Source organism: Streptomyces sp. NPDC058663, from assembly GCF_042716745.1.
GTDB lineage: Bacteria > Actinomycetota > Actinomycetes > Streptomycetales > Streptomycetaceae > Streptomyces.
The window spans coordinates 1-42652 of the sequence record NZ_JBHXRV010000067.1 but is presented as its reverse complement, the minus strand read 5'-3'; the positions used below and the strand labels follow the sequence as shown (position 1 = coordinate 42652).

At 71.4% G+C, this 42652-nt stretch carries 36 protein-coding genes, 1 rRNA gene and 2 pseudogenes; 24 read left to right on the top strand and 15 right to left on the bottom strand.

All coding sequences use genetic code 11. From position 1 onward, the window contains the following. The 9 genes from rrf to ACFWVV_RS34215 form a co-directional block, all read left to right on the top strand. Positions 1-93: ribosomal RNA gene (gene rrf / locus ACFWVV_RS34255) — 5S ribosomal RNA — on the top strand; the annotation flags it as partial. A gap of 77 nt (positions 94-170) precedes the next feature. Next, a complete protein-coding gene (locus ACFWVV_RS34250) occupies positions 171-815 on the top strand; it encodes an HAD family hydrolase (RefSeq protein WP_384359136.1) in 645 nt (214 codons plus the stop codon). Positions 816-882: 67 nt separating this feature from the next. Continuing rightward, positions 883-2094, top strand: coding sequence for an MFS transporter (locus ACFWVV_RS34245; RefSeq protein ID WP_384359138.1), 1212 nt, complete (start codon positions 883-885; stop codon positions 2092-2094). Further along, a complete protein-coding gene (locus ACFWVV_RS34240) occupies positions 2063-3244 on the top strand; it encodes an acetoin utilization protein AcuC (protein WP_384359140.1) in 1182 nt (393 codons plus the stop codon). Before ACFWVV_RS34245 ends, ACFWVV_RS34240 begins: the two co-directional genes overlap by 32 nt. A 259-nt stretch (positions 3245-3503) precedes the next feature. Next, complete coding sequence (locus ACFWVV_RS34235; RefSeq protein WP_384342208.1) at positions 3504-4319, top strand: phosphatase; 816 nt, start codon at positions 3504-3506, stop codon at positions 4317-4319. A 129-nt stretch (positions 4320-4448) separates the two neighbouring features. After that, complete coding sequence (locus ACFWVV_RS34230; protein WP_185027739.1) at positions 4449-4661, top strand: helix-turn-helix domain-containing protein; 213 nt, start codon at positions 4449-4451, stop codon at positions 4659-4661. 109 nt (positions 4662-4770) lie between these two features. After that, positions 4771-4869, top strand: coding sequence for a 30S ribosomal protein bS22 (locus tag ACFWVV_RS34225; RefSeq protein ID WP_003948845.1), 99 nt, complete (start codon positions 4771-4773; stop codon positions 4867-4869). A 239-nt stretch (positions 4870-5108) separates the two neighbouring features. After that, positions 5109-6329: an NAD-dependent epimerase/dehydratase family protein gene (locus ACFWVV_RS34220; protein ID WP_384342859.1), complete on the top strand. Its 1221-nt coding sequence runs from the start codon at positions 5109-5111 to the stop codon at positions 6327-6329. 1 nt (position 6330) lies between these two features. Beyond that, positions 6331-7374, top strand: a complete 1044-nt coding sequence (locus tag ACFWVV_RS34215) for a lysophospholipid acyltransferase family protein (RefSeq protein WP_384342210.1) — start codon at positions 6331-6333, stop codon at positions 7372-7374. Between the two features lie 157 nt (positions 7375-7531). Here the strand turns inward: ACFWVV_RS34215 and ACFWVV_RS34210 are convergent, their stop codons facing one another. The 3 genes from ACFWVV_RS34210 to ACFWVV_RS34200 form a co-directional block, all read right to left on the bottom strand. Further along, positions 7532-8755: a DUF5667 domain-containing protein gene (locus ACFWVV_RS34210; RefSeq protein ID WP_384342212.1), complete on the bottom strand. Its 1224-nt coding sequence runs from the start codon at positions 8753-8755 to the stop codon at positions 7532-7534. A gap of 252 nt (positions 8756-9007) precedes the next feature. Next, positions 9008-9796, bottom strand: a complete 789-nt coding sequence (locus tag ACFWVV_RS34205; RefSeq protein WP_384342214.1) for an ECF subfamily RNA polymerase sigma factor, BldN family — start codon at positions 9794-9796, stop codon at positions 9008-9010. Positions 9797-10315: 519 nt separating this feature from the next. After that, positions 10316-11263, bottom strand: coding sequence for an HAD family hydrolase (locus ACFWVV_RS34200; protein WP_384342216.1), 948 nt, complete (start codon positions 11261-11263; stop codon positions 10316-10318). A gap of 136 nt (positions 11264-11399) precedes the next feature. On the opposite strand from ACFWVV_RS34200, the gene ACFWVV_RS34195 reads away from it, so the two are divergent. The 5 genes and pseudogenes from ACFWVV_RS34195 (at position 11400) to ACFWVV_RS34175 (ending at position 16979) form a co-directional block, all read left to right on the top strand. Continuing rightward, entirely contained in the window at positions 11400-11681 is a 282-nt protein-coding gene (locus ACFWVV_RS34195) for a glutaredoxin family protein (protein ID WP_384342218.1), read from the top strand. 198 nt (positions 11682-11879) lie between these two features. Then, a complete protein-coding gene (locus tag ACFWVV_RS34190; RefSeq protein WP_384342219.1) occupies positions 11880-12659 on the top strand; it encodes a redox-sensing transcriptional repressor Rex in 780 nt (259 codons plus the stop codon). After that, positions 12656-14119: pseudogene (locus ACFWVV_RS34185) on the top strand (glutamyl-tRNA reductase); the annotation flags it as partial. The gene ACFWVV_RS34190 and the pseudogene ACFWVV_RS34185, both read left to right, overlap by 4 nt. 203 nt (positions 14120-14322) lie before the next feature. Then, complete coding sequence (gene hemC / locus ACFWVV_RS34180; RefSeq protein WP_384342221.1) at positions 14323-15297, top strand: hydroxymethylbilane synthase; 975 nt, start codon at positions 14323-14325, stop codon at positions 15295-15297. Next, a complete protein-coding gene (locus tag ACFWVV_RS34175; protein WP_384342223.1) occupies positions 15294-16979 on the top strand; it encodes a uroporphyrinogen-III synthase in 1686 nt (561 codons plus the stop codon). Before hemC ends, ACFWVV_RS34175 begins: the two co-directional genes overlap by 4 nt. Positions 16980-17158: 179 nt before the next feature. Here ACFWVV_RS34175 and ACFWVV_RS34170 read toward each other — a convergent pair whose 3' ends face one another. Next, the gene (locus ACFWVV_RS34170; RefSeq protein ID WP_384342225.1) at positions 17159-17980 is read right to left on the bottom strand and encodes an ANTAR domain-containing protein; all 822 of its coding nucleotides are present in this window, start codon (positions 17978-17980) and stop codon (positions 17159-17161) included. Positions 17981-18355: 375 nt separating this feature from the next. On the opposite strand from ACFWVV_RS34170, the gene hemB reads away from it, so the two are divergent. After that, positions 18356-19351 (top strand): porphobilinogen synthase, encoded by a 996-nt coding sequence (hemB, locus tag ACFWVV_RS34165; RefSeq protein ID WP_384342227.1) that lies wholly within the window; start codon positions 18356-18358, stop codon positions 19349-19351. 129 nt (positions 19352-19480) lie between these two features. Here the strand turns inward: hemB and ACFWVV_RS34160 are convergent, their stop codons facing one another. Continuing rightward, positions 19481-19774: a DUF397 domain-containing protein gene (locus tag ACFWVV_RS34160; RefSeq protein ID WP_384342229.1), complete on the bottom strand. Its 294-nt coding sequence runs from the start codon at positions 19772-19774 to the stop codon at positions 19481-19483. Then, positions 19771-20595 carry a Scr1 family TA system antitoxin-like transcriptional regulator gene (locus tag ACFWVV_RS34155; RefSeq protein WP_384342231.1) on the bottom strand — a complete coding sequence of 275 codons (825 nt, stop codon included), beginning with the start codon at positions 20593-20595 and terminating at the stop codon, positions 19771-19773. The genes ACFWVV_RS34160 and ACFWVV_RS34155 overlap by 4 nt, the downstream gene beginning before the upstream one ends. Positions 20596-20708: 113 nt before the next feature. Between ACFWVV_RS34155 and ACFWVV_RS34150 the strand changes: the two genes are divergently transcribed. After that, the gene (locus tag ACFWVV_RS34150) at positions 20709-21158 is read left to right on the top strand and encodes an ATP-binding protein (RefSeq protein ID WP_384342233.1); all 450 of its coding nucleotides are present in this window, start codon (positions 20709-20711) and stop codon (positions 21156-21158) included. Here ACFWVV_RS34150 and ACFWVV_RS34145 read toward each other — a convergent pair. Then, positions 21145-21909, bottom strand: coding sequence for a DUF4232 domain-containing protein (locus ACFWVV_RS34145; protein ID WP_384342234.1), 765 nt, complete (start codon positions 21907-21909; stop codon positions 21145-21147). The two genes, ACFWVV_RS34150 and ACFWVV_RS34145, sit on opposite strands and share 14 nt — an antisense overlap. A gap of 188 nt (positions 21910-22097) precedes the next feature. Here ACFWVV_RS34145 and ACFWVV_RS34140 point away from each other — a divergent pair, with 188 nt between their 5' ends. Beyond that, positions 22098-23579 (top strand): helix-turn-helix domain-containing protein, encoded by a 1482-nt coding sequence (locus tag ACFWVV_RS34140; protein ID WP_384422882.1) that lies wholly within the window; start codon positions 22098-22100, stop codon positions 23577-23579. A 124-nt stretch (positions 23580-23703) separates the two neighbouring features. Here ACFWVV_RS34140 and argS read toward each other — a convergent pair whose 3' ends face one another. Next, complete coding sequence (gene argS, locus ACFWVV_RS34135; protein ID WP_384342238.1) at positions 23704-25476, bottom strand: arginine--tRNA ligase; 1773 nt, start codon at positions 25474-25476, stop codon at positions 23704-23706. 141 nt (positions 25477-25617) lie between these two features. Here argS and lysS point away from each other — a divergent pair, with 141 nt between their 5' ends. Next, positions 25618-27372 (top strand): lysine--tRNA ligase, encoded by a 1755-nt coding sequence (gene lysS / locus ACFWVV_RS34130; RefSeq protein WP_384342240.1) that lies wholly within the window; start codon positions 25618-25620, stop codon positions 27370-27372. 256 nt (positions 27373-27628) lie between these two features. Here lysS and ACFWVV_RS34125 read toward each other — a convergent pair whose 3' ends face one another. The 3 genes from ACFWVV_RS34125 to ACFWVV_RS34115 form a co-directional block, all read right to left on the bottom strand. Further along, positions 27629-29155 carry a DUF2637 domain-containing protein gene (locus ACFWVV_RS34125; RefSeq protein WP_384342241.1) on the bottom strand — a complete coding sequence of 509 codons (1527 nt, stop codon included), beginning with the start codon at positions 29153-29155 and terminating at the stop codon, positions 27629-27631. A 243-nt stretch (positions 29156-29398) separates the two neighbouring features. Beyond that, positions 29399-30151, bottom strand: a complete 753-nt coding sequence (locus ACFWVV_RS34120; RefSeq protein WP_384342243.1) for a DUF3558 domain-containing protein — start codon at positions 30149-30151, stop codon at positions 29399-29401. A gap of 85 nt (positions 30152-30236) precedes the next feature. After that, positions 30237-31118, bottom strand: coding sequence for a DUF3558 domain-containing protein (locus ACFWVV_RS34115; RefSeq protein ID WP_384342245.1), 882 nt, complete (start codon positions 31116-31118; stop codon positions 30237-30239). 229 nt (positions 31119-31347) lie between these two features. Between ACFWVV_RS34115 and ACFWVV_RS34110 the strand changes: the two genes are divergently transcribed. Together ACFWVV_RS34110 and ACFWVV_RS34105 are read left to right on the top strand one after the other, a co-directional pair. After that, a complete protein-coding gene (locus tag ACFWVV_RS34110; protein ID WP_384342247.1) occupies positions 31348-32541 on the top strand; it encodes an RtcB family protein in 1194 nt (397 codons plus the stop codon). Positions 32542-32645: 104 nt separating this feature from the next. Further along, positions 32646-33494 carry a pentapeptide repeat-containing protein gene (locus tag ACFWVV_RS34105; protein ID WP_384342249.1) on the top strand — a complete coding sequence of 283 codons (849 nt, stop codon included), beginning with the start codon at positions 32646-32648 and terminating at the stop codon, positions 33492-33494. Positions 33495-33627: 133 nt separating this feature from the next. On the opposite strand, the gene ACFWVV_RS34100 is transcribed toward ACFWVV_RS34105, so the two are convergent. After that, positions 33628-35280 carry an amidohydrolase gene (locus ACFWVV_RS34100; protein WP_384342251.1) on the bottom strand — a complete coding sequence of 551 codons (1653 nt, stop codon included), beginning with the start codon at positions 35278-35280 and terminating at the stop codon, positions 33628-33630. A gap of 105 nt (positions 35281-35385) precedes the next feature. Beyond that, on the bottom strand, positions 35386-36834 hold the full coding sequence (locus ACFWVV_RS34095) for an APC family permease (protein ID WP_384342861.1): 1449 nt from the start codon (positions 36832-36834) through the stop codon (positions 35386-35388). A 247-nt stretch (positions 36835-37081) separates the two neighbouring features. Between ACFWVV_RS34095 and ACFWVV_RS34090 the strand changes: the two genes are divergently transcribed. Further along, positions 37082-37921 (top strand): TetR/AcrR family transcriptional regulator, encoded by an 840-nt coding sequence (locus tag ACFWVV_RS34090; protein ID WP_384342253.1) that lies wholly within the window; start codon positions 37082-37084, stop codon positions 37919-37921. An 80-nt stretch (positions 37922-38001) separates the two neighbouring features. Next, entirely contained in the window at positions 38002-38595 is a 594-nt protein-coding gene (gene thpR, locus ACFWVV_RS34085) for an RNA 2',3'-cyclic phosphodiesterase (RefSeq protein ID WP_384342255.1), read from the top strand. A 215-nt stretch (positions 38596-38810) separates the two neighbouring features. Here the strand turns inward: thpR and ACFWVV_RS34080 are convergent, their stop codons facing one another. After that, positions 38811-39809, bottom strand: coding sequence for an aldo/keto reductase (locus tag ACFWVV_RS34080; RefSeq protein WP_384342257.1), 999 nt, complete (start codon positions 39807-39809; stop codon positions 38811-38813). A 101-nt stretch (positions 39810-39910) separates the two neighbouring features. Next, positions 39911-40372, bottom strand: a pseudogene (locus ACFWVV_RS34075) (MarR family winged helix-turn-helix transcriptional regulator); the annotation flags it as partial. 277 nt (positions 40373-40649) lie between these two features. Here ACFWVV_RS34075 and ACFWVV_RS34070 point away from each other — a divergent pair. Together ACFWVV_RS34070 and ACFWVV_RS34065 are read left to right on the top strand one after the other, a co-directional pair. Next, positions 40650-41240, top strand: a complete 591-nt coding sequence (locus ACFWVV_RS34070; protein ID WP_384342259.1) for a carboxymuconolactone decarboxylase family protein — start codon at positions 40650-40652, stop codon at positions 41238-41240. 60 nt (positions 41241-41300) lie between these two features. After that, complete coding sequence (locus ACFWVV_RS34065; protein WP_384342261.1) at positions 41301-42509, top strand: alpha/beta hydrolase family protein; 1209 nt, start codon at positions 41301-41303, stop codon at positions 42507-42509. Positions 42510-42652 lie beyond the last annotated feature (143 nt).

The following is a 42652-nucleotide window of genomic DNA, read 5'->3' as shown; positions in this document are numbered from 1 at the left end:
ACGCCCGGTTACATTCCGAACCCGGAAGCTAAGCCTTTCCGCGCCGATGGTACTGCAGGGGGGACCCTGTGGGAGAGTAGGACGCCGCCGAACAAATTTTGATAAAAAGCCGTGGGCTCCGAGTCGTTTTGACTCGGGGTCCACGGCTTTTTTGCGTTTATGGTCGAACCATGCGCTACGACCTGGTGATCTTCGACAATGACGGCGTGCTCGTGGACAGCGAGCCCCTCTCCAACACCATCCTGTCCGCGTACCTGACGGAGCTCGGACACCCCACGACGTACGAAGACTCCCTGCGGGACTACATGGGGGCCGCGGTGCACCGCGTGCACGACCTCGTACGGGAGCGTACGGGGCGGGACCTGCCGGCCGAGTTCGAGGAGACGCTGCACGGGCGGATCTTCGCCGCGTTCGAGCGGGAACTCCAGCCCGTGCGCGGTGTCGAGGACGTGCTGGGGAAGTTCGTCGCCGACGGGGTTGTCTACTGTGTGGCGTCCTCGGGGACCCACGAGCGGATCGCGGTCGCGCACCGGAGGACCGGGCTCGACGAGTGGTTCGAGGACGAATGGATCTTCAGCTCGCAGGACGTGGGGAAGGGGAAGCCCGCACCGGACCTCTTCCTGCACGCCGCACAGAAGATGGGGGTGGCGCCCGAGCGGTGCGTCGTCATCGAGGACAGCCCCCTCGGGGTGCAGGCGGCGCACGCTGCCGGGATGGACGTCTACGGGTTCACCGCGATGACGGCCGCCGACCGGATGGAGGGGGCGACCGGCTACTTCTCCCAGATGGCGGAGCTTCCGGAACTGTTGAGCTGAGCCGCGGTCGTACTGAGTGTGTGATCTATCTACCCATGAGTAGTGGGGAGTCGTACGCTCTGCGCTCATGACAGACGCGCGCCTGCGGTACGGCAGGGCCTCACTGGCGTTGAGCTTCTTCGCGCAAGGGGTGGCCTTCGCCGTCCTGGTCACCCGTATACCGGCCCTCCAGAAGCAGTACGGGATATCCGATGCGCTGCTGCCGGCCTTTCTGGCGGCAGTGCCCATCCTCGCCGGTGTCGGCAGCGTGGTCGCCGAAGCGGTGGTGAAACGGGCCGGGGCGGCGGCCGTCCTGCGATGGTCCCAGCCCGTGGTCCTGCTCTCGCTGGTCGGCGTCGGACTCGGGCGGGACATCTGGCAGGTGGCCGTCGCGCTGGGGCTGTTCGGGCTGTCCGTCGGGCTGCTCGACGCGTCGATGAACATGCTGGGGGTCAGCCTCCAGCGGGCGTACGGGCGGAGCATCATGCTCGGCTTCCACGCGGCGTACAGCCTCGGCGGGATCGCCGGCGCCTCGCTCGCCTGGGTGGGCGCGCACGGGGAGCTCTCATTGCTGGCGACATATCTGCCCGCGGTGTGTGTACTGCTGCCGGCCGCCCTCGTCGGGAGCCGCTGGTACGTCGACGCCGAGCGCGGCGACCAGGGCCCGGTGGGAGGTGCCGGGAAGCAGGGCGCGGCGGCGGGGTTCTCCTTCAAGCTGCTGCTGCCGCTGTGCCTGGTGATGACCTTCGCGTACATCGGGGACTCGACGGTCTCCAACTGGAGCGCCAAGTACCTACAGGACGTGCTCGGTTCGAGCGAGGCGCTGGCCACCGTTCCGTACAACGTCTACATGGTGACCACGCTGATCGGGCGGGCCGTCGGGGACTTCGGGGTGCGGCGGTTCGGAGCGGTCGCGGTGGTGCGGGCCGGGGCCGTGGTCGCGGCCGCCGGGTTCGCGGTGGTGGCGGGCGCGCCGGGCGCGTGGGTCGGGATGCTCGGGTTCACGCTGCTCGGGTTCGGGCTGTGCGTGATCGTGCCGCAGACCTTCGCGGCGGCGGGGCGGATGTTCCCCGGCGCCAGCGATGTGGCGGTCGCGCGGCTCAACATCTTCAATTACGTCGGCTTCCTGGTCGGTTCGCCCCTCGTGGGGGCGCTCGGGGACGCCTGGAGCTACCGGGGCGCCATGCTGGTGCCGATGGCCATGGTGCTGGTGACGCTGGTGTACGCCCGTTCCTTCGCTCAGGAGGGCGACCGATACGGTGGCGGGCATGAGCGGCCGCGCACTGCTGATGTGGGATGACGCCGTCACGGCGTACGACTTCGGGGACCAGCACCCGATGGATCCGGTCCGGCTCGCACTGACCATGGGGTTGGTGCGGGCCTACGGTCTCGACGGGGCGGTGGATGTGGTGGCCGCCCCGGCCGCGGGGGACTCGACGCTCCACCTGGTGCACCGCGAGGACTACGTGGCCGCGGTGCGGGCCGCGTCGGAGGATCCGCGGGCGGCGGACCCGTCGTACGGGCTGGGAACGGAGGACGTCCCGGCCTTCAGGGGGATGCACGAGGCGTCCGCGCTGATCGCCGGGCAGTCGGTGGGGGCTGCCGAGGCCCTGTGGCGGGGGGACGCGGCGCACGCGGTGAACTTCTCGGGCGGGCTGCACCATGCGATGCCGGGGGCGGCCTCGGGGTTCTGTGTGTACAACGACGCTTCGCTGGCGATCGCGCGGCTGCTGGAGATGGGCGTCGAGCGGGTCGCGTACGTGGATGTGGACGTCCATCACGGGGACGGGGTGCAGACGGCCTTCTGGGCGGATCCCCGGGTGCTGACGGTGTCGGTGCACGAGCACCCCCGGCTGTTGTTCCCGGGTACGGGATGGCCCGAGGAGACCGGGGCGGCGGGGGCCGGGGAGGGGAGCGCGGTCAATGTGGCGCTGCCGGCCGGTACCGGCGACGAGGGGTGGCTGAGGGCCTTCCACGCGGTGGTGCCGGAGCTGCTGGCCGACTTCCGGCCGCAGGTGCTGGTGACGCAGCACGGGGCGGACACCCACTTCGAGGATCCGCTGGCGCATCTGGCGGTGTCGCTGGACGCGCAGCGGGCGGTGCAGGCGGCCTGTCACGACCTCGCGCACGACTACGTGGAAGGGGCGAAGTGGCTGGCGCTGGGGGGTGGGGGGTACGCGGTGGTGGATGTGGTGCCGCGGTCGTGGACGCATCTGGTGGGGATCGCGGCCCATCGGCCGATCGATCCGGAGTCGGTGATTCCCGATTCCTGGCGGGAGTTGGTGTACGCGCGGATGCGGACGGGGGAGCGGGGGCCGGGGCGGATGACGGATGGGCGGACGCCGGCTTGGCGGGCGTGGGACGAGGGGTATGACCCGGCGGATCGGGTGGATCAGGCGGTGTTGGGGGTGCGGAGGGCGGTGTTTCCGTTGCGGGGGTTGTTGGCGTAGGGGTCGGCCTTGGAGTGGCCCCCGGGCCGGGGTGGGGTGGGGTGGGGCTGGTTGGGCGGGGCGGGGTCCTGGGCGGGGTCGGGGTGGGGCGGGGTGCATTGTTCGGCTCCGCCGGGGGCCGCCCCCTTGCCCGCCCGTTCCGCCCCCGGGGGGGCGGCCCCGCCGCCCAAGGGGGCTGGGGCGGGTTGGGTTAGGCCAGGGGGGTGGGGTGGTGGGGGAATGGGGTGGGGTGGGGGATGGGGGCGTTGAGGATGTGGGGGTGGTGAATCGTGGGGTGGTGCGGGCGCATCTGGTGGCGGCGGGGCTGGCCGGGGTGGTGGCGACCTCGCGCGAGGAGAGCCTGCGGAGCTATCGGCTGTTCGGGGAGGGTGACCCGAGGGTGCTGTTGGGGCTGGAGCCTCAAGGGGTGTGGGGGGAGCGGGAGTTACTGGAGCTGATGGCGGAGAGGTGCGGGGTCTCCGGGGACCCGGAGTACCGGCGGGGGCCCGATGCCATTGACCCGGAGCGGACGCTGGCGGGGCTGGACGCCTTCGCGAGGAAGATCGGGGAGGCGGCCGGCCGGGGGCTTCCCGTGTTGTTCGGGACCGGTCATCCGCACCGATTGGCCGGTTTCTACGCCGAGTTGGCAGACGCTCTGTCGGCGGCGGGGTGTGAAGTGCTCACTCCCGCGCAGGGGCAGCGTGTCGACATAACGACCCGGTTCGGCGTACGTACGTACAACCTTGACTACGTACGGGGAGTCGCGCTGGTGCGCGAACCCGGCGCGCGGGGTCCCGTGAGTGAGACCGGCGTGCACTCCCATTCTCCCCTCCCGGTTCGGGTGGTTCTGGGGGCCGCCGCGACCGGCCCCGGGCCGCTTCCCGGGCTCGTCGTAGGGGATCACGGATGGGTCTGCGGTGCAGGTCAGCTGGGGTTCGATGCCATCGGTCTGGCGGATGTGGACGACCCTGCGCTGTTCGTCGGGGAGGCTGAGGGGCAGGTGTCCGTGGCCGTTCCACTTGATGACGCTGTGCGGTCTGATTACTACCGACCGCTTACTCGCTATGTACTCAATCGGGCGTGTCTGTCACGGTAGCGGGCCGACCGCATCCCCTCTTCCCCACTCGCATCACACGCCCCTAGTCTGGGGAGTGAGCGCACAGCGACGAAGAGTCACCGGAAGGGGAAGCCGGTGCGCGTCATGTGCGGAAGGTACAGGTGGGTCATGACTGCTTCAGGCGAGAGGCCTCTCAACGAGGTCAAGTTTCTGACCGTGGCGGAAGTCGCCTCGGTGATGCGAGTGTCAAAGATGACCGTGTACCGCTTGGTGCACAGCGGTCATCTGCCGGCGATCCGGGTGGGCAGGTCCTTCCGGGTTCCGGAGCAAGCGGTTCACGAGTACCTCCGGGAGTCCTTCGTGGGGGTGGAGACGGCCTAGGTTGCCCTCGGATTACGTCACTCGCCGGGTGGCGGGTAGGCTAGGCCCTTGTAGGTCGTGTGGGCCCAGACGCCCCGCACCAGTGAGAATGAAGTGAGCGAGGGTAGTCGTGGGCTCTGTTATCAAGAAGCGGCGTAAGCGGATGGCCAAGAAGAAGCACCGCAAGCTGCTGAAGCGCACTCGCGTTCAGCGTCGCAACAAGAAGTAAGCGACAGCTGACGCAGTACAGGAAGGCCCTCCCGCCAGTGATGGCGGGGGGGCCTTCCTGCGTGGTGGGGAGGCTGCGGGCGGCCCCGGGGACGGCCGGGTGCCCCCTGGAGCGACCCGGGGGCCACTTCGTGTGCCGCGGGTCATCACAGCGCAACACCCAGGCGTTACGGTGGCCACCGAAGGGGGACCCGGGTGTCCGGGGGAACCCCGGGTGCTTACGAGGGGAAGGCGCTGATCTTGGGCAAGGTCGTGCTCGTCACAGGGGTGGCCCGGCAGCTGGGGGGCCGGTTCGTACGGCGCGTGCAGCGGGACCCCGAGGTGGACCGGGTGATCGGGGTCGACGCGGTGCCCCCCGAGCACTCCTTGGGGAGCGCGGACTTCGTCAGGGCGGACATCAGACAGCCCGCCATCGCCCGGGTCCTCGCCGAGTACGGGGTCGACACCGTCGTGCACATGGACGTGACGGGCACCCCGCTGGCAGGTGGCGGCCGGGCGACGGTCAAGGAGACCAACGTCATCGGCACCATGCAGCTCCTCGGTGCCTGCCAGAAGTCGCCGACCGTGCAGCGCCTGGTGGTGAAGTCCAGTACGAGTGTGTACGGGTCGGCGCCGCGCGATCCGGCCGTGTTCCACGAGTCGACCGAACCGAAGTCGCTGCCCAGCGGAGGCTTCGCCAAGGACGCCGCCGAGGTCGAGGGGTACGTCCGCGGGTTCGCGAGGCGGCGCCCGGACGTGGCGGTGTGCGTGCTGCGGTTCGCGAACATCCTGGGGCCGCGGGCGGACACGCCGCTCGCCGAGTACTTCTCGCTGCCGGCCCTGCCGACCGTGCTGGGATACGACCCCCGGCTCCAGTTCGTGCACGAGGACGACGTGGTGGAGGTGCTGCGGATCGCCGCCCACGAGCCCCGTCGCGGCACGCTCAACAGCGGGACGTTCAACATCGCGGGCGACGGGGTGCTGCTTCTGTCGCAGTGCGCGCGTCGGCTCGGGCGGCCGACCGTGCCGTTCCTGCTGCCCGCCGTGCGCTGGGTGGGCTCCGCGCTGCGGACGGTCGGGATGAGCGACTTCGCGCCCGAGCAGATCCGGCTGCTGACGCACGGCCGGGTGGTGCGGACCGCGCAGATGCGCGAGACGCTCGGCTTCGAGCCCAAGTACACGACGGCGGAGACCTTCGCGGACTTCGCCCGCAGCCGGGGGTCCGGACTGCTGCCCCCCGAGCTGCTCGCCCGTACCGTGGACCGCGCGGCGGAACGGGTGAGCGCCGCGGCCGCATTCGTCCGTACGGAGTCCGGCGGAGCCGCCGGGTCATCCGGGTCATCCGGGGCATCCGAGCCCGCCGGGTCATCCGGGGCATCCGGGCCTGCCGGGTCTGCCGGGGCATCCGGGTCCGGCGGATCGGCCGGTTCCGGTGGGACCACCGCACCGATCGCACCTGCCGAGTCCAAGGAGCGCAACTGACATGGCCGACGCCAAGGTCATCCCCTTCGGTGACGAGCCGCGCGCGCGGCGGGGGACGGGGGCCGCCAGGCCGGGCAAGCGGAGCCCGGGCGGCCGCAAGAGCGGTTCCGGGGGCGGCGCCCTGGCCCCCGTACCGGAACAGCAGGGCACCTCGCCCGAGGCCCCCGGGGCGGCCCCGGGGGACGGGGAGCTTGGGGGGCGGGACAGCGGCTGGGAGCGGCGGATCGCGGGTGGCCTCGCCTTCCTGCGGCGGCGGATCACCGGGGACTACGAGGTCGACGAGTTCGGGTACGACCAGGAGCTCACCGACCAGGTCCTGATGTCGATGGTCCGGCCCTTCTACGAGAAGTACTTCCGGGTGGAAGTGAAGGGCATCGAGAACGTCCCGTCCGAGGGCGGGGCGCTGATCGTCGCCAACCACTCCGGGACGCTGCCGCTGGACGGGCTGATGCTCCAGGCCGCGGTGCACAGCGAGCACCCGGCGGGCCGGCATCTGCGGCTGCTCGCGGCCGACCTGGTCTTCATGCTGCCGGTGGTCAACGAGCTGGCGCGCAAGGCCGGGCACACCCTGGCGTGCGCGGAGGACGCGCAGGCGCTGCTGGAGCGCGGTGAGCTGGTGGGGGTGATGCCCGAGGGGTTCAAGGGCATCGGCAAGCCGTTCAGCGAGCGGTACAAGCTGCAGCGCTTCGGGCGCGGTGGATTCGTGTCGACGGCGATGCGGGCCGGGGCGCCGATCGTGCCGTGCTCGATCGTGGGCGCCGAGGAGATCTACCCGATGATCGGCAACTCGAAGACGCTGGCCAGGGTGCTGGGCTTCCCGTACTTCCCGATCACGCCGACGTTCCCGTGGCTGGGGCCGCTCGGGGCGGTGCCGCTGCCGACGAAGTGGACGATCCAGTTCGGCGAGCCGATCAAGACCTCCGGGTACCCGGCGGACGCGGCCGAGGACCCGATGCTGATGTTCAACCTGACGGACCAGGTGCGCGAACAGATCCAGCACACGCTGTACAAGTTGCTCGTGCAGCGGCGGTCGGTGTTCTTCTAGGCCCTGCACCCCGGGGTCGGCGGACGGAGTCCGGCGCGCTGTCCGCAGCCCGCGAAGCGGTGCGAGGGCGGCAGACGGAGGGGCCGAGTTGCTGGTGCAGCGGCGGTCGGTGTTCTTCTGAGCCGGGGCTCGGCCGACCGCCGCTGGGGAGCGGTGCTTAGCGCAAGGTGTCCTCGCCGTCGATGCCCAGGCCCGGGAGTACGTCCGGGAGGATGGGCGGGATCGTGACGTCGGGGACGGCCGGCGGTTTGACCGGGTGGTCGGGGACCGGTGTCGCCGGCTTGTTGGCGGGCGGCGGGTCCAGCAGGTCGCCGGTGCCGCCGATCAGGCCGGACGACGGTTTGCCGTCCGACGTGGCGGGCGGTGGGGTGCCCGGCTTGCCCCGGTGCGGGGAGCCGGGGGTGTGCGCGGGAGCGCCGGGGCGGGTGGTGTTCCCCTGGTGCGGGGTGCCCGGGCGGTCCTTGTGGGTGTTCGGCGGGACCGGCTTCGGGTCGGACTGCGGCGGCTTGGGCAGCAGTGACCTGAGCGGGCCGACTTCCTGGTCTATGGCGTCGAACACCGAGCTCACCTGCGAGCCGACATCGCCCAGCTGGGCGGGAAGGAGGCTGCGCAGCTGGCTCCAACTCTCCCGGTGGGACTGGGAGAAGGCCGTCAGCGCCTGGATGGGTCCAATGCTGCCGTCTCTCTCGTACGCCTCGTAGAGGAGCCGGTGGCCCTCGCTGGCGTCGTGTTTCATCCCGTTCAACGTGCGCCGCACTTCGCCCAGTTGCTCGTGGTCGAGGGCGGCGGCCTTGCCCCGGTCCATGAGGCGTCTGGCCTCCTGGAGCCTGGTGGACGCCTGGTCGAGGTAGATCTGGCCCCGGTCGGACTCGTCGCCCGCCATGGTGAGCTTCAGATCTTCCATGCCGCGCTTGAGCCCGTACAGCGAATCACCGGGGAGGGCGTTGGAGCTGGCGGCGGCGACGCCGCCGAAGGCTCCGGCTGCCACACCGACGGTGAGTCCGCCCGCCGCGAGGCCTTTCGACCAGCGGGAGCGGGGGCGTAGCTTGCGGAGGGCGGAGGCCCGGTGGGCGCCCCGTCCCGTGCGCTGCTCCGGCACTTGAGGGCCCGTGGGCCCTGCTGCGGTGCCTTCCAGCATCATGGCTTCCATGGCGGCCACGAGCTGCGCTCGTTGCACCACTTTGACCTCGGGGTCCATCTCCGGTGCGGGCAGGCCGCCCAGACCCGCGGCCAGGGACAGCAGTGTCCCCTGGTCGGCAGGCCTTTCGGCTGCTCCGGCCGTACCTTCGGGCTGTTCGGCCGCCGTGTCCCGGAGTTCCTGATCCTCCAGGGCCTGGGCGAAGGCGTTGGCCCGCCGGTGCGCCGATACATTCGCGATCACTGGCGGCACCTCCTCTCGTCATGACGATCGACTCCCCGGGTGGTCCGGAAGGTTGCACGCCATGAGCACATCCACCCGATGGAGTGAGTGGCTGCGGGCATGGCGCGACCGCAGGGAGCCTGCATTCCGCACAACGAGCCGCCGGGCACTTGGGTTACGGACGGAGGATGATCCGACTGCCGAAGATGTCGGTCTTCGACAGCCGGTGATCGAACGGTCACCAGGTGTCGATCGTGGCGGGCCCGGTGGCGGTCACCGGGCGTCGTCGGGCAGCAGGCGGGCCAGGGTGCGGACGGCCCGGTACTGGAGGGTCTTGATGGCGCCCTCGTTCTTGCCCATGACCCGGGCGGTCTCGGCGACCGAGAGCCCTTGCAGGAAGCGCAGGGTCACGCATTCCTGCTGCTGCGGGTTCAGCTTGCGCACGGCTTCGAGGAGTGCGGCGTTGGAGAGCGACTCCAGGACGGAGTCCTCGGGGCTGCGTTCGACCTCGTTGGCGTCGAGCATTTCGCCGGTGGTCACTTCGAGCCTGAAGCGGCTCGACTTGAAGTGGTCCGCGACCAGGTTCCGGGCGATCGTGACCAGCCAGGCGCCGAAGTCGCGGCCCTGCCAGGTGAAGGTGGAGATCCTGCGCAGGGCGCGCAGAAACGTCTCGCTGGTCAGGTCTTCTGCCGTCGCCTTTCCGCCGACGCGGTAGTAGATGTAGCGGTAGACCGTGTCGCTGTACTGGTCGTACAGGCGGCCGAAGGCCTCGGCCTCGCCGCCTTGGGCGCGCTCGACGAGTTCCATCATGCGCGCGCTGTCGCTGTCGGCGGTGGGCCGACGGACGGTGGACGTGCCGGAGCCCGAGCTGCCGCCGGCGCCGCGGCTACGTCTGCCGACAGCGGCACCGCCGTCGGCCAGGGCGTAGCAGGGTGCTGCGGGTTGAGGGGTGGCAAAGGCGGGGACGGCGTACGCGGTGGGGACGAAGCCGCGCAGGCGGTCGACGACCGTTGCGCGCAGCGTAGCCAGGCCCGAGGCGTCAACCCCGACGTGTGGGTACACGGGACTCCCAGAGGCAGAGCTTCCATCACGTGCAGTACCGGACTGTTCACTCGTGGTGCTGATGAATGGGTTCCGGAATGCGTCTGAGGAGAATAACGCTTCGTACAGGCAGCGCTACACCCAGTTGCTCAAATCACCGTTTCCGTCTCTTCTGTTACGTCTACGGGGCGAATCAAGTAGCAGTTAGTGACAAGTTGTTGATCGATTCGGGGCGTGATCTGTCTGCTTGCCCGCTGCGTTGTGGCCGAGTGCGGGAGTGGGGAATGGTGGGGGCCGGTGGGGGGTAAGCCCTGTGGATTGGCCGCCGGACGGCGAAGGGCCGGGCGCATCCCGTGAAGTGGGGGTGCGTCCGGCCCCGGTGCGTTCGGGTTCTCCGGCGGGCGGCCGCCCGTCCGCCGCCGGTTCGCCGGGGCCCGCCCGAGGGGCGCCGCCGGATCGCTTCGGTTCGACTCGGTTCGTACGGAGACGGAGGCGCGGGGGCGGGGGAGTTCGTACGGGGGGCGGGGGCCGGCGGAGGGTTCAGCGGCGTCGGCGGTGCAGCGCGAGGGCTGCGGCGGTGCCGCCCGCGAGGGCGCCGACGCCGGCCGCGGCCGGGATGCCGACCTTGGCGGCCTTGCGCCCGGTGCGGTAGTCGCGCAGCCGCCACTCGCGCTCGCGGGCGAACTTGCGGAGTTTGGCGTCCGGGTTGATCGCGTACGGGTGGCCGACGAGCGAGAGCATCGGGATGTCGTTGTGGCTGTCGCTGTAGGCGGCGCAGCGGCCCAGGTCGAGGCCTTCGGCGGAGGCCAGCGCCCGGACGGCCTCGGCCTTCGCGGGGCCGTGCAGGGGTTCGCCGACCAGGCGGCCGGTGTAGACGCCGTCGTGGGACTCGGCGACCGTGCCGAGCGCGCCGGTCAGGCCCAGGCGGCGGGCGATGATGGTGGCCGCCTCGACGGGGGCCGCGGTGACCAGCCAGACCTTCTGTCCGGCGTCCAGGTGGGCCTGGGCGAGGGCGCGGGTGCCTGGCCAGATGCGCTCGGCCATGTACTCGTCGTAGATCTCCTCACCGATGGTCATCAGCTCGGAGACCTTGTGGCCCTTGACGATGGACAGGGCGCTCTCGCGGGCGTCCTGCATGTGCTCGGGGTCCTCGACCCCGGCGAGGCGGAACCAGGCCTGCTGCCAGGCGAAGCGGGCGAGCTCCTGGCGCTCGAAGAACTTCCGCTTGTACAGCCCGCGGCCGAAGTGGAAGATCGCGGCGCCCTGCATGACGGTGTTGTCGAGGTCGAAGAAGGCCGCGGCCTCGGTGTCGCCTGCGACCGGGAACTCCGGTTCGGCCGGTGCTCCGGGCGGGGCGGGGCGTGCCGCCTCCAGCTCCTCGATCTCCTGTGACGACTTGCGTGCTGCCTCGGCTGCAGCCTCGCCCGCCAGCACGCTCCGTGCGGTCGCGGAGCGCCTACGGGGGGTGAGCCATCCCAGTGCGGCCATGCCGTGAGCATAGCCACTGTGTTCGGAACTTCCCGAGCCGGAGGGATGCGGGGGTGTGAACTCTCCGCGTCCGGGTCGTTACGGAGGTGGAGAAGGTGCGGGGGAGCGGGTGGCGGGGTGCGGTCATGATGGAGGGATGAGTGCTTTGTGGCGGAAGAAGAAGGAGTCCGGGCCGGTGGGGGAGCGGGTGGTGACGCTGATCGGGAAGCCCGGGTGTCATCTGTGCGACGACGCACGCGCGGTCGTCGAAACGGTGTGCGGGGAGCGGGGGGTGCGGTGGGAGGAGAAGGACATCTCCGTCGACGCGGAACTGCACCGGGAGTACTGGGAGCAGATTCCGGTGGTGCTGGTGGACGGGGAGCAGTTCACCTTCTGGAAGGTGGACGGCGAGCGGCTGCGGCGGGAGCTGGGGGGATAAAGGGGCTGATGTCCGCTACGGGGGAGAGGGTGGAATGGTTCCCGGAAGGGGGGTGCGAGGCGCGTGACCCCGGTCACTTTGGTGGGACAAAACGGGCACAATCTTTGTGCACGCGTTCACAAAGGCATAGCCTGCTTTCGACGGGGCGGTCCTGGGACTTACGGCCGCCTGCAGCCCCGCTCATCCCGCAGGAGCACCGTGGCAACTGGCCGAAATCACCGACCGGCGACCCGTAGCCGAGGCATTCCCGAGGCCACCGTCGCCCGACTTCCGCTGTATCTGCGCGCCCTCACCGCGCTCTCCGAGCGGTCCGTACCGACCGTCTCCTCGGAGGAGCTGGCCGCGGCCGCCGGGGTCAACTCCGCGAAGCTGCGGAAGGACTTCTCGTACCTCGGTTCCTACGGGACGCGCGGTGTCGGCTACGACGTCGAGTACCTGGTCTACCAGATCTCCCGCGAGCTGGGCCTCACCCAGGACTGGCCGGTCGTCATCGTCGGTATCGGTAACCTCGGTGCGGCACTGGCCAATTACGGAGGGTTCGCCTCCCGTGGTTTCCGGGTGGCCGCGCTGATCGACGCCGACCCCGCCATGGCCGGCAAGCCGGTCGCCGGGATCCCGGTCCAGCACACGGACGAGCTGGAGAAGATCATCGACGAGAACGGCGTCTCGATCGGAGTCATCGCGACCCCGGCCGGTGCTGCCCAGCAGGTCAGCGAGCGGCTGATCGCCGCGGGCGTGACGTCGATCCTGAACTTCGCGCCGACCGTCCTCCAGGTGCCCGAGGGCGTCGACGTGCGCAAGGTGGACCTCTCCATCGAGCTGCAGATCCTGGCCTTCCACGAGCAGCGCAAGGCCGGCGAGGACGCCGCCGCCGAGGCCGCCGCCGCCGTGCTGCCGCCCGCCGCCCGCCGCGCCGCCGACAGCGCCGCGAACCGGAAGGGACCCGACGGGGACGTGCCCGCCGTGATGCCGGCATGAGCCTCCTGGTTGTCGGGCTGAGCCACCGCAGTGCCCCCGTCAGCGTGCTGGAGCGTGCCTCGCTCGCCGCCGACGCGAAGGCGAAGCTGCTGCAGGACACCCTCGCCTCCGAGCCCGCCGCGGAAGCGACGGTGCTCGCCACCTGCAACCGCATCGAGCTGTACGCCGACGTGGAGAAGTTCCACGCGGGCGTCGCCGAGCTGTCCACGCTGCTCGCCCAGCACAGCGGGGTGGGCCTCGAGGAGCTGACCCCCTACCTCTACGTGCACTACGAGGACCGGGCCGTCCACCACCTCTTCTCGGTGGCCTGCGGTCTCGACTCCATGGTGGTCGGCGAAGGGCAGATCCTCGGGCAGATCAAGGACGCGCTGGCGCTCGGGCAGGAACTGCACACCGCGGGCCGCCTGATCAACGACCTCTTCCAGCAGGCGCTGCGGGTCGGCAAGCGCGCCCACTCCGAGACCGGCATCGACCGGGCGGGCCAGTCCCTCGTCACCTTCGGCCTGGAACAGCTCGCCGACGGCACGCCGGTCGCCGACTGGGCCGCCGGCAAGCGGGCGCTGGTGATCGGCGCGGGCTCGATGTCCTCGCTGGCCGCCGCCACGCTGGTGCGCGTCGGGGTCGCCGAGGTCGTCGTCGCCAACCGGACCGCCGAGCGCGCCGAGCGGCTCGCCGACATCCTCAACCAGTCCGGGGGCGCCGCGCGCGCCGTCCCGATGGACGAGGTGGCCCACGAACTGACACGAGTCGACGTCGCCGTCTCCTGCACCGGCGCGACCGGGCTGGTGCTGACCGTCGAGGACGTGGCCACCGCACTCGGCGTGGCCGCCGACACCGCCGGGCGGCCCGCCGCCGGCCACGTACCGCCGATGCGCACCGAGCCCGACGCCGGCTCCCTGGAGCTGCACGGCGCCTGGGCCGACAACGGCGAGCTGGCCGCCAGGTCCGTCCGCACGCCCAAGCCCACCGGAGCCACGGGCGCCGCCGTGCGCCTCGCGCTGCTCGACCTGGCGATGCCGCGCGACATCGACGGCGCCGCGCACCGCCTCGACGGCGTACGCCTGGTGGACATCGAGTCGCTGGCGGACGCGTCCGCCGACGCGCCGATGGCCGCCGACGTGGACCAGGTGCGTTCCATCGTCACGGACGAGGTGGCCGCCTTCGGCGCCGCCCAGCGCGCCGCCCAGATCACGCCCACCGTCGTCGCGCTGCGCAGCATGGCCGCCGACGTGGTCAGCATGGAAGTGGCCCGGCTGGAAGGCCGGCTGCCCGGCCTCGACGCGAAGCAGCGGGCCGAGATCACCCAGACCGTACGGCGCGTCGTGGACAAGCTCCTGCACGCGCCGACCGTACGGGTCAAGCAGCTCGCCAGTGAGCCCGGCGGCGCCGGGTACGCGGACGCGCTGCGCGAGCTGTTCGACCTCGACCCGCAGACGGTCGCGGCCGTCAGCCGGGCGGACCGCCCCACCGGCGGCCTGCCGGACGGCGCGGCGGCCGTGCTGTCGGACGGCATGGCAGCGGCGCTGTCGGACGGTACGGCGGCCGTGCTGTCGGACGGCATGGCAGCGGCGCTGTCGGACGGTACGGCGGCCGTGCTGTCGGACGGCACCAAGGAAGACCCCAACGACACCACCGGTGCCGAGAGCGCGAAGAGAGGGCGGGCATGACTGATGCCGCGAAGGCCGGATCGGCCTTGAAGCTGGGGACTCGGCGCAGCAAGCTCGCCATGGCCCAGTCCGGACACGTCGCCGATGCGGTGCGCGAACTCACCGGCCGCGACGTGGAGCTGGTGGAGATCACCACCTACGGCGACGTGTCGAAGGAGCAGCTCGCGCAGATCGGCGGCACGGGTGTCTTCGTGACCGCCCTGCGCGACGCGCTGCTGCGGGGCGAGGTGGACTTCGCCGTCCACTCGCTCAAGGACCTGCCGACCGCGCAGCCCGACGAGCTGACGCTGGCCGCCGTGCCGGTCCGTGAGGACCCGCGCGACGTGCTGGTGGCCCGCGACGGGCTGACCTTCGCCCAGCTCCCGCAGGGCGCCAGGGTCGGCACCGGGTCGCCGCGCCGCATGGCCCAGCTGAACGCCTACGCGCGCAGCCACGGCCTGGACCTCACCACTGTGCCGATCCGGGGCAACATCGACACCCGGGTCGGATACGTACGAAACGGCGAGCTGGACGCGGTGGTACTCGCCGCCGCCGGGCTCCGCCGGATCGGCAGGGTCGACGAGGTGACCGAGTTCCTCGACACCGACCTCGTCCTGCCCGCCCCCGGCCAGGGGGCACTGGCCATCGAGTGCGCGGCGGTCAACGCCGGCCTCGCCGCCGTACTCGCCGAGCTCGACGACCCGCACACGCGGGTCGCCGTGACGGCCGAACGAGCCCTGCTCGCCGCCCTGGAAGCCGGTTGCAGCGCACCTGTGGGTGCCCTGGCCGACTTGTTGGTTGACGGGCAGATTGTCAATGAAATGCGCCTGCGCGGCGTCGTCGGAACGATCGACGGATCCGCACTGGTGCAGCTGTCCACTACCGGTCCCGTACCCACGTCGCACCACGCCGCGGAGGCTCTCGGGCGCGAACTCGCGTCGGAGATGCTCGCCAAGGGTGCGGCCGGTCTTATGGGGGAGCGAGCACTTTGAGCCCCACCACATCTGCATCCTCGGCGTCCTCGGTGTTCTCCGCACCAGGCCACGTCACCTTCCTCGGCGCCGGCCCCGGTGATCCGGGCCTGCTGACACTGCGCGCCGTCGAGGCGCTGGCGAGCGCGGACGTACTGATCGCCGAGCCGGCCGTGCTCGACGTCGTACGCGCCCATGCGAAGGCGGGCGTAAGCACGCCTCAGCTCGCGGTAGTTGACGACGCGTCAGCAACCGTGGGCACGCCTGCGATCCGGACGCCCATGTCGTCCAAGGTCGTGGTCAATCTTGTCATGGAGGCCGCGCGCAGCGGCAAGCGGGTCGTCCGTGCGGTCACCGGGGACCCCGGCCTGGACGGGAACGCCGGTGAGGAGATGCTCGCCTGCGCCGCGGAGGGCGTCGCCTTCGAGGTCGTCCCGGGTGTCGCCACCGCCGTCGGCGTGCCCGCCTACGCGGGTGTGCCGCTGCGGGACTCCGCGGGCGCCGACGTGCGCTTCGTGGACGCCCGTACCGCCGACGAGCGGTGCTGGAGCGAGGTCGGCGCGAGCGACGCGACCGCCGTCGTCGCCACCACGCTCGACTCGGTGGCGTCCGCCGCCGGCGAGCTGGTCTCCGCGGGCCGCAAGCCCGACACCCCGATGACCGTCACCATCGCGGGCACCACGACGCGCCAGCGCACCTGGAACGCCACCCTCGGCACGGTCGCCCAGGTCCTCAAGCAGGCCAAGGTGCTGCCCTCCCCGGAGGGCCACCAGCCCGTCATAGCCGTGGTCGGTGAGCGCAGTGCCGCCGCCCAGCGCGACCAGCTGTCGTGGTTCGAGTCGAAGCCGCTCTTCGGGTGGCGCGTGCTCGTCCCGCGTACGAAGGAGCAGGCGGCGTCGCTCTCCGACCAGCTGCGGTCCTACGGCGCGGTGCCGCACGAGGTGCCGACGATCGCCGTCGAGCCGCCGCGCACTCCGCAGCAGATGGAGCGGGCGGTCAAGGGCCTGGTCACGGGCCGGTACGAGTGGATCGCCTTCACGTCGGTGAACGCGGTCAAGGCGGTGCGGGAGAAGTTCGAGGAGTACGGGCTCGACGCGCGCGCCTTCGCGGGGATCAAGGTCGCCGCGGTGGGCGAGCAGACGGCCGCCTCGCTGGTCGAGTTCGGGGTGAAGCCCGACCTCGTGCCGAGCGGGGAGCAGTCCGCGGCCGGACTCCTGGAGGACTGGCCGCCGTACGACCCGGTCTTCGACCCGATCGACCGCGTCTTCCTGCCGCGTGCCGACATCGCGACCGAGACGCTGGTCGCCGGGCTCATCGAGCTCGGGTGGGAGGTCGACGACGTCACCGCCTACCGGACCGTGCGGGCCTCGCCGCCGCCGGCGGACACCCGTGAGGCGATCAAGGGCGGCGGCTTCGACGCCGTGCTCTTCACGTCCTCCAGCACCGTGCGCAACCTGGTCGGCATCGCCGGCAAGCCGCACAACGTGACCGTCATCGCGTGCATCGGCCCGGCGACGGCCAAGACCGCGGAGGAGCACGGGCTGCGCGTGGACGTACTGTCCCCGGAGCCCTCGGTGCACCGGCTCGCGGAGGCGCTGGCCGAGTTCGGCGCGGCGCGCCGGGTGGCGGCTCTGGAGGCGGGCGAGCACGTGGCCAGGCCGAGCGAGCGGCGGCCGGGGTCGCGGCGGCGCCGGACGACGTGAGGGGGGCGTCCTCGGGGTGAGGACGGGCTCCGTGCGCGTACGGGCTGTGTGCGGGAACGGCCTTCGTGCGCGTACGGGCTTTGCGTGTGAGGGCGGGTCGGGGAACTTTTCCCGGCCCGCCCTTTCGCGTGCGTACGTGTCCAGGGCTGGGGGGCTGTGTGCCTGCCGGGTCCGGTGGGTCAGCGGCGGCGGGTGCGGGTGCCGCGGTGGTGGAGGCCCAGGGTGTGCAGGTACTCCAGTGCGTCGACGAGGACCGTCCGGTTGTGCCAGGACAGCCACCCGCCTGCCTGGGCGCCGAGCTCTGCCATGGCCTGCTCCTGCGGGGCGGAGAAACCTTTGATCCGGTGGTCGAGATGGGCGGAGACCATGCCCACGCAGATCCCGCTCGGCGTCACCAGGGGCGTGCTGTGGGCGGCCAGGCTGCCCGCGTCGAGGATGGCCCTGCGGGACGCCTCGTCGAAGACCGTGGCGGACTCGACGTCGGGGATGGTCACCTGGGCGAGGTCGCGGGCGGCCTGCGCGCAGGAGGTGCCGTCCTCGCCGACGTACGCGAAGAAGTCGACGAAGTCCTCGGAGAGGCCGGTGTGGTGTTCCAGCCGGAGCCCGCCGCGCACCCGGTCGGGGAGCTGGACGTTGCCCATGCCGGTGTCGAGCACTGCGAGGGTCTGACTCAGTACGGAGCGCAGTACGGCGCCCTGGCTGGGGCGCTCTCCGTTGTCGGTACTGGCCGCCTTCGCCCGCTCGAAGGTGAGGAACGGCGCGGGCAGCCGTACCCGCTGCGGGAACCAGAGCGGACTGCGGGACTCCGGCGCGGGGGTGCGGACGACCGCCTCCACGAGCAGGCGCATCCGGATGTTGTGCTGCTGGGAGGTCTTCTGGAGCAGGGCGAAAGCGGATTCGCCGTCCGGGAGCGAGTAGCGCTCCTGGAGGATGCCCTGCGCCTGGGCGATGAGCGGGTGGGTGCGGGTACGGGCACGCAGGTGCCGGAGCTCGGCGCGCAACCGGTCGAGTTCGTCGGCCCGGTCGGTCGCGTCGGGTCCTGCGGCCGGCCCGGGGGCGGGTCCTGGGGCGTGCCCCGAGGGGGGTCCTGGGGCAGGTCCTTGCTCGGGCTGTCTTCCGGGTTTTCTTCCGGGTTTTCGTCCGGGCTTCTGCGCGGGGTGAGGCGGATCGGGCTGGTCCGTCACGGCTGCTCCTTTCGGGCCGGAGTCGGGGGGTACGTCGCATGGGGGCGGGTCGGTACGACCCTCCAGCTGACCACATGGCGGCGGCGGGCGTCGAAGGGGGTCCGGGCGGGCCCGCAGGAGGCCGGGGCGAGGCCGCGCCGGACCGGCACGGTGTCGGCAAAGCGGGGGGTGCGGCGGGCGTAGCGTGGGCCCATGACTGAGTACGGATCCTTTCCGGGGGCCCGGCCCCGACGGCTGCGGACGACTCCGACCATGCGGCGCATGGTGGCCGAGACACGGCTGCACCCCGCTGACCTGATCCTGCCCGCGTTCGTACGGGAGGGGATCCACGAGCCCGTGGCGATCTCCTCGATGCCAGGCGTGTACCAGCACACGCTGGACACCCTGCGCAAGGCGGCGGTCGAAGCCGTGACGGCCGGAGTCTCCGGAATCATGCTTTTCGGTGTGCCCGCCGATGAGAAGAAGGATGCGGCCGGTACGGCGGGTACCGACCCGGACGGAATCCTTCAGGTCGCGCTGCGCGCCGTGCGCGAAGAGGTCGGTGACGACCTCCTGGTGATGTCCGACCTGTGCCTGGACGAGTTCACCGACCACGGGCACTGCGGCGTACTCGACGCCCAGGGCCGCATCGACAACGACGCCACCCTGGAGCGCTACGCCGAGATGGCGCAGGTACAGGCCGACGCGGGCGCCCACGTGGTGGGGCCGAGCGGCATGATGGACGGCCAGGTGGGCGTCGTACGGGACGCGCTGGACGGCATCGGCCGGGAGGACGTGTCGATCCTCGCGTACACCGTGAAGTACTCAAGCGTCTTCTTCGGCCCGTTCCGGGAGGCCGTCGGCTCCTCGCTCCAGGGCGACCGCAAGACGTACCAGCAGGACCCGGCCAACGCCCGTGAGTCCCTGCGCGAGCTGGCGCTGGACCTCGCGGAGGGCGCGGACATGGTGATGGTGAAGCCCGCGGGCCCCTACCTCGACATCCTCGCGAAGGTCGCCGAGAACGCGGACGTGCCGGTGGCGGCGTACCAGATCAGCGGCGAGTACGCGATGGTCGAGGCGGCGGCGGAGAAGGGCTGGATCGACCGCGAGGGGGCGATCATGGAGTCGCTCACCGGGATCAAGCGGGCCGGTGCGCAGATGATCCTGACGTACTGGGCGACGGAGGCGGCGCGGATGCTGCGCGGCTGAGGTGTGCGGGTGGGGTCTGGGGGGCTCGCCGTCCCCCGGGTGTGCAGGGCAGCCGTCCCGTGGCGTCGGGGTGGTTGCCCTGCGTGCGTGTACGGGGTCCCGGTGCCGCGTGCCGGGGCCGTGCGGGTCTCAGACCGTACGGGCGAACGCGGACCAGGCGGCGGGGGCCAGGGTGAGGGTGGGGCCGCTGGGGTTCTTGGAGTCGCGGACGTGGACGGCGGTGGGGTGGGCGGCGAGTTCGAGGCACGCGCCGCCTTCGTCGCTGCTGTGGGTCGACTTGTGCCAGTCGTAGGCGAGTTCGACGCAGGCGCCGCCTTCGGAACCGCTGTAGCTCGACTTGCGCCAGGAGTAGGCGAGTTCCAGGCACTGGCCGCCCTCGCTGCCGCTGTAGCTCGACTTGAACCACTGAAGTGCGGTGCTCATTGCTCTCCTAGCAGGCTGTCCAACAGGCCCTTGGAGTCCTCGGTGTTGAGGGCCTGGGTTCGCAGCATCGCATATTTGCGGGCCAGCCTGGAGGCGTCGTCGGGGCTGGATACCCACTGGCTGCCGCGCTGGCCCTCGATGTAGGCGAGGTGCTGGTGCTCAGGGGTTTCGAGGAGGGTGAAGGTGCCGTCCAGCCCCGCGTGCTTCGTGCTGGTCAGCGGGAGGATTTGGAGCGCCAGGTCCGGGAGGTCGGCGCAGGCGCGCAGGTGGCGCAGTTGGGTCGTGTGGTCGGCGGGGGCGCACACGGTGAGGTGCAGCACCGGCTCCCACACGACGAAGCTGGCGGTCGGCGGCTCCTTGCGGTGCAGGATCTGCTGGCGGGCGAGTCGGCCCTCGGTGAGGTTGGCGATCTCGTCCTCGTCGAAGGCCGGGACGCGGTTGCGCAGTACTGCCTCCGCGTACGCGGCGGTCTGGAGCAGGCCAGGCAGCACCTGGTTGTCGTACCAGGACAGAGCCAGCGCCTCCCGTTCGTGCGCCATGTACTCCTCGGCCCAGCGGGGGAACTGGTCGACGTCCGGCAGGTTCTCGACGCCGACCAGCAGTGCGCCCCGGGTGTCGAGGAGTTCGTCCAGCCGCTGGGCCAGGTCGGCGCGTAAGGCCCGCCTGCCCTGCTCGATCGAGGCGATCGTCTCCACGTCCACCCGGACGGCGTCCGCGAGCGTTTGCTGGGTGTGACCGGCCGCCTCGCGGAATCTGGCCAGTTGCTTGCCCAGCATCCTCATGGCGGACGTGTTCTTCCTCTGGCGTTGCCTGGGGCTCATGCTCTTCAAACTCCCCGTACGCGCTGGTGCTTGAGCGTGTTCCGGACCGTACAAAAAATCTGTACGGGTGGACACGGTGTGCCACGTTAGTCACTCTCCGCGACCCTCGTCCCGTGAACGAGACAACTCAGCCGCCCCGACTGCCGCTCCTGCGCGAGGCGTTCCTCCGCCGGGACCTCCGCTCTGTGCCCGCCGCCCGTGCCTTCGCCCGGTGGGCGCTGGAGGACTGGGGGATGCGGTCCCTCGTCGACGACGTACTGCTGTGCGTCAGCGAGTTGAGCACCAACGCGCTGACCCACGGCGTACCGCCGGGGCGGGGTTTCAAGCTGCGCGTGCTCGCGGAGCGTGACCTGTTGCGGATCGAGGTGCACGACAGTGGCGGCGGCCGGGTCGAGGCCGGGCGGCCCGAGCCGGAGTGCGAGTACGGGCGGGGGCTGCTGCTCGTCGGGCTCGTGGCCGACAAGTGGGGGGTCGGGGAGCGGGACCCCGGCAAGGTGGTGTGGTGCGAGTTCGGGCTGCGCGGGGAGGCGGCGGCAGGACGGGAGGAGGTCAGAGACTGCTGACGTCGTCGAGGTCGGACTGCCAGAAGGAGACCCGGACAGTGCTGTCGACGTAGACACCCTTCGCGGGCAGGCGTACGGGCGCGAAACCGTCAAGGCTGCGGTGCTTGGCGTCGTAGAAGCCGACGGAGAGGGACTTCGCGGTGTATCCGGGGTCCGGGGTGCCTGTCGGGGAGGAAAGCTTCACGGCCGCGTACCCGCTCTCGCCGGGCTTGAGGCTGACCACGGCCTGCGGCTGCGTGTCCTTCATCGACGGCGGGACGGACTGTGCGCCCTCGAAGCGGACCACCGGGGCGTAGTAGAGGTCGCAGAGCTTGGTGCCCTTGTTGGTGGCCGTGAGGATCATGGTGTTCAGGGGGCGGCTGACGACCTGCGCGGTCACCGTGGCGTTGGTGGCGTCGCAGCGGTCGCGCCGGGCGGGGGCGTCGAGGTCGGTCTTGGCCCCCGGGGTCCCGGCGGTGCCGCCCTCGCTGCTGCCCTTCTTGCCCGTGTTCCCGTTGCTGCCCGAGGCGGAGGAGGTCTGCTGGGCGTTGCCGCCGGACTGGCCGGGCTCGGTTTCGCCGGTCGGCTTGCCGTCGCTGCCGCCTGCGGGCTCGGACGGAGCGGACGAGGGCGAGGACGTACGGGCGGCGCCGGCGTCCCTCGTACCCTCGCCGCTGTCGCAGGCGGTGAGGGAGAGCGCCGCCGTGAGGGCGACAGCGGAGGCGGCGAACAGGCGGGTGCGGCGGGCGGTGCGGACGAGGCGTGCGGACATGGCGGATTCCGTTTCTGTACGAGGGACTTCGGCGTGCGGGACGGCCGGAGCCGGGAGGGGCCGCTCGACCGGTCGGCGGGAGCGGCGTGCTTTGATGCCATGAGCTTGTACGAAAGGTCTTCCCGCCCGCCAGAGTTGACGGCCAGTCGGGGACGCTGGAACGGTTCCACCAGCTGTGACCTGCGCTGATGCGGTGTTCCTGGAACGCCGGGATGGGATGGGGAGCGGTGCCGGACACCGGGGGAGCGGATGGCCTCGCGGACTTTCTGCGGGAGTTGAAGGGCCGCTCGGGGTTGAGTTACGGGGCCCTCGCCAAGCGCCTCCACATGAGCACGTCGACCCTGCACCGCTACTGCAATGGCGACGCGGTGCCGACGGAATTCGCCCCGGTGGAGCGACTGGCCCGGCTGTGCAGAGCCACTCCGGACGAGATGGTGCGTGTCCACAGGCTGTGGATTCTGGCGGACGCGGCGCGGGGGAAGAGGGAGACGCAGCCGGGGCGGGCGGGGGCGGGGGCGCAGCCTGTGCCGGCGGACGCGGAAGCCGAGGTCGTGCGGGCGAACGCGGAGACGCCAGCCGCACAGCCGGACTCGGACACGCAGGTCGTACGGTCCGACGTCGGGCCCGAGGCCAGTGCCGGACCACTCGTTTCGCTGCGCGGTGCGGTCGGCAGCGGCAACGGCAGCCGCAGTGCTGATGGCCGTTCCGGTGCTCTCGGGCGCAAGGCGCGGCGCAACGTCCTCATCGGTGTCGGCACGGTCCTCGCGGTGGTCGCCTCCACCGTGCTCGTCACCCAACTCATGGGCGGTGCACGGGGCGAGGGCTCGGGCAGTCGGCCGGTGGGTGCGGCCTCGTCACCCGTACCGGACGCGGCCGGGGCAGGAGGCCCGACCGGCGCGGGGCCGACGGCATCCCCGGCCGTCTCACCCTCCCGTACGGCCCCCGGCAGCGCCACGCCCACGGCCCCGCCCTCCGCCGGCCCTCCCGGCAGGGAGAAGGAGCGGGAGGGGGAACGCGGCACGGCTACGGGCGGCCAGGGCGTCGACGGTGCGCGCGGCTCCGGCACTCCCTTCGTCGCCGCCGTACGCCCCTACGTGTACGAGACGCCGTGCAGCCAGTACTTCCTCGTCGACAGCAAGCCCCAGAAGGTCGCCCCGCCGCCGAGCGAGCAGGACGCGCCCGGCTGGGCCGCGTCCTACAAGGCGGTGTCCGCCGACGAACAGCTCATCGCGCTGACCCTCCAGGGGCGGTCGAAGGAGACGGTCGTCCTGGAGGCCCTGCACGTGCGCGTCGTGCGCAGCGAAGCGCCGCTGCCCTGGACCCGGTACGCCACCGGGGTCGGCTGCGGCGGCAACGTCGACACCAAGTCGTTCACCGTCGACCTCGACGCGGGCCGCCCGGCCACCGTGCCGCACGCCGGGCAGCGGGACTTCCCGTACAAGGTCAGCGAGACGGACCCCGAGGTGTTCTACGTGAAGGCCAGCACCCGGGCGCACGCGGTGAGCTGGTACCTGGAACTGGAGTGGTCCAGCGGCGGACAGCGCGGCGTCCAGCGCATCGACGCCGGGGGCGGCACACCGTTCCGCACGAGCGGGTCCGTCGGGCGGCCGACGTACCACCACCCGCTCGGCTCCTCCGCCTGGGAGAGGCCGCTCGACGAGGGTTCGTGAGCGGGGACGGGCCCGCGTGCATACGGGCAGGGCCCCGGCGGGAAGCTGTCGCTCCCGCCGGGGCCCTGCCGCGTACCTGCGGAGACGGCCTCAGGGCCGCCACCGCGTACCTGCGACGACGGCCTCAGAGCCGCTCGGGGGTGTGGATGCCCAGCAGGGCCAGGCCCTGGTGCAGGGTGCGGGCCGTCAGCTCGCACAGGAAGAGGCGGTTCTCGACCTGCGCCGGGGTGTCGGCCTTGAGGACCGGGCACTCCGAGTAGAAGGACGTGTAGAGGGAGGACAACTGGTAGATGTACGCGGCCAGCTTGTGCGGCTCGTACGCGGCGGCCACCTCGGCCAGGACCTCGTCGAACTGGTCCAGGTGCAGGCCCAGCGCCCGCTCCTGCGGCGCGAGTGCGAGCTCCGGGTGGGCGACGGGGTCCGCCTCGCCGCGCAGCCGCAGGATCGACTGGATACGGGCATACGCGTACTGCGAGTACACCGACGTGTCGCCGTTCAGCGACACCATCTGGTCGAGGTCGAACTTGTAGTCGCGGGCGGCCGAGGTCGACAGGTCGGCGTACTTCACCGCGCCGATGCCGATCTGCGTACCGTTCTCGACGATCTCCTCCTCGGTGAGGCCGACCTTCTCGTTGTTCTTCTCCCGCACGACCGCCGTCGCCCGCTCGATCGCCTCGTCGAGCAGGTCCACCAGCCGGACCGTCTCGCCCTCACGGGTCTTGAACGGCTTGCCGTCCTTGCCGAGGACCGTGCCGAAGCCCAGGAAGTGCGCCGTCACGTCGTCCGTCAGCCAGCCGGCCCTGCGCGCCGTCTCGAAGACCATCTTGAAGTGCAGGGACTGCCGCACGTCCACGACGTACAGGAGGGTGCTGGCCTTGAGGTCGCCGACCCTGTTGCGGATCGCGGAGAGGTCGGTCGCCGCGTAGCCGTAGCCGCCGTTCGACTTCTTGACGATGAGCGGGGTCGGGTTGCCGTCCGGGCCCTTCACGTCGTCGAAGAAGACGCACAGCGCACCCTCGGAGCGGACCGCGACGCCCGAGTCCTCCAGGATCCGGCAGGTCTCTTCGAGCATGTCGTTGTAACCGGACTCGCCGACGATGTCGGGGTCGGCGATCTCCAGGTCCAGCTTGTTGAAGACCGAGTAGAAGTAGATCTTCGACTCGTCGACGAACCGCTGCCACAGGGCACGGGACTCGGGGTCGCCCGCCTGGAGCTGGACGACCCGGTCCCGGGCACGCGTCTTGAACTCCTCGTCGGAGTCGAACAGGACCCGCGAGGCCTTGTAGACCCGGTTGAGGGTGGACATCGCCTCTTCGCCGTCGACGTGGTCGGCGCCGCCGTGGTCCAGCTCGCCCGGGTGCTCCACCAGGTACTGGATGAGCATGCCGAACTGCGTGCCCCAGTCGCCGATGTGGTGGCGCCGGACGACCTTCTCCCCGGTGAACTCCAGGATCTCGGCCATCGCGGCACCGATCACGGCGGACCGCAGGTGGCCGACGTGCATCTCCTTGGCCACGTTGGGCTGCGCGAAGTCGATCACGGTCGTGCCGGCGTTCTCCTTGAACGGCACGCCCAGCCGGTCGTCCGCGGCGCGCGCGGCCAGCGTCTCGATGATCGCCCGGTCGGAGACCGTGATGTTCAGGAAGCCGGGGCCCGAGACCTCGATGTCCTGGAGCACCGTGTCGTCCGCCGGGAGCTTGCCGACGACCTCGGCCGCCAGCTCGCGCGGGTTCGCCTTCGCCCTCTTGGCGAGGGCCAGGATCCCGTTGGCCTGGAAGTCGGCCCGGTCGCTTCGGCGCAGCAGCGGGTCTGCGGGGGCGGCGTCCGGCAGGGCTGCCGAGAGCGCGTCCGCGAGACGCTGGGTGACGGTCGAAGCGAGGGAATGGACCGAGGCCATGAGGAGCCGTTCCTGTGGGAGGGACAAGGGTGGATGTCAAGTATTTCACGAGGCCCCCGGGCCCCGGGCAACCGAATTGATGGCGGGCCCGTCCTGTCCGTCTGGGACAATGGCCCACGCCAGCTTTCGAGAAAGAAGGACGTGCCGATCGTGGCTCAGAGCAGCACACCGGAGACCGACTGGGTCTCCCGTTTCGCAGACGACGTCATCGCCGAGTCGGAGCGACGTGCGCCTGGCGCGAAACACTCTGGCGCTGCCGCGCCGGTGGTCGTCGTCGCGTCCGGACTCTCCCCGTCCGGCCCCATCCACCTCGGCAACCTCCGCGAGGTCATGACCCCGCACCTGGTCGCCGACGAGTTGCGCCGCCGCGGCCACGAGGTCCGTCACCTCATCTCGTGGGACGACTACGACCGCTACCGCAAGGTCCCCAACGGCGTCCCGGGCGTCGACGAGTCCTGGGCCGCGCACATCGGCAAGCCGCTGACCTCGGTCCCCGCCCCGGCGGGCTCCGCGTACCCGAACTGGGCCGAGCACTTCAAGTCCGCCATGGTCGAGGCGCTGGGCGAGCTGGGCGTCGAGTTCGACGGCATCAGCCAGACCGAGCAGTACCAGGCGGGCGCCTACCGCGAGCAGATCCTGCACGCGATGCGGCGGCGCGGCGACATCGACGCGATCCTCGACCAGTACCGGACCAAGAAGGCGCCCGCCAAGAAGTCCCAGAAGCCCCTCGACGAGGCCGAGCTGGAGGCCGCCGAGGGCTCCGGCGCGGCAGGCGAGGACGACGGGTCGAGCGGGTCGGCGTACTACCCGTACAAGCCCTACTGCGGGCAGTGCGAGCGGGACCTGACGACGGTGACCTCGTACGACGACGACTCGACCGAGCTGGCCTACGTCTGCGTGTGCGGCTTCACGGAGACCGTTCTCCTGAACGAGTTCAACCGCGGCAAGCTGGTCTGGAAGGTCGACTGGCCGATGCGCTGGGCGTACGAGGGCGTGATCTTCGAGCCCAGCGGCGTCGACCACTCCTCGCCGGGTTCGTCGTTCGTCGTCGGCGGTCAGATCGTCCGCGACATCTTCGACGGCGTGCAGCCGATCGGACCGATGTACGCGTTCGTCGGGATCAGCGGCATGGCGAAGATGTCCTCCTCCAAGGGCGGGGTCCCCACGCCGGGCGACGCCCTGCGGATCATGGAGGCGCCGCTGCTGCGCTGGCTGTACGCGCGCCGCAGGCCCAACCAGTCCTTCAAGATCGCCTTCGACCAGGAGATCCAGCGGCTGTACGACGAGTGGGACAAGCTGGAGGCGAAGGTCGCCGACGGCTCGGTGCTGCCCGCCGACGCCGCCGCGCACTCGCGGGCGGTACGGACCGCCGGCGGGGAGCTGCCGCGTACGCCGCGGGCGCTGCCGTACCGGACGCTTGCCTCGGTCGCGGACGTGACGGCGGGGGCGGAGGACCAGACGCTGCGCATCCTGAGCGAGCTGGACCCGGAGAACCCGGTGACCGACCTGGACACCGTGCGGCCCCGGCTGGACCGTGCCGAGGCGTGGATCTCCACGTACGTGCCCGCCGACCAGCGCACGATCGTACGGAGCGAACCGGACACGGAGACGCTCGGTGCGCTGGACGAGGACGGGCGGGAGTCGCTGCGGCTGCTGGTCGAGGGCCTCGACTCGCACTGGTCCCTGGACGGTCTGACGACGCTGGTCTACGGCGTGCCGAAGATCCAGGCGGGGCTGGCGGCGGACGCGAAGCCGACGCCGGAGCTGAAGGTGGCGCAGCGGACGTTCTTCGCGCTGCTGTACCAGTTGCTGGTGGGGCGGGACACGGGGCCGCGGCTGCCCACGCTGTTGCTGGCGGTGGGGGCGGAGAGGGTGCGGAAGCTGTTGGGGGCGTAGGGGGTTGTGGGGGGCCGCCTCCGGGCGGGGTCGGGGCCGGGCGGGGGTGCGGTGTTCGGCTCCGCCGGGGGCCGCCCCCTTGCCCGCCCTTCCCCAAGCTCTCGGCTTCGCTCGAGCAGGGGAGACCCCACTGCCCCCGGGGGGCGGCCCCGCCGCCCAAGGCGACGGCGGCAAGCAGGGTGGCCCCGTCGCCCAAGGGGGCGGGGGAGAGGGGGTGTGGGCGGCCCCGTCGCTCAAGGGGGCGGGGGGTGGTTGGTCAGGGGGTGTGTTCGTCCAGTTCCAGTTGGTACTGGACTTCGTACCGCTTGGCGTACATTTCCAGCTCGTCCAGGGGCAGTTGCTGCCCGTACAGGTCGCTCAGGTAGGCGCCGTACTGGAGCGGCGTCGGGAACGCGCCGTTCTCGATCGCGCACTTGCGGAAGGCGGCGTAGTAGGCGTCGTCGTCCAGGACGAAGTCCGCTTCGCCTGCGGGGCCGTTCGCCGTGAAGTCCGGGCCGAACTCGGGATCGTAGTCGGGGTCGTACCCACCGAGCGGGCGGCTGCGGCCGGGGCCTGTGGGGACCATGACCGGCGGGGTGTCCGGGGTTTCGTGGGCGGCGGGGTGCTGGTCCGCGTACTGCTGTGCGGACCGGTCTGCGTGCTGGTCCGGGGACTGTTCCGGCACGTACCCGCTCTGCGGCTGCGGGGTCTGGGGCTGGGCCTGCTGGCTCTGCGGGCCGGGGGCCGGTGTCGTGAACCACGGGCTCGGGTGCTGGCCCTGCGGCTGCTCGGTGACGGGGGCGGTGGGGGCCGTGGGGGTGGATGCGGCGGCCGGGGCCTCCGTAGCTGCGCGCGGTTCCTGGGGAGCAGTCGTCCTGTGCGACTCGGCCGGCTCCGGAGCCTCGGATTCCTCCCGAGTACCCGGAGCCTCGCGTATCGCGTCCTTCTCCCCTATCGGGCCCCGGGCGTCCTTCGCCTCGCGGGACTCGCCGGACGTACGGGCCTCGCGGGACTCGCCGGACGCACGAGCCTCGCGGGGCTCGCCGCCCTCCCGTGCCGCCGGAAGCGCCGGGGCCGACGTTGCGGAGAGCTCCGGCGCGGGCGGCAGCAGCACCGGCTCGATGCCCGCCGCGGCCAGGCCCGCCGGGCCGGTCTCCGCGAGCGGAATACCGTACTTCGCCAGACGCAACGGCATCAGTGACTCGACCGGCGCCTTCCGCTTCCAGGAGCGCCCGAACCTCGCCTGGAGGCGGGCCCGGTAGATCAGCCGGTCCTGCTCCAGCTTGATGACCTGCTCGTAGCTCCGCAGCTCCCACAGCTTCATCCGGCGCCACAGCCTGAACGTGGGCAGCGGGGAGAGCAGCCAGCGGGTGAGGCGGACGCCCTCCATGTGCTTGTCCGCGGTGATGTCGGCGATCCGGCCGATCGCGTGCCGGGCCGCTTCGACGGAGACCACGAAGAGGACCGGGATGACGGCGTGCATGCCGACGCCCAGCGGGTCGGGCCAGGAGGCCGCGCCGTTGAAGGCGATCGTCGCCGCCGTGAGCAGCCAGGCCGTCTGGCGCAGCAGCGGGAAGGGGATCCGCATCCAGGTCAGCAGCAGATCCAGGGCCAGCAGGACGCAGATGCCCGCGTCGATGCCGATCGGGAAGACGTAGGAGAAGTTGCCGAAGCCCTTCTCCACTGCCAGCTCGCGCACCGCCGCGTACGAACCGGCGAAGCCGATGCCCGCGATGATGACGGCACCGGCGACCACCACACCGATCAATATGCGGTGCGTGCGTGTCAACTGCATCGCGGCCACCCGCGATCCCCTCCCGTACGTCCAACTCGGTCCGGCCCCGCCGGGGCTTCCACCCCGACCCGGCGGCCACAGCCTGGCACACACGAACGAGGGCCCGGCCCTCCGAAAAGGATCGAACCCCCGTAAAAGCGGTCAAACCTGGCCCAGTTGTGGTCAAGTCGTTGACTACCCGCTGTATCGGACCGTGCGTCTGATCGCCTGCCCGCGCGGTGACTTGCCCGCGCGGGGGACGGGTTCGTGTGCCTACTTGTTCGCCGTGGCGATCGACGCCACGACCTCCTTCGCCGCCTCCTGGGCACCCTTCATCAGGTCGCCCGGCGAGGGGGCCTTCGCGCCCGAGTAGCCCGAGCCGTTGTAGTCCAGGGTCACCACGATGTTGCCCGTACGCGTCACCACGACCGCGTGCTGGAAGTCCGTACCGCCCTCGCGGGCCCCGTACGTCACCGACGTCGCCTGGTCGCCGATGCCGCTCACCGGGTTGGCCCGGACGTCCTTCGCGCCGTCCTTGCCCTGCACCTTGTTGACCTGCTTGGTGACCTGCTCGGTGGCGCGCTTCTCACCGCTGCCCAGCGACGCGTTCGACTCGAAGCGCTGCAGCGCGTACGTCAGGTAGTGGTACTGCGAACCCTGCAGGCCCTTGTCGTCCAGACCCTTCCACGAGCAGCCGCGCCGGGTCTCCGGGTCCGACGTGTTGTCCGCCGTGCCCTCCGCCTTCTCGGCCTTCGGGACCAGCTCGCCGATCGTCTCCTTGGCGAGGCCCTTGCACGCGTCCGGCAGCTTCGCGAACTTCGCCGGCGGCACGGTGGGCGCCGCCGACGGGTTCTGCTTCTCCGCCGTCGCGCCCTGGTCCTGCTTCGTGCCGCCGTCGGAACCAGAAGACGAACCGGAAGACGAACCGGAACCGGAGTCCGACGAACAGCCGGCCACGACGAACAGAGCCGGAACGGCTACTGCGCAGGTCAGTACGCGGGCAATACGGGGGGCTTTTCGGTACATGGTTCCTGTGGTTCCTTCGCTGTCGCGTCGTTGTTCGGTGCTTGTCGCGCGTTCGATGCCGCTCACTGGGGGTGGTGACCGCCGGTCACTCGCTGCTGGAGAACTGCTCGGCGAGTTTACGGGCCAGCCCCTGCGCCCGGTCCTGAAGCGTCCTGCTGTCGGGAACCTGGTCGGTGCGGCCCGGCTGCTCGGCGTACTTGATGCTGACGATCACGTTGGAGGTGCGGAAGACGACCGAGACCGTGCGGTCCTGGGCCGACGACGTGCCCGCCTTCGCCTGGACGTCGTCCAGGAACGCGGCATCGCCGAGGCCGTCGAGGGTACGCGGCTGGAGGTCGTCGAGCGGCGGCGCCGTGGGCGTACCGGAACCGGAAGGGGAACCGGAAGTGCCGGTAACGGGCGGTCCGGTGGGGGAACCGGGGCCGGGCGTCCCCGAGGGCTGTGCGGTGCCGGGCGCGGTCGCGGACGCGGCGGGGTCGGGTGAGGTCTGGCGGGGGGCGGGCAGGTCGGCGGCGCCCACCAGCTCCGCGTACACGGTCTGCGCGCGGTCGTCGTCGCTCACGGCGGTGTCGTACGACACGACCCGTTCGAAGTCGACGACGAGCTGGTGGGTGTGCTCGGGGGACTCCACCTTCCAGCGGCAGCCGACCCGGCGGTCCGTGTCGAACGTCACCGCCGCCTCGCCCGCGAAGAGCTTCTGCCGCTGGTCCTCGGGCAGTGCGGCGGCCCCCGGCAGCATGTCCTTCAGCTGGGCGCGCTCGACGGCCCGGCAGGGCTCGGGGAGCGTGCGGTACTTGCCGGGCTGGGCGGCCGGGGAGGAGTTCTCCCCCGGCTTGGAGTCGGTGGTGCCGTCCCCGTCCGAGGCCCCTCCGGAACACCCGGCGGTCCCTGCGGCGAGAGCCGCGAGAAGCGCGATGCCCGGCGCACAGGCCCTTGCGTAAGCCTTGACGCCCGCCTGTCGTGGCACGGTCCGGGACCCCCTTCGGTTGACTCTCGCTCAGCTGTCGGTCAGCTGTGCTCGCGGAAAAGTGTTTGCCGTCCGCGGGCGGCCGATGCCCACAATGTGTATCGCACGTGCTGGTGTGGATGCCGGTCCGCTGTCCCTTTCGCGGCTGTTCCCCACCATTTTTGCGTTTTGCGCACTTTCTTGGGTTTTACAGCGTCTCGGGGAATCGGCTCGGGGGAATCGAGGGGTCATGTCGTACGTAGAGGTACCGGGGGCCAAGGTCCCGATCCGGATGTGGGCGGACCCCGCGGCGGTCGACGACGGCGCGATGCAGCAGCTTCGCAACGTCGCCACCCTTCCGTGGATCAAGGGCCTGGCCGTCATGCCGGACGTCCACTACGGCAAGGGGGCCACGGTCGGCTCCGTGATCGCCATGCAGGGTGCGGTGTGTCCTGCGGCGGTCGGCGTGGACATCGGCTGCGGCATGTCCGCGGTCAAGACCTCCCTCACCGCCAATGACCTCCCCGGCGACCTCTCCCGCCTCCGCTCCAAGATCGAGCAGGCCATCCCGGTGGGCCGCGGCATGCACGACGACCCGGTCGACCCGCACCGGCTGCACGGCTTCGCCACGGCGGGGTGGGACGACTTCTGGGGGCGGTTCGAGGGGGTCGCGGAAGTGGTCAAGTTCCGGGAGGGGCGGGCCATGAAGCAGATGGGAACGCTCGGATCCGGGAACCACTTTGTCGAGTTCTGTCTCGATGAGACAGGTTCGGTTTGGCTGATGCTGCACTCCGGCTCGCGGAACATCGGCAAGGAACTCGCCGACCACCACATCGGGCAGGCCCAGCAGCTCCCGCACAACCAGGGCCTCGTCGACCGTGATCTGGCGGTATTCATAGCCGACACCCCGCAGATGGCGGCGTACCGCAATGACCTCTTCTGGGCGCAGGAGTATGCGCAGCACAACCGGGCGATCATGATGCGGCTCTTCCAGGACGTGGTCAGCAGGGAGTTCAAGAAGGCCAAGGTGACCTTCGACCCGGTCATTTCCTGTCACCACAATTACGTCTCCGAGGAGCGCTACGACGGAATGGACCTCCTGGTCACCCGTAAGGGCGCGATCCGGGCCGGTTCCGGTGAGTACGGAATCATTCCGGGCTCGATGGGCACCGGCTCATACATCGTGAAGGGTCTCGGCAACAAGGCGTCCTTCAACTCCGCCTCGCACGGTGCGGGCCGCCGGATGAGCCGCTCGGCGGCAAAGCGGCGCTTCTCCACCAAGGACCTGGCGGAGCAGACCCAGGGCGTCGAGTGCCGCAAGGACTCCGGCGTGGTGGACGAGATCCCGGGCGCGTACAAGTCGATCGAGCAGGTCATCGACCAGCAGCGCGACCTGGTTGAGGTGGTCGCGAAGCTGAAGCAGGTCATCTGTGTGAAGGGCTGAATCACCCGGGGGAATGCGGGGCCGGCACCTTGGCTAAGGTGCCGGAGTTCGCCCGTATCGCCCGTACCCGCACAGTCCCGTTCCCGCACCTGTGGAGTCCCCCGATGTCCGATCCCGCGATGGCCTCCGTCCTGCGTTCCGAATGCGGGAGTTGTTTCGGGCTGTGCTGTGTGGCGTTGACGCTGACCAAGTCGTCCGACTTCGCGATCGACAAGCCCGCCGGGAAGCCGTGCCCGAATCTCGGGGCGGACTTCGGGTGCGGGATCCATTCCAAGCTGCGGGGCGAGGGGTTTCCCGGGTGCACCGTGTACGACTGCTTCGGGGCCGGGCAGAAGGTGTCCCAGGTCACCTTCGCCGGGGTCAACTGGCGGGATGAGCCCGGGAGTTCCGAGCTGATGTTCGCTCTGCTGCCGGTGATGAAGCAGTTGCACGAGCTGCTGTGGTACCTCGCCGACGGGCTCGCCAGGGACGTGGCGGGGCCCGTGCACAAGGACCTGCGGCGGGTGCGGGCGGAGATCGAGGAGCTCACCCGGGGGAGCGCCGAGGAGCTCATCGCGCTCGACGCGGAGGGGGAGCGGCAGCGGGTGAACGCGCTGCTCGTGCGGGTGAGTGAGCTGGTGCGCGGGGAGTGGGCCGTCGCCGTGCCGAAGAAGAAGAACGGGAAGAAGCGCAAGGTGGACCTGCGCGGGGCCGACCTGATGGGGGCCCGGCGGGCGGGCGCGGACCTTCGGGGGGTCAACCTTCGCGGCGCCTACGTGATCGCGGCGGATCTCAGCGGGGCCGACCTGCGCGGTGCCGATGTGATCGGGGCCGACTTCCGGGACGCGGATGTACGCGGGGCGGACTTGAGCGAGGCGCTGTTCCTTACGCAGACCCAGGTGAACGCGGCCCTGGGGGATGCCGGGACCCGGATCCCGGACTCGCTTCAGCGCCCGGCGCACTGGGGAGCCTGAGCGGCGACTCCCGCCCCGGGCGGTGGTCGGCCCGGACCATGGCCCCCGGGCGGTGGCAGGCCCGGACCATGGCCCCCGGGTGGTGGCCTCCCGGGAGGACCACGGCCCCGTTCCCCGGCCCTGCCGGGAGTGCTCAGTCCTCCCGTGTGTAGACCCGTACCCCGCCCACGTACGTCGCCTCCACGCGGGTCGTGCTGATGGCTTCCGGGGGGCCCGTGAAGATGTCGCGGTTGAGGACGGTCAGGTCGGCGAGGTTGCCGGGGCGGAGGGAGCCCGTGTCGTCCAGGTGGTTCACGTATGCGCTGCCCGCCGTGTACGCGGCGACCGCCGCGCCCAGGTCGATGCGCTGCTCCGGGAGGAAGACCGGGGCGTCCGAGCCCGGTTCCCGCCTGGTCACCGCCACCTGGAGCGCGGCCAGCGGGTCCGGGCTGCTGACCGGCCAGTCGCTGCCCGCGCACATCGTTGCGCCCGCCCGCAGCAGGTCGCCGAAGGGGTACTGGTGGGCCGCCCGCTCCGCCCCCAGGAACGGGATCGTCAGCTCGTCCATCTGGGGCTCGTGGGCGGCCCAGAGCGCCTGGATGTTGGCGGTCGCCCCGAGCTCGCGGAAGCGCGGTACGTCCCTCGGGTGCACCACCTGGAGGTGCGCGAGGTGCGGGCGGGTGTCGCGCCACCCGTTGGCCTCGCGGGCCGCCGCCACCGCGTCCAGGGCCTCCCGTACGGCCCGGTCGCCCAGGGCGTGGAAGTGCACCTGGAAGTCCGCCGCGTCAAGTGAAGTGACGTACCCGGCAAGGGCCTTGGGGTCGATGAAGGAGATGCCGGAGTTGTCGGAGGCGCAGCCGCAGGCGGTCAGGTAGGGGTCGAGCATCGCGGCCGTGTGGTTCTCCGCGATGCCGTCCTGCATGATCTTCACGGTGGAGGCGCGGAGCCGGTCGCCGACGGCCAGTTCGGCGCGCCGGGCGAGGAGTTCGGGGAGCTGCTCCTCGCCCCGGGCCCGGTCCCACCACAGGGAACCGACCACCCGGGCGGTGAGCAGGCCGTCCCGCGCGGCGGCGAGGTAGGCCCCGGCCGGATCCGCCATTCCCGCGTGGTTGCCGAGCAGGGCGTCCTGCCAGGCGGTGATGCCGTGGGAGTGCAGCAGGGCCTGGGCGCGCAGCAGCCCGGCCAGCAGCTGCGCCTCCCCGGTCTCCGGTACGTGCCGCGCCACCAGGCCCATCGCACCCTCCTGGAGCATCCCGGTGGGTGCCCCCGCGGCATCCCGCTCGATCCGGCCGTCCGCCGGGTCGGGTGTGTCCGCGGTGACGGAGCACAGCTCCAGTGCGCGGGAGTTGGCCCAGCCGCCGTGGTGGTCGCGGTTGACCAGGTAGGCGGGCCTGTCCGGCACCAGCGCGTCCAGGAACCCCCGGGTCGGGGTGCCGCCGGGGAAGGCCTCCATCGACCAGCCGCCGCCGGTGATCCACTGCGCTTCGGGATGGGCGTCCGCGTACTCCCGGATGGTCCGCTGGTACTCCTGTGCCGTGACCGCGCCCGTCAGGTCGCACTGGCCCATTTCGACGCCGCCGCCGACCGGGTGGACGTGTGCGTCCTGGAAGCCGGGGAGCAGCAGCTTGCCTGCCAGGTCGACGACTTCGGTCCGTGCGCCGATCAGGTCGCGCACCTCGTCGTGGCCGGTGGCGACGATCCGGCCGCCGCGTACGGCGACGGAGGTGGCGCGGGAGCGGGCGGCGTCGACGGTGTGCACGGGTCCGCCGGTGAATACGAGGTCGGCGGGCTGGTCGAACGTCGGCATGGGGTGGGGTGCCCTTCTGGTCTTGGGGGAAGTCGCGGGTGGGCCCGTGGCCTCGGGTGGGTCGGTCGGGAGGGTGGCTGTGGTGAGTGTGGTGTGCGGGGCGGGTCAGAGAGGTGCGGGGGTCTGGTCCATCGGCAGGGCCACCGCGTCCGGGTCCGTTCCCCTGCCCCGGCTCTCCGGGGCGAAGTAGGGGGATTTCCGTACCCACTTGGCGATCGCAGCCGCCACGAATCCGGAGCCGATGACCACGGCCGGGATGGTCAGCATGAACCATCCGTTGTCGGGGCTCGCCTCGAAGTGGTCGCTCATCGTGGCGTACGTGTACGCCAGGTACGCCCCGAGGCCGAAGAGGACCAGTCCGCTCGTGGCCGGTACGAGTACGGAGGCGAGGGCTTCGCGGACGCCGGCGCGCAGGTTCGCCCGGAAGCGGACCGCGCAGGCGATCGCGGTCAGTCCGTAGTAGAGGGAGACGGTCAGGCCGATGGAGTTCACGGCGGTCAGGATCATGTCGTTGAGCTTGGGGATGCCGACGGCGAGGACGGCGATGGCGGCGGCGACGGCCATCAGGATCAGTGTGCCGACGGCCGGGGTGCCGAAGCGCGGGTGGATCCGGGACCACACCTTGCCCAGCGTGCGCTCGCGGCTCATCGCCAGGTTGCCGCGTGCGGTGGGGATGACGCTCGACTGGAGAGAGGCGAAGGCGGAGCACATCAGGGCGGCCAGCGGCAGCGAGGCCCAGGGTTCGGGGGCGAGGTGGGAGCCGAGGAAGGTGAGGGCGGCGGGTCCGTTCTCCACCAGTTCGCCGGTGTCCATCACCCGCTGGAAGGCGATCGAGGCGAAGAGGAAGAGGCCGAGCATGGTGAAGAGGGCGAGGAAGCCGCCGCGTGCGGCGTCGCGCGGGTCCTTGCTTTCCTCGTTGACGCTGAAGGCCGCGTCCCAGCCCCAGAAGATGAAGACGGCGAGCACCAGGCCCTGGGCGAGGGACTGGCCCGAGCCGATCTCGAAGGGGTTCAGCCAGGAGAGCGAGAAGGGCTGGTCGCCGACGAGGAGCGCCCAGCCGCAGAAGACGACGAGTACGGCGTACTCGAAGACGAGCAGGGCGAGTTGGAGGCGGGTGGCGCCGCGTACGCCGGTGATCGCGGTGAGGGTGACGGCGACGAGCGCGACCAGTCCGACGACGGTGCTGATGCCGGTGGCGGACGGGTCCAGGGCGATGCCGAAGGCGGATTCGATGCCCAGCTTGTTGAGGAACTGCAGGACGACGGAGCCGGTGACCGCCCCGGTGTACGCCATGAAGATCATGGTGCCGACGAGGACGACCCAGCCGGTGAGGAAGCCGGACCAGGGGCCTATGGTCCGCCCCACCCAGGTGTAGCCGCTGCCGCAGTTGGGTTCCGTGCGGTTGAGGCGGGCGTACGCGAGGGCGATGCCGGCGATCGGCAGGAACGCGAGAAGCAGGACGACGGGGGTCTGACGCCCTGTGTACGCCGCGAGCGAGCCCATGCCGATGCCGATGCTGGTGGTGGCCGCGGTGCTGGAGGCGGCGATGGCCATGCCGTCCTTGACGCCGAGGGAGCGGCGCAGGGCGGGCCGGGCCGGTGATGCTGCGGGTGGTGGTGGCGGTTGCTGCGGTGTGTTCGAGGGCACGGCGCACACGCTCCTTGGCGGACCACTTCGAGGGATGTGGGCCGATGAAACAGGCGGCGTCAGTGTTATGTCAATGGTGTTGACGTAACGCGGTGGTTAACTGGCGCGCAGGCGAGCGAGGAGCGAGCGAGCAGCGAGGGAGGGGTTCGGGGTCATGGCGGGGAGCGGTGCGGGGGACGGTGTGGGCGGTGGCTCGGGCGAGCGCGTGCCGGTCGGCGGTGCGGGCGAGGGTGGGCCGGTCGGCGGTGCGGGCGAGGGTGGGCCGGTCGGCGGTGCGGGCGGTGGGTCCCGGGTTCCTGGCGAGCGGAAGCGGCGGCGGCCGACCCGTTCGGGTGTCGTCCTGTCCGCCGAGCGCATCCTCGACCGGGCGCTGGAGATCGTCGACGCGTACGGGGCCGAGGCACTGACCATGCGGAAGCTGGGGCAGGCGCTGGGGGCCGACCCGAGCGCGGTCTACCGCTACTTCCGGTCGGTGGAGGATCTGCACCTGGCGATGGGCGACCGCCTGATCGGCGACACCATGGCGGGCTTCGTGCCGGACCCGGACCCGGCCAACTGGCGTGCGTCACTGCGGGAGTTCGGGGTGCGGGCCTACCACTCGGCGCAACGCCACCCGAGGGTCGCCCTGTTGAGCGGCTTCCGGGTGACCCGGCGCCCGCACGAGCAGCGGGCGATCGACACGGGTGTCGGCCTGCTGCGCTCGGCCGGTTTCGACGACGCGTCGGCGGTGCGGTACTACCACGCCTTCGTCGATACGGTCCTGGGTCACGCCGCCCTGGACGCGGCGGTGCAGGGGCTGCGGCCGGAGCAGCAGGAGGCGGACGCGGGGGCCTGGGCCTCGGCGGCGTACGGGGACGTCCCGGCGGAGGAGTACCCGCACCTGCACGCGGTGCGGGATCATCTGCCGATGATGGCGGGCTCGGCGTTCGAGGGGGCGCTGGACCTGGTGCTGGCGGCCATCGCGGCGGCAGCCCCGGGGGCGGCGGACGACTGAGCCACGGGTCTGGAAGCGAGCGGACGTCGGGGCCCCGCCTCGCGCCCCGTCCCCGTCCCCGCCCCGCTCACAATGGCTCCATGAGACTCTTCGTCGCGGTGTTGCCGCCGCAGGAGGCCGTCGCGGAACTCGCCTCGGCCGTCGACCGGTTGGAGCAGCTCCCGGGGAGCGGGCGGTTGCGGTGGACCGGGCGGGCCGGGTGGCACTTCACGCTCGCGTTCCTCGGGGAGGTGGCGGACGAGCGGGTCGGCGTGCTGGAGGGCGCGCTCGCCAGGGCGGCCGGGGAGGTCCGTCCCTTCTCGCTGGCTCTCAGGGGGAGCGGTCACTTCGGCGGGCGGGCGCTGTGGGCGGGGGCCGCCGGTGACACCGCCGTCCTGCGCCGGCTCGCGGCGGCTGCCGCCGACGCGGCGGGGGAGGCGGGCGTCGAACCGGACACCGGGCTGCCGTTCCGGCCGCACCTGACCCTGGCCCGCACCCGGCGGCACGGGGAAGGGGCGAGGGCGAAGGACCCGGACCTCGGCCCTTACGTCGCCGCCCTCGCCCCCTTCACCGGCACGCCGTGGCCGGTGGACGAGCTGGCGCTCGTCCGCAGCAACCTGCCCGGGTCCGGCGCGGGCCGGGACCTGTCCGTGCCGCGCTACGAAACGGTCGCCGCCTGGCCGCTGGGGCGGTGAGCGGGCCCGGGGGCCACTCCGGTTACGCTCGTTACCGTGAATCCCAAAATCCGTAACCAGATCATGGCCGGTGTCCTGGTCCTCATGTTCGTCGTCATCGCGGCGGCGTCCATCGCGGGCAACTGACCCGGACACCCCTCACCGGTCCTCCCGTGACGGACCCGTTCCGCCGGCGGACCCCGTCCCGCCCCCTCGGTCGTACCCGACCGCCCATCTCACCAGGCGAAGGCCTCGGGTGACGCCCCCGGTCCGGGGAAGATCTCGTCGAACGAGGCCACCAGCTCCGCCGGGAGCTCCAGCTCGACCGCCCGCAGTGCGGAAGCGAGCTGATCGGCGGTGCGCGGGCCGACGATCGGCGCGGTGACCCCCGGCCGCGTCAGCAGCCAGGCCAGTGCCGCCTCGCCCGGTTCGATCCCGTGCTTGCCGAGCAGGTCCTCGTACGCCTGGACCTGGGTCCGTACGGCGGTGTCCTTGAGCGCATCCGCGGTGCGGCCCGAGGTGGAGCGCGCGCCCCCGCCCTCCCGTTCCTTCCTCAGTACGCCGCCGAGCAGGCCGCCGTGCAGCGGCGACCACGGGATGACGCCGAGGCCGTACTCCTGCGCGGCCGGGATGACCTCCATCTCGGCGCGGCGCTCGGCGAGGTTGTACAGGCACTGCTCGCTGACCAGGCCGTACGAGCCGAGGCGGCGGGCACTCTCGTTGGCCCGGGCGATGTGCCAGCCGGCGAAGTTCGACGAGCCGGCGTAGAGGATCTTGCCCTGCTGGATCAGGACGTCGACGGCCTGCCAGATCTCCTCGAAGGGGGTCGAGCGGTCGACGTGGTGGAACTGGTAGACGTCGATGTAGTCGGTGCCCAGGCGCTTGAGGCTGGCCTCGACGGAGCGGCGGATGTTGACGGCCGAGAGCTTGTCGTGGTTGGGCCACGGGCTTTCGCCGTCGCCGGCCATGTTCGCGTACACCTTCGTCCCGAGGACGACCTTGTCGCGGCGGCCGCCGCCCTGGGCGAACCAGGAGCCGATGATCTCCTCGGTGCGGCCCTTGTTGTTGCCCCAGCCGTAGGCGTTCGCGGTGTCGACGAAGTTGACGCCCGCGGCGAGGGCCGCGTCCATGATCGTGTGGCTGTCGGCTTCGTCGGTCTGGGGGCCGAAGTTCATCGTGCCGAGGACGAGACGGCTGACCTTGAGTCCGGTGCGTCCGAGCTGTGTGTACTTCATGACGGTCAAGCCAACGCCTTGGAGCGCGCTCGACGCAAGGGGGCGGGGCCGGGCGGGGCGGGACCGGGGGCGGCCCCGCCGGGCCGTACGGGTCGATGGGATCAGTGGGCCAGCCATCCTGCGGGGTCCAGGGGGAAGCGGTCCGAGACGGGCACGACGGTGCGCAGGGCGTCCTCCAGGTCGCGGACCCGGCCGGCGCCCAGTGCTGATGCCCATTCGGTGCGCAGCGCGTCGAAGATCGTGGCGGAGCGGGTCAGTGCGTCGATGCCGTGCGGGGTGAGGCGGATGAGCTTGCGGCGGGCGTCGGCGGGGTCGGGGGCGGTCGCCGCGTACCCGAGTGCGACGAGCCGGTCGGCGGTCTTGCCCGCGGCCTGCTTCGAGACGGCGAGGTGGCGGCCCATCTCGGTGGCGGTCGCGCCGCCGGGACCGCAGGCGGCGATGGCCTGCATGGCGAAGCCGTGGGCGGGGCGGACGTCGGGGTGCCCCTGGGCGGCGAGCTCGGTGTGCAGGCGGTCGATGAGGGTGCGGAAGCCCGCGAAGAGGAGGAGGGGGAGCTCGAATCCGGGGGTGTCGTCGGCCGCTGCGGGGCCGGGGGGTGCCTGTCTGGCCGTGGTGCGGCCGGGGGGTGTCTGCTCGCCCGTGGTGCGGCCGGGGGGCGCCTGCTCGGCCGTCGCGCCGCCGGGGGGCGTGGTCCCGCTCCCGGCGCGGACCAGCGGGGCCTTCTCGGCCTTGGTGCGGCCGCCCTTCGACGTCTGCTCGCGCGATACCCCCTTGGCAGAGTCGACAACTTGGTTTACTTTCTTTTCGTCAACCATGTTGTCGATTTTAGGGGATGGTTCCGTGCGAGAGACCCACCAGGTGCGAGAGACGCACAAGAACGAGGCTGCCGACCTGCGGTTCGCCGAGCACACCCTTGACTCCGCCCCCGCCGCGTCCCGGCGGGCCATGTCGGGCGTGGTGGAGAACTTCGGGTTCCTGCCGCCGCTCGTGGCCAAGCAGGCCGAGTCGCCCGAGTTGCTGAACGGGTTCCTGCGGCTTAGCGCCATGTTCGAGAGCGTGACGATGGAGCCGGTCGCGCGCGAGGTGCTGATCATGACCGTGGCGGGCCGCAACGAGTGCGGGTTCTGCGTGCGCATGCACGCCGGGAAGCTGGCGAAGCTGGGCGCCGGGGAGGAGCTGATCGAGGACCTCGTCGCGCGGCGGCCCCTGCGTGAGGCGAAGTGGGAGGCCGTACGGGTGTTCACGCACGCCGTGCTGGACGGCGCCGGAGACGTGGACGCCGAACAGCTGGCCGCGTTCTACGCGCACGGGTACACCCGGCGCAACGCCCTGGAGGTCGTGCTCGGCATCGGCACGTACACCCTGTCCACCTTCGCCAACCGGCTGGTGGAACACGGGACTTCGCCGGAAGCGGTGCCTGCTGTTTCGTAGGGGGCGGCCCCTTACTTTCGGCAGGGGCGGCGCGGGGGCCGCGCTTCGTACGGTCCTTTCATGAGCCGAAACGCCAAGCGCAACCGCCGCCTCGCCGCCTCCTCCGTGGCAGCCGTCGCCGCCCTCGCCCTCACCGTCCCCGTCGCCTCCGCCGGGGGCGCCGGGGACGCCGCGTCCGGGGAACGGACCCCGTCCTCCGTCTCCGTAACGGCGCGGGAGCTGCGCCTCCCCGCACCCACGGGAGGGTTCGCCGTGGGGAAGAAGGTGTTCCACGTGGTGGACGAGGGGCGGGCCGACCCGTGGGTGCCGGCCGCCGGGGCGCGGGAGCTCATGGTGTCGATGCACTACCCCGCGCGGCGGGGGACCGGCGGCGCGCCCGCCCCGTACCTGGGGCCGGACGAAGCCCGGCTGCTGGTGGAGGGGATCAAGCGGCCCGACTTCCCGGCGGAGCTGGTCGGCGCGGCGCGCACGCACTCCCGTACGGACGCGCGCCCGGCGGCCGGCAGGCACCCGCTCGTCGTGCTCTCGCCCGGCTTCACCCTGCACCGCGGCACGCTCACCATGCTCGCCGAGGAGCTGGCCAGCCGGGGGTACGTGGTCGCGCTCGTGGACCACGCGTACGAGACCTTCGGGACCACTTTCCCCGGTGGCCGCACGCTCACCTGCGCCGCCTGCCGGTCCGGCCTCACGCGCCAGGTCCCGGAGGTACGGGCCGCCGACGCGTCCTTCCTCCTCGACCAGCTCCTGACCGGGCGCGGCGCGCTCGGCGAGGCCTTCGCGAAGACGGTCGATCCGCGGCGGATCGGCATGGCCGGACACTCGATCGGCGGGAACAGTTCCGCCGTCGCCATGGCCCGGGACGCCCGCATCAAGGCCGGGGTCAACCTCGACGGCGGCTTCTTCGACGCCACTCCCGGAGCAGGCATGAACGGCCGCCCCTTCCTCCTCCTGGGCACCGACGCCTCGCACCGCCCCGAAGACGACGGGGGCGGCGGCAAGTGGCGCGAGGCCTGGGACCGGATGGACGGGTGGAAGCGGTGGCTGACGGTGGCGGGGACCGGGCACTTCTCGTTCAACGACGTACCGGTGCTGGGCGCGCAGGCCGGGGTCGTCGACCCCGCCGCACCCCTCTCGGGCAAGCGGTCGGGCGAGATCACGGTGGCCTACACCGGGGCCTTCTTCGACCGCCATCTGCGCGGGATGCGGGCGCCGATCCTGGACGGGCCCACGGCCGCCCACCCCGAGGTCACCTTCCACCACCCCTCGTAGGGCCTGCGCCGCGCGCGTACCGGCGAAACCCCCCGGACGCGCCCGGGGGCCCCCCCCGGGCCCCGCGGCCCGGGGGGGCCGCGGTGGCTTTTAAAAAACAGACGCAGCCCACGACAAAATTTTTGTTGATATAAGTGGTCGCC

Excerpts from the sequence above, each read along its gene's own strand:
- ACFWVV_RS34250 (WP_384359136.1), top strand. The coding sequence starts at position 171 with ATGCGCTACGACCTGGTGATCTTCGACAATGACGGCGTGCTCGTGGAC.
- ACFWVV_RS34245 (WP_384359138.1), top strand. The coding sequence starts at position 883 with ATGACAGACGCGCGCCTGCGGTACGGCAGGGCCTCACTGGCGTTGAGC.
- ACFWVV_RS34240 (WP_384359140.1), top strand. The coding sequence starts at position 2,063 with ATGAGCGGCCGCGCACTGCTGATGTGGGATGACGCCGTCACGGCGTAC.
- ACFWVV_RS34230 (WP_185027739.1), top strand. The coding sequence starts at position 4,449 with ATGACTGCTTCAGGCGAGAGGCCTCTCAACGAGGTCAAGTTTCTGACC.
- ACFWVV_RS34215 (WP_384342210.1), top strand. The coding sequence starts at position 6,331 with ATGGCCGACGCCAAGGTCATCCCCTTCGGTGACGAGCCGCGCGCGCGG.
- ACFWVV_RS34200 (WP_384342216.1), bottom strand. The coding sequence starts at position 11,263 with ATGGCCGCACTGGGATGGCTCACCCCCCGTAGGCGCTCCGCGACCGCA.
- ACFWVV_RS34195 (WP_384342218.1), top strand. The coding sequence starts at position 11,400 with ATGAGTGCTTTGTGGCGGAAGAAGAAGGAGTCCGGGCCGGTGGGGGAG.
- hemC (WP_384342221.1), top strand. The coding sequence starts at position 14,323 with ATGACTGATGCCGCGAAGGCCGGATCGGCCTTGAAGCTGGGGACTCGG.
- hemB (WP_384342227.1), top strand. The coding sequence starts at position 18,356 with ATGACTGAGTACGGATCCTTTCCGGGGGCCCGGCCCCGACGGCTGCGG.
- ACFWVV_RS34160 (WP_384342229.1), bottom strand. The coding sequence starts at position 19,774 with ATGAGCACCGCACTTCAGTGGTTCAAGTCGAGCTACAGCGGCAGCGAG.
- ACFWVV_RS34155 (WP_384342231.1), bottom strand. The coding sequence starts at position 20,595 with ATGAGCCCCAGGCAACGCCAGAGGAAGAACACGTCCGCCATGAGGATG.
- ACFWVV_RS34145 (WP_384342234.1), bottom strand. The coding sequence starts at position 21,909 with ATGTCCGCACGCCTCGTCCGCACCGCCCGCCGCACCCGCCTGTTCGCC.
- ACFWVV_RS34140 (WP_384422882.1), top strand. The coding sequence starts at position 22,098 with ATGCGGTGTTCCTGGAACGCCGGGATGGGATGGGGAGCGGTGCCGGAC.
- argS (WP_384342238.1), bottom strand. The coding sequence starts at position 25,476 with ATGGCCTCGGTCCATTCCCTCGCTTCGACCGTCACCCAGCGTCTCGCG.
- ACFWVV_RS34120 (WP_384342243.1), bottom strand. The coding sequence starts at position 30,151 with ATGTACCGAAAAGCCCCCCGTATTGCCCGCGTACTGACCTGCGCAGTA.
- ACFWVV_RS34110 (WP_384342247.1), top strand. The coding sequence starts at position 31,348 with ATGTCGTACGTAGAGGTACCGGGGGCCAAGGTCCCGATCCGGATGTGG.
- ACFWVV_RS34105 (WP_384342249.1), top strand. The coding sequence starts at position 32,646 with ATGTCCGATCCCGCGATGGCCTCCGTCCTGCGTTCCGAATGCGGGAGT.
- ACFWVV_RS34100 (WP_384342251.1), bottom strand. The coding sequence starts at position 35,280 with ATGCCGACGTTCGACCAGCCCGCCGACCTCGTATTCACCGGCGGACCC.
- ACFWVV_RS34095 (WP_384342861.1), bottom strand. The coding sequence starts at position 36,834 with ATGGCCATCGCCGCCTCCAGCACCGCGGCCACCACCAGCATCGGCATC.
- ACFWVV_RS34090 (WP_384342253.1), top strand. The coding sequence starts at position 37,082 with ATGGCGGGGAGCGGTGCGGGGGACGGTGTGGGCGGTGGCTCGGGCGAG.
- thpR (WP_384342255.1), top strand. The coding sequence starts at position 38,002 with ATGAGACTCTTCGTCGCGGTGTTGCCGCCGCAGGAGGCCGTCGCGGAA.
- ACFWVV_RS34080 (WP_384342257.1), bottom strand. The coding sequence starts at position 39,809 with ATGAAGTACACACAGCTCGGACGCACCGGACTCAAGGTCAGCCGTCTC.
- ACFWVV_RS34065 (WP_384342261.1), top strand. The coding sequence starts at position 41,301 with ATGAGCCGAAACGCCAAGCGCAACCGCCGCCTCGCCGCCTCCTCCGTG.